At 67.3% G+C, this 55,823-nt stretch carries 54 protein-coding genes (1 of these 54 running past the window's edge); 36 read left to right on the top strand and 18 right to left on the bottom strand.

Annotated features, from left to right (window positions below):
• Positions 1–2,167: the end of a filamentous hemagglutinin family protein gene (locus AC5P5X_RS03885; RefSeq protein WP_111189709.1), read on the top strand. Its footprint begins 10,217 nt before the window's first position; 2,167 of the gene's 12,384 nt are visible here — the last part of the coding sequence; its start codon lies off the left edge, out of view; it ends in the stop codon at positions 2,165–2,167.
• A 445-nt stretch (positions 2,168–2,612) separates the two neighbouring features.
• On the opposite strand, the gene AC5P5X_RS03880 is transcribed toward AC5P5X_RS03885, so the two are convergent.
• The 3 genes from AC5P5X_RS03880 to gspH are packed head-to-tail and all read right to left on the bottom strand — an operon-like array spanning position 2,613 to position 4,029.
• Entirely contained in the window at positions 2,613–3,227 is a 615-nt protein-coding gene (locus AC5P5X_RS03880) for a prepilin-type N-terminal cleavage/methylation domain-containing protein (protein WP_111189805.1), read from the bottom strand.
• Positions 3,224–3,586: a type II secretion system minor pseudopilin GspI gene (gene gspI, locus AC5P5X_RS03875; protein ID WP_005409880.1), complete on the bottom strand. Its 363-nt coding sequence runs from the start codon at positions 3,584–3,586 to the stop codon at positions 3,224–3,226. The genes AC5P5X_RS03880 and gspI overlap by 4 nt, the downstream gene beginning before the upstream one ends.
• Entirely contained in the window at positions 3,583–4,029 is a 447-nt protein-coding gene (gene gspH / locus AC5P5X_RS03870) for a type II secretion system minor pseudopilin GspH (protein WP_111189710.1), read from the bottom strand. Before gspH ends, gspI begins: the two co-directional genes overlap by 4 nt.
• Positions 4,030–4,144: 115 nt before the next feature.
• On the opposite strand from gspH, the gene AC5P5X_RS03865 reads away from it, so the two are divergent.
• On the top strand, positions 4,145–4,594 hold the full coding sequence (locus AC5P5X_RS03865) for a general secretion pathway protein (protein ID WP_043033593.1): 450 nt from the start codon (positions 4,145–4,147) through the stop codon (positions 4,592–4,594).
• Between the two features lie 130 nt (positions 4,595–4,724).
• Here AC5P5X_RS03865 and AC5P5X_RS03860 read toward each other — a convergent pair whose 3' ends face one another.
• The gene (locus AC5P5X_RS03860) at positions 4,725–5,060 is read right to left on the bottom strand and encodes a hypothetical protein (RefSeq protein WP_024956499.1); all 336 of its coding nucleotides are present in this window, start codon (positions 5,058–5,060) and stop codon (positions 4,725–4,727) included.
• Positions 5,061–5,261: 201 nt separating this feature from the next.
• Here AC5P5X_RS03860 and AC5P5X_RS03855 point away from each other — a divergent pair, with 201 nt between their 5' ends.
• From AC5P5X_RS03855 to AC5P5X_RS03830, 6 genes are all read left to right on the top strand, one after another.
• Positions 5,262–6,878, top strand: coding sequence for a ShlB/FhaC/HecB family hemolysin secretion/activation protein (locus AC5P5X_RS03855; protein ID WP_111189711.1), 1,617 nt, complete (start codon positions 5,262–5,264; stop codon positions 6,876–6,878).
• Between the two features lie 38 nt (positions 6,879–6,916).
• Positions 6,917–8,701 carry a DUF2341 domain-containing protein gene (locus AC5P5X_RS03850; RefSeq protein ID WP_043033319.1) on the top strand — a complete coding sequence of 595 codons (1,785 nt, stop codon included), beginning with the start codon at positions 6,917–6,919 and terminating at the stop codon, positions 8,699–8,701.
• Positions 8,702–8,711: 10 nt separating this feature from the next.
• Complete coding sequence (locus tag AC5P5X_RS03845; RefSeq protein WP_005409874.1) at positions 8,712–9,125, top strand: ExbD/TolR family protein; 414 nt, start codon at positions 8,712–8,714, stop codon at positions 9,123–9,125.
• Positions 9,126–9,164: 39 nt separating this feature from the next.
• Positions 9,165–9,830 (top strand): cell envelope integrity protein TolA, encoded by a 666-nt coding sequence (gene tolA / locus AC5P5X_RS03840; protein WP_005409873.1) that lies wholly within the window; start codon positions 9,165–9,167, stop codon positions 9,828–9,830.
• Between the two features lie 42 nt (positions 9,831–9,872).
• Complete coding sequence (locus AC5P5X_RS03835) at positions 9,873–11,618, top strand: putative porin (RefSeq protein WP_111189712.1); 1,746 nt, start codon at positions 9,873–9,875, stop codon at positions 11,616–11,618.
• A 97-nt stretch (positions 11,619–11,715) separates the two neighbouring features.
• Positions 11,716–12,045 (top strand): hypothetical protein, encoded by a 330-nt coding sequence (locus AC5P5X_RS03830; RefSeq protein WP_005409871.1) that lies wholly within the window; start codon positions 11,716–11,718, stop codon positions 12,043–12,045.
• Between the two features lie 42 nt (positions 12,046–12,087).
• Here AC5P5X_RS03830 and AC5P5X_RS03825 read toward each other — a convergent pair whose 3' ends face one another.
• From AC5P5X_RS03825 to AC5P5X_RS03810, 4 genes are all read right to left on the bottom strand, one after another.
• Positions 12,088–12,486 carry an OsmC family protein gene (locus tag AC5P5X_RS03825; protein ID WP_005413631.1) on the bottom strand — a complete coding sequence of 133 codons (399 nt, stop codon included), beginning with the start codon at positions 12,484–12,486 and terminating at the stop codon, positions 12,088–12,090.
• A gap of 84 nt (positions 12,487–12,570) precedes the next feature.
• Positions 12,571–13,212, bottom strand: a complete 642-nt coding sequence (locus tag AC5P5X_RS03820; RefSeq protein ID WP_065183962.1) for a hydrolase — start codon at positions 13,210–13,212, stop codon at positions 12,571–12,573.
• A gap of 53 nt (positions 13,213–13,265) precedes the next feature.
• Complete coding sequence (locus AC5P5X_RS03815) at positions 13,266–13,946, bottom strand: hydrolase (RefSeq protein ID WP_005409868.1); 681 nt, start codon at positions 13,944–13,946, stop codon at positions 13,266–13,268.
• Positions 13,947–14,018: 72 nt separating this feature from the next.
• Positions 14,019–14,885, bottom strand: a complete 867-nt coding sequence (locus AC5P5X_RS03810) for a pirin family protein (protein WP_005409867.1) — start codon at positions 14,883–14,885, stop codon at positions 14,019–14,021.
• A gap of 151 nt (positions 14,886–15,036) precedes the next feature.
• On the opposite strand from AC5P5X_RS03810, the gene AC5P5X_RS03805 reads away from it, so the two are divergent.
• The 11 genes from AC5P5X_RS03805 (at position 15,037) to AC5P5X_RS03755 (ending at position 27,266) form a co-directional block, all read left to right on the top strand.
• Positions 15,037–15,963, top strand: a complete 927-nt coding sequence (locus AC5P5X_RS03805) for a LysR family transcriptional regulator (protein ID WP_044570309.1) — start codon at positions 15,037–15,039, stop codon at positions 15,961–15,963.
• A 185-nt stretch (positions 15,964–16,148) separates the two neighbouring features.
• Positions 16,149–16,652 carry an RNA polymerase sigma factor gene (locus AC5P5X_RS03800; RefSeq protein ID WP_044570308.1) on the top strand — a complete coding sequence of 168 codons (504 nt, stop codon included), beginning with the start codon at positions 16,149–16,151 and terminating at the stop codon, positions 16,650–16,652.
• Positions 16,653–16,734: 82 nt separating this feature from the next.
• On the top strand, positions 16,735–17,691 hold the full coding sequence (locus AC5P5X_RS03795) for a FecR family protein (protein ID WP_111189713.1): 957 nt from the start codon (positions 16,735–16,737) through the stop codon (positions 17,689–17,691).
• A gap of 182 nt (positions 17,692–17,873) precedes the next feature.
• Positions 17,874–20,996 carry a TonB-dependent receptor gene (locus tag AC5P5X_RS03790; RefSeq protein WP_111189714.1) on the top strand — a complete coding sequence of 1,041 codons (3,123 nt, stop codon included), beginning with the start codon at positions 17,874–17,876 and terminating at the stop codon, positions 20,994–20,996.
• 53 nt (positions 20,997–21,049) lie between these two features.
• On the top strand, positions 21,050–21,814 hold the full coding sequence (locus AC5P5X_RS03785; RefSeq protein ID WP_024956511.1) for a Slam-dependent surface lipoprotein: 765 nt from the start codon (positions 21,050–21,052) through the stop codon (positions 21,812–21,814).
• 90 nt (positions 21,815–21,904) lie between these two features.
• Positions 21,905–23,359: a surface lipoprotein assembly modifier gene (locus AC5P5X_RS03780; RefSeq protein WP_495215903.1), complete on the top strand. Its 1,455-nt coding sequence runs from the start codon at positions 21,905–21,907 to the stop codon at positions 23,357–23,359.
• Between the two features lie 135 nt (positions 23,360–23,494).
• Positions 23,495–23,899, top strand: coding sequence for a response regulator (locus AC5P5X_RS03775; protein WP_024956513.1), 405 nt, complete (start codon positions 23,495–23,497; stop codon positions 23,897–23,899).
• Positions 23,900–23,908: 9 nt separating this feature from the next.
• Positions 23,909–25,504 (top strand): sensor histidine kinase, encoded by a 1,596-nt coding sequence (locus AC5P5X_RS03770; RefSeq protein ID WP_005409859.1) that lies wholly within the window; start codon positions 23,909–23,911, stop codon positions 25,502–25,504.
• A 70-nt stretch (positions 25,505–25,574) separates the two neighbouring features.
• Positions 25,575–25,916, top strand: a complete 342-nt coding sequence (locus AC5P5X_RS03765; RefSeq protein WP_005413623.1) for a type II toxin-antitoxin system prevent-host-death family antitoxin — start codon at positions 25,575–25,577, stop codon at positions 25,914–25,916.
• Positions 25,917–25,919: 3 nt separating this feature from the next.
• Positions 25,920–26,546, top strand: a complete 627-nt coding sequence (locus AC5P5X_RS03760) for an ATPase (protein ID WP_065183960.1) — start codon at positions 25,920–25,922, stop codon at positions 26,544–26,546.
• Positions 26,547–26,651: 105 nt separating this feature from the next.
• On the top strand, positions 26,652–27,266 hold the full coding sequence (locus AC5P5X_RS03755) for a hypothetical protein (RefSeq protein ID WP_111189716.1): 615 nt from the start codon (positions 26,652–26,654) through the stop codon (positions 27,264–27,266).
• 84 nt (positions 27,267–27,350) lie between these two features.
• Here the strand turns inward: AC5P5X_RS03755 and proP are convergent, their stop codons facing one another.
• Positions 27,351–28,838 carry a glycine betaine/L-proline transporter ProP gene (proP, locus tag AC5P5X_RS03750; RefSeq protein ID WP_111189717.1) on the bottom strand — a complete coding sequence of 496 codons (1,488 nt, stop codon included), beginning with the start codon at positions 28,836–28,838 and terminating at the stop codon, positions 27,351–27,353.
• Between the two features lie 480 nt (positions 28,839–29,318).
• On the opposite strand from proP, the gene AC5P5X_RS03745 reads away from it, so the two are divergent.
• The 3 genes from AC5P5X_RS03745 to AC5P5X_RS03735 all read left to right on the top strand — a co-directional run bounded on the left by AC5P5X_RS03745 (position 29,319) and on the right by AC5P5X_RS03735 (position 32,512).
• A complete protein-coding gene (locus AC5P5X_RS03745) occupies positions 29,319–29,735 on the top strand; it encodes a host attachment family protein (protein ID WP_111189718.1) in 417 nt (138 codons plus the stop codon).
• Between the two features lie 5 nt (positions 29,736–29,740).
• Positions 29,741–30,064 (top strand): thioredoxin family protein, encoded by a 324-nt coding sequence (locus tag AC5P5X_RS03740; RefSeq protein WP_012480421.1) that lies wholly within the window; start codon positions 29,741–29,743, stop codon positions 30,062–30,064.
• Between the two features lie 96 nt (positions 30,065–30,160).
• Positions 30,161–32,512 (top strand): GH92 family glycosyl hydrolase, encoded by a 2,352-nt coding sequence (locus AC5P5X_RS03735; protein ID WP_012480420.1) that lies wholly within the window; start codon positions 30,161–30,163, stop codon positions 32,510–32,512.
• A 75-nt stretch (positions 32,513–32,587) separates the two neighbouring features.
• Here the strand turns inward: AC5P5X_RS03735 and AC5P5X_RS03730 are convergent, their stop codons facing one another.
• The gene (locus AC5P5X_RS03730; RefSeq protein ID WP_099561434.1) at positions 32,588–33,970 is read right to left on the bottom strand and encodes a sensor histidine kinase; all 1,383 of its coding nucleotides are present in this window, start codon (positions 33,968–33,970) and stop codon (positions 32,588–32,590) included.
• Positions 33,963–34,637 carry a response regulator gene (locus tag AC5P5X_RS03725; protein WP_005413615.1) on the bottom strand — a complete coding sequence of 225 codons (675 nt, stop codon included), beginning with the start codon at positions 34,635–34,637 and terminating at the stop codon, positions 33,963–33,965. The genes AC5P5X_RS03730 and AC5P5X_RS03725 overlap by 8 nt, the downstream gene beginning before the upstream one ends.
• Positions 34,638–34,699: 62 nt before the next feature.
• Between AC5P5X_RS03725 and AC5P5X_RS03720 the strand changes: the two genes are divergently transcribed.
• From AC5P5X_RS03720 to AC5P5X_RS03710, 3 genes are read left to right on the top strand one after another with little or no spacing between them, the layout of a single operon-like run.
• Positions 34,700–35,947 (top strand): TolC family protein, encoded by a 1,248-nt coding sequence (locus AC5P5X_RS03720; protein WP_111189719.1) that lies wholly within the window; start codon positions 34,700–34,702, stop codon positions 35,945–35,947.
• Positions 35,944–37,116 carry an efflux RND transporter periplasmic adaptor subunit gene (locus AC5P5X_RS03715; protein ID WP_005413613.1) on the top strand — a complete coding sequence of 391 codons (1,173 nt, stop codon included), beginning with the start codon at positions 35,944–35,946 and terminating at the stop codon, positions 37,114–37,116. Before AC5P5X_RS03720 ends, AC5P5X_RS03715 begins: the two co-directional genes overlap by 4 nt.
• Positions 37,113–40,190 carry an efflux RND transporter permease subunit gene (locus tag AC5P5X_RS03710; protein ID WP_111189720.1) on the top strand — a complete coding sequence of 1,026 codons (3,078 nt, stop codon included), beginning with the start codon at positions 37,113–37,115 and terminating at the stop codon, positions 40,188–40,190. Before AC5P5X_RS03715 ends, AC5P5X_RS03710 begins: the two co-directional genes overlap by 4 nt.
• A gap of 100 nt (positions 40,191–40,290) precedes the next feature.
• On the opposite strand, the gene AC5P5X_RS03705 is transcribed toward AC5P5X_RS03710, so the two are convergent.
• On the bottom strand, positions 40,291–41,034 hold the full coding sequence (locus AC5P5X_RS03705) for an SDR family oxidoreductase (RefSeq protein WP_062607191.1): 744 nt from the start codon (positions 41,032–41,034) through the stop codon (positions 40,291–40,293).
• 106 nt (positions 41,035–41,140) lie between these two features.
• Here AC5P5X_RS03705 and AC5P5X_RS03700 point away from each other — a divergent pair, with 106 nt between their 5' ends.
• The gene (locus tag AC5P5X_RS03700) at positions 41,141–42,094 is read left to right on the top strand and encodes a LysR family transcriptional regulator (protein WP_111189721.1); all 954 of its coding nucleotides are present in this window, start codon (positions 41,141–41,143) and stop codon (positions 42,092–42,094) included.
• A 19-nt stretch (positions 42,095–42,113) separates the two neighbouring features.
• On the opposite strand, the gene AC5P5X_RS03695 is transcribed toward AC5P5X_RS03700, so the two are convergent.
• From AC5P5X_RS03695 to dkgB, 4 genes are read right to left on the bottom strand one after another with little or no spacing between them, the layout of a single operon-like run.
• A complete protein-coding gene (locus AC5P5X_RS03695) occupies positions 42,114–42,437 on the bottom strand; it encodes a MoaF-related domain-containing protein (RefSeq protein ID WP_049471694.1) in 324 nt (107 codons plus the stop codon).
• Complete coding sequence (locus AC5P5X_RS03690) at positions 42,434–43,372, bottom strand: cyclase family protein (protein ID WP_495215902.1); 939 nt, start codon at positions 43,370–43,372, stop codon at positions 42,434–42,436. The genes AC5P5X_RS03695 and AC5P5X_RS03690 overlap by 4 nt, the downstream gene beginning before the upstream one ends.
• Before the next feature lie 19 nt (positions 43,373–43,391).
• Positions 43,392–44,339 carry a TIGR03571 family LLM class oxidoreductase gene (locus AC5P5X_RS03685; protein ID WP_111189722.1) on the bottom strand — a complete coding sequence of 316 codons (948 nt, stop codon included), beginning with the start codon at positions 44,337–44,339 and terminating at the stop codon, positions 43,392–43,394.
• A gap of 11 nt (positions 44,340–44,350) precedes the next feature.
• Complete coding sequence (gene dkgB, locus AC5P5X_RS03680) at positions 44,351–45,154, bottom strand: 2,5-didehydrogluconate reductase DkgB (RefSeq protein WP_012480407.1); 804 nt, start codon at positions 45,152–45,154, stop codon at positions 44,351–44,353.
• A 118-nt stretch (positions 45,155–45,272) separates the two neighbouring features.
• On the opposite strand from dkgB, the gene AC5P5X_RS03675 reads away from it, so the two are divergent.
• Entirely contained in the window at positions 45,273–46,175 is a 903-nt protein-coding gene (locus AC5P5X_RS03675; protein WP_005413602.1) for a LysR family transcriptional regulator, read from the top strand.
• Positions 46,176–46,341: 166 nt separating this feature from the next.
• Here AC5P5X_RS03675 and AC5P5X_RS03670 read toward each other — a convergent pair whose 3' ends face one another.
• Positions 46,342–46,815: a MerC domain-containing protein gene (locus tag AC5P5X_RS03670; RefSeq protein WP_044570295.1), complete on the bottom strand. Its 474-nt coding sequence runs from the start codon at positions 46,813–46,815 to the stop codon at positions 46,342–46,344.
• Between the two features lie 32 nt (positions 46,816–46,847).
• On the opposite strand from AC5P5X_RS03670, the gene AC5P5X_RS03665 reads away from it, so the two are divergent.
• The 8 genes from AC5P5X_RS03665 to AC5P5X_RS03630 all read left to right on the top strand — a co-directional run bounded on the left by AC5P5X_RS03665 (position 46,848) and on the right by AC5P5X_RS03630 (position 53,505).
• Complete coding sequence (locus AC5P5X_RS03665) at positions 46,848–47,381, top strand: ZrgA family zinc uptake protein (RefSeq protein WP_111118292.1); 534 nt, start codon at positions 46,848–46,850, stop codon at positions 47,379–47,381.
• Complete coding sequence (locus AC5P5X_RS03660) at positions 47,378–48,073, top strand: ATP-binding cassette domain-containing protein (protein ID WP_111118291.1); 696 nt, start codon at positions 47,378–47,380, stop codon at positions 48,071–48,073. The genes AC5P5X_RS03665 and AC5P5X_RS03660 overlap by 4 nt, the downstream gene beginning before the upstream one ends.
• A complete protein-coding gene (locus AC5P5X_RS03655) occupies positions 48,066–49,319 on the top strand; it encodes an ABC transporter permease (RefSeq protein WP_111189723.1) in 1,254 nt (417 codons plus the stop codon). Before AC5P5X_RS03660 ends, AC5P5X_RS03655 begins: the two co-directional genes overlap by 8 nt.
• Positions 49,320–49,321: 2 nt before the next feature.
• Complete coding sequence (locus tag AC5P5X_RS03650; RefSeq protein WP_111189724.1) at positions 49,322–49,873, top strand: DUF3299 domain-containing protein; 552 nt, start codon at positions 49,322–49,324, stop codon at positions 49,871–49,873.
• Positions 49,863–50,483, top strand: a complete 621-nt coding sequence (locus AC5P5X_RS03645) for a DUF3299 domain-containing protein (RefSeq protein WP_106548594.1) — start codon at positions 49,863–49,865, stop codon at positions 50,481–50,483. The genes AC5P5X_RS03650 and AC5P5X_RS03645 overlap by 11 nt, the downstream gene beginning before the upstream one ends.
• Entirely contained in the window at positions 50,483–51,229 is a 747-nt protein-coding gene (locus tag AC5P5X_RS03640) for a hypothetical protein (protein WP_111189725.1), read from the top strand. The genes AC5P5X_RS03645 and AC5P5X_RS03640 overlap by 1 nt, the downstream gene beginning before the upstream one ends.
• A 181-nt stretch (positions 51,230–51,410) precedes the next feature.
• Entirely contained in the window at positions 51,411–52,943 is a 1,533-nt protein-coding gene (locus AC5P5X_RS03635) for an MFS transporter (RefSeq protein ID WP_111189726.1), read from the top strand.
• 4 nt (positions 52,944–52,947) lie between these two features.
• On the top strand, positions 52,948–53,505 hold the full coding sequence (locus tag AC5P5X_RS03630) for a TetR/AcrR family transcriptional regulator (protein WP_111189727.1): 558 nt from the start codon (positions 52,948–52,950) through the stop codon (positions 53,503–53,505).
• Positions 53,506–54,196: 691 nt separating this feature from the next.
• On the opposite strand, the gene AC5P5X_RS03625 is transcribed toward AC5P5X_RS03630, so the two are convergent.
• On the bottom strand, positions 54,197–55,078 hold the full coding sequence (locus tag AC5P5X_RS03625) for an AraC family transcriptional regulator (protein WP_099474072.1): 882 nt from the start codon (positions 55,076–55,078) through the stop codon (positions 54,197–54,199).
• A gap of 106 nt (positions 55,079–55,184) precedes the next feature.
• Between AC5P5X_RS03625 and AC5P5X_RS03620 the strand changes: the two genes are divergently transcribed.
• Positions 55,185–55,721: a carboxymuconolactone decarboxylase family protein gene (locus AC5P5X_RS03620; RefSeq protein WP_043033357.1), complete on the top strand. Its 537-nt coding sequence runs from the start codon at positions 55,185–55,187 to the stop codon at positions 55,719–55,721.
• Positions 55,722–55,823 lie beyond the last annotated feature (102 nt).

Raw genomic sequence — 55,823 nt, 5'->3', positions numbered from 1 at the left:
CGATGCCGGCCGGGTTCCGCTGGCCAACTACAGCGCGGTGCTGCTGGATGATGGCGCGCGCGCTGCAGGCAGCACGTGGTTCTCGCTGTGGACCGCCAACACGGCCGTGGATCTGTTCAGTGCCGGTGGTGACCTCGCGCCAGGCCTCGCCGGGCCGGAAAACGTGACGGGCAGCAATCTGTGGCGCGAGCAGGTCCAGCTTGTTGTGCGTGGCGGTGATGATCTGCTGAATTACTGGCTCTATCCTTCGCGCTTCAGCGCGATTGCTGCGCAGGGTGACATCAAGCTGGACCGGATCAGCACCACGCCGGGGACGCAGGATGTGATCCTGCTGGCACCCTCGGCGACAGGACGGTTGGACGTCCTGGCCGGTGGCGGCATCTTCGCCCAGCCTGGCGCGACCCAGATCGCGCGCTCGGCCAGTGACGCGCGCCTGCCGGGACCCTTCGACCCGGCATTCATGGCCGAGCAGGGGGATTCCGCAGGCAATGTGACCCGCACGCGGCACAACCTGTCGGTCGACGGCAACATTGCATCGCCGGACGCGTCGCTTCCGCTGTTTGCGTTCGGTCCGAATACTCCGCTGTCCTCCGTGTCTGCGGCCCTGGCGCCGAGCCGTTTCTACGCGGTGCAGGGCGACATTATCGGCCTGGCCACCGGCGCCCGGCGCACGCTGAATCCCAACGCGGGGCAGCGCACGCAGTTGAACTGGTTCGAGGCCGCCGGCGCCGTGCAACTGCGGGCAGGCCGGGACATCCTCGGGGTGTCGATGACCGCGTTGAACACCGCGCCCACCGACATCACGGTGGCGGCGGCAGGCCGCGACATCGTGCATCTGAACGCGACCATCGCTGGCCCCGGCAACACCGAGATCAGTGCCGGCCGCCAGCTGCGCCAGGAGGATGCGGGCAGCATCGTCAGCCTCGGTGGCATCGTGCAGGGCGACACCCGTCCCGGCAACAGCATCGCGCTGACGGCCGGCAACCAGCAGATCGACTTCGCGGCCCTGCGTGCCCGTTATCTGGACCCAGTCAACCTTGCCGATCCCGCGCAATCGCTTGCATCGCAGCCGGGCAAGGCAGTCAAGGTCTACAACCAGGAGCTGAAGCAGTGGCTGCAGCAGCGCTTCGGCGTGGCTGCCGACGGCGACGGGGCGCTGGCCGCGTTCGATGCGCTGCCGCAGGAACAGCAGCGCATCTTCCTGCGCCAGGTCTATTACGCCGAGCTGCGCGAAGGTGGACGGGAATATACCGATGCAGAAGGGCCCCGCTTCGGCTCCTACCTGCGCGGGCGCGAAGCCATCGCCACGCTGATGCCAGACAGGAATGCGGCCGGTGCGACGATCGACCGTACCGGCGACATCGTGATGTACGGTGGCTCCGGCGTGCGTACCGAGGCGGGCGGCAACATCGAGCTGATGGCACCGGGTGGGCAGATCGTGATCGGTGTGCAGGGCGTGGTGCCACCTGCCAGCGCCGGCCTTGTCACCCAGGGGCAGGGCGATATCCGCCTGTTCAGCCAGGAAAGCGTGCTGCTGGGCCTGTCGCGGGTGATGACCACGTTCGGCGGCGACATCCTGGCGTGGTCGGAGCAGGGTGACATCAATGCCGGTCGCGGTTCGCAGACGACGCTGCTGTACACGCCACCGCGTCGCGTCTATGACGGCTGGGGCAATGTGATCCTGTCGCCGCAGGCTCCCGCCAGTGGCGCCGGCATCGCGACCTTGAACCCCATCGCCGAAGTACGACCGGGCGACGTCGACCTGATCGCACCGCTTGGCACCATCGACGCGGGCGAGGCCGGTATCCGCGTCTCGGGCAACATCAACCTGGCGGCGCTGCAGGTGCTCAATGCCGCCAACATCCAGGTACAGGGCGAGAGCAAGGGCCTGCCGGTGCTGGCATCGGTGAACGTCAATGCGCTGGCCTCGGCCAGTGCGGCAGCCAACAGCGCCAGCCAGGCGGCACAGGATGTGATGCGCAAGAGCCAGGACGAGGCACGGCGCAACCAGCCGTCGGTGATCAGCGTGCAGATCCTCGGCTTCGGCAGTGGCACCAGCGCCATCAATCCGCCGGCGCGTGGCAACACTGCCAACAGCGGCTATGACGCCAACAGTGCCTTCCAGTTCCCGCAGGCAAGTCGCGACGAGGGCACGCAGCGCCGGTAGGTGCCGTCCTTGGTCGGCACACGTTGCTGCCCACCAAGGTCGGCAGTAGATCCACGCCATGCGTGGATGCGACCGGGCCGAAAGAACGAACAGCATCGGGCCAGCCGCCACGGAACGGCAGCGGCCCCAGCCAGGACGGCACCGAAGGCAGGGAGCGGCCATCAGCGGTGAGGACCACCGACACGGCGCCGCCGGGTGCAGGAGAGCACCCGGCGGCAGGCTCGGCAGTAGATCCACGCAATGCGTGGATGGCTGGGCCAGCCTCAGTGCCGACCAACGGTCGGCACCCACAAGGGCAGGCCGGGCAGTAGAAGCCGCTCGGCAGTAGATCCACGCAATGCGTGGATGGCTGGGCCAGCTTCAGTGCCGACCAAGGTCGGCACCCACCAGAGCGGGCTTGGCAGTAGATCCACGCCATGCGTGGATGCTTTGCCTGGAAGAAATCCTAAAGCTCCAGCACGCGCCGGTAACTCAACGGCCCACGCCCATCGCGCAGGCCCAACCGCAGTTCCAGCCCGGTGGCCGGCAGCACCTCGCCTTTGCTCGGTAGCAGCGCCCACCCGGCGCCCGGCTGCCAGGCGCGTACCTCGAATCGCTGCACATCCTGCGCCACCGCGATCCCCTTTGACGGATCCGGTGCGGGCAAGGGGTAGCGATCCGTCGCAGCGCCACTGGCCCGCCACAGCGTGCTTCCCTGTCGCCACCAGCGAACACGTTGCCAACGCAACCCGTCGCTGCCCAAGCTGCGGGTGATCTCCAGCGCGAAGCTTCCATCCGGATGCCGTTCGCTCACCAGTGAAGGGGGTAGCAGGCGCTGAGGCTGATCCGCCGGGCGCACTGCGCCGTTCATCAGCGCGTCGTCGGCACGCATCTCGATGTCGCGCTGGAACTGCTGCAGCACGCGCAGCGCCGTCGTGGTCTCGGCATCGGCCCGGTGCAGGCGTTGGTCGCTGCTGGCCACGCTGTCGAGCGCCCGCCAGCAGATCAGCGCCAGTACGCCCATGATGGTGATCGCAATCATCACCTCGATGAGGGTGAAACCCCGCGCAGCGCGCGTCACGGCGCCGCCGTCCATGGCAACTGCATCCGCGCCAGCGATTGCCGCGGTGCATCTTCGGCCACCACGCTGAGTTCCAGTTGCGGCTGTCCGTCACTCCCTGTGCCGATATGCTGCAGCACCAGGAAACTGCTGCGCCCCTGCACGCAGCGCTGCCGTGCATCCTGCGGCGGCTGCCCGGCCAGGCGCAGCTCCTGCCAGCGGTCCTGTGCGCACATCAGTGCCAGACGACGATCCCGCAGGCGCGACTGATCGTCGGTCGCCACTGCCACCGAGCGCATCACCGCCGCCAGTGCAATCGATACGATCGCCAGCGCGATCAGCACTTCGATCAGGGTGAATCCGTGTGCCTTCTGCTTCACTGCACGACCTGCAACTGTCCGCTGCCATCATCACGAAGACGCAGCTGGCGGCCCTGCAACGACAGCCTCAGCTCCCACGCCACGCCGATCCACTCCGGGCTCAGTTCAATCGGCGTGGTCGGTTGCACCGCGATGCCCGCCGGTTGCCATTGCTGCGGACGCAGAAGGTCATCGCGCTGCACGTCAATCCAGCGGTTGCCCTCGCGGCGGCTGAAGCGGTAGCCGGCGGCGTCGGCCTGCCAGCGCAGGGGGCGGCCATCGATGCGCGCCTCGTCGCGCGCCACCTGCAGGCGCTGCGCCAGCCGTTCAGCTTCCTGCCGCAGCTGGCGCGCGGGGTCGAGCAGGCTGCCCAGGCCAAGGCCGATGCCCGCCGTGCAGATGCCGATGATCACCAGCACCACCATCAGTTCCAGCAGGGTGAAACCACGCGGCACGTGCTGCACCGACGTTGCCTCCTGTCCAGGTCGATGCCTGCCAGCGTAGGCCGGCATGATGAAACAAAAGCGTCAGCCACAGCTGCTAGCGTAGGCGGACACGAACGTGGCGATGGTGCGGAACATGGATGGCAGGCGCTGGGATCGCAATCGCATACTGACCCTGCTGGCGGCGACGCTGCTGCTGGCGGTGGTGGCCTATTGGGGCGTGACACTGTCTGCGGTGGCGCCGACGGCGGCGGCCAGCGAAACGCACGCAGAGGCCCCTGCACGCCCCCTGTTCGATGCAGTGGCCAGCCTGCCGCTGGTGCGGTTGCTGTCCCCCGGTGCGGTGCAGACCGAGGTGGTCGTGCTGGGCGTGATGGCCGGCGACCACGCGCCACTGGCGCTGCTTTCGGTGGATGGACGCCCAGCGGAAGCGTATGCGCCCGGCCAACGACTCGGACCCTGCACGGTGCTGGCCAGCATCAGTGCCAGCGCGGTCGAATTGAACCAGGCCGGGCAATCGCGCAGCCTGCCGGTGCCTGAGCTGCCGCCGGTGCCGAGCGATGGCATCGTGCTCGCGGCACCGTAGTGCCGAGCCTACGCTCGGCTGCGTCTGGAAGAACAGTCGAGCCTGGCTCGACTCTACAGAATCCTGCCGAGCGATAGCTCGACCCTTCAAATCCTGCCAAGCGTGGGCTCGGCCCTACGGCCGCGCAGGCTCATCGCGCCGGACGCTGCGGTACCACCGAACGACCAAAGGCATCGCCCATGCGCTGTCGCGTGCCTTCCAGGTTGTACTGCATCAGCTGGTTGCCCGGCTGCCGCATCAGCCGTTCGGCCTCCGGCAGTGCCGGTGACTTCGCCGCTTTCGATGCCGGCGCCAACTTGCGTTGCAGGCAGTCCCAGGCCGGAATGCGCTCGCCATTGACCTGTACTTCGATGCAGGGCGCGGCGTCTTCCTGCTTCTTCGCCTCGTCGGCGCGCACCGGGGCCAGCACCAGCAGCAACGCAAGGATGAGGGCAGCGCGCAGTTCCACCATCAGTGATTCACGCATCTCGAATCTTCCGCAGCAATCGACGTTCTGCAATGAAGACGTGTGGAGATGGCAGGGTCCGCCTGCGTGCGTTGCGGTGCCGTCAAAAGATGACAGTGCTGTCACAAAACTGTTGGCGGTTTTGACGCGACGTACACGTCCTGTTGGTAGACCCACGCGCCGCTCCATGGCCCTTTCCTTCGATACGACGCGATGCCTTCGATGACTCCTGTTCCGTGCCGAGCCGTCCGCCTCCCGCTGCGCCTGCATCCGCTGGTGCTGGCCCTGGCGGCGCTGCCGCTGCCGCTGTTCGCGCAGGAGGCGGCGCCCGCGCCCAGCGTGAACATCAATGAGTACATCGTGCGCGGCAACACCGTGCTCGATCCGCGCCAGATCGAACGCGCGGTCGAGCCCTTCCTCGGACCGGGAAAGACCCTGGCCGATGTCGAGAAGGCACGCGATGCGGTCAATGCGCTGTACCAGCAGGCGGGCTACCAGTCGGTCTACGTGGAGCTGCCCGAGCAGCAGGTCAGCGGCGGCGTGGTGCTGCTGAAGGTACAGCAGACACCGATTGGCCAGCTGCGGGTCGTGGGAACGAAGCACGAATCGCCCGAGCGCATCCGCGAACGCGTGCCGGCACTGGCGGAAGGCAAGGTGCCGGACTTCGACCAGGCGCAGAAGGAACTGACCGCACTGAATGAGGGCGGGCGTCGCCAGGTGATGCCGCTGGTGCGCGAAGGCCAGGTGCCGGGCACGATGGATGTGGACCTGCAGGTCGAAGAGAAGTCGCCGTGGCGTGCCAGCGCGTCACTCAACAACGACCACAGCGCCGACACCGAGAAGCTGCGCCTGAGTGCGTCGCTGGCCTACGACAACCTGTGGAAGCGGGGGCACAGCGCCAACATCGGCGTGTACCTGGCGCCGGAAGATACAAAGCAGGCCAAGGTGTTCTCGGCCTCGTACACGATGCCGTTCGAAGGCACGCCGTGGAGCCTGGAAGGTTCCGGCTACAAGTCCGACAGCCGCGTGCTGAACGCGGGCGGACAGGTCGGTACCGGCACCGGAACCAATGTGATCGGCAACGGCCATTCGATCGGTCTCAAACTCAACTATCGACTGGCCGGCAGCAGCCAGTGGTGGCGCCAGCTCAGCCTCGGCGTGGACTTCAAGGACACCGAGGAAGACACGCAGATGGGCAAGGAGAGCCTGAAGACGCCGCTGAAGTACGCGCCGATCACCCTGGGGTTTGTCGGTGTGCGCCAGGGCGAGCAGGATCAGTTGAGTATCAATACGCAGCTGGTGGCCGGTACCCGTCGGCTGTTCGGCTATGGCAGTGATGCCATCGGGTTCGGGCAGAAGCGCTACTGGGCAGACCCCAGTTTTGTCGCGTTCAAGGCGGAAGTCGCCAACACGCACACGTTCAGCAGCGACTGGCAGTGGTGTGCACGCGGCTCGTTGCAGGTGACCGATGCGCCGCTGGTGTCGGCAGAGCAGTTCGCCGCTGGTGGCATGTACACCGTGCGCGGCTATCTGTCGGCCGAGGCGATCGGCGATTACGGCGGCCTGGCCAGCCTGGAATGGCGCACGCCTGCGTGGTCGCTGTGGAGCGGCACCGACCTGCGTGTCTACAGCTTTGCCGACGCGGCCTACCTGCGCCTGCGCCAGCCGCTGCCCGAACAGCGCGACAAGTACAACCTGGCCTCGGTCGGTCTGGGCGCGCAGCTGCGCCTGGGTGAACACCTCCAACTGCGCCTGGACTACGCCTGGCCGTATGCCGATGGCCCGGTCTCGCGCAAGGACGACCCACGCCTGCATTTCAACATCAGCACCAGTTACTGACCCTTCCCTTGAACATGCGTTCTCCGGAGACCCTTCGCATGGACCGTTTGCTTTCCCGAGTGTTGTTGCTGCTGGCCGCGCTGGTTGCGCTGCCGGTCGCTGCGGCCGATGCCAATTGGTGGCAGGCCGAATGGAAGTACCGCAAGCCGATCACTGTCGACGCCGGCCCGCAGGGCGCGGGCCTGGCCGGTGATCCGGGTCGCACGCCGCTGCTGCTGCGCCTGCACACCGGCAACTTCGGCTTCGACGGCACCCAGGATGCGGGCAACGACCTGCGCTTTGTCTCGGGTGATGGCCGCACCGTGCTGGCCCACCAGATCGAACAGTTCGATCCCAAGCTGGGCCTGGCCCTGGTCTGGGTGGACGTGCCGGCGGTCAGCGCTGCGGCACCGCAGACGATCTGGATGTACTACGGCAATGAAAAGGCCCCCGCCAGCGGCAACGGCCAGCAGGTGTTCGATCCGGACTATACGCTGGTCTACCACTTCGCCGAGGCCAATGCGCCGGCACGCGACACCACCGCTTATGGCAACAATGCCGGTGCCGTGGTGCCGCCATCGGAAGGCTCGGTGATCGGCCGCGGCGTTCAGTTGGGTGCAGCCCCGCTGCCGCTGCCGGCCAGCGCATCGCTTGCGCAGGAGGCGGGCGCGCCGCTCACTGTTTCGGCCTGGATCAAGCCAGGCAGCAACAACGCTGCACAGGCGATCTACGCGCGTCGCGACGGTGCGTCCGAACTGGTGCTGGGTATCGAAAACCGGGTGCCGTTCGTGCAGCTCAATGGCCAGCGCAGCACGCTGGCGCAGCCGATTCCGGAAGGGCAGTGGGCGCATGTCGCGCTGACCGCAGAGAAGGGTGCACTGCAGTTGTACCTCAATGGCCGCGTGGTCGCCCAGCTGAGCGGCGAGCTGCCGGCGCTGACCACCGCGCCGGTGGTGGGCGCCGATGCGCCGGGCGCGGTGCAGCCGCTGGCCAGCTTCGAAGGCGCGCTGGATGAGCTGCGTATTTCGCGCGTGGCACGACCGGCCGCGCTGCTGCTGGCCGATGCCACTGCGCAGGGCGCCGACTCGCGCCTGATCAGCTACGGCGCCGACGAACAGTCCGCCGGGCAGAGCCACTTCGCCTTCATCCTCAAGGCGATGCCGTTCGACGCCTGGGTGGTGGTCGCCATCCTCGGCCTGATGATGCTGCTGTCGTGGGCGATCATGATCGCCAAGGGGCGGCACTTCGGCCGTACCAGCAAGGCCAATGCAGTGTTCACCGAGAGCTTCGGCAAGCTGTCGGGTGTGCCGCTGCGCACCCTGTCCGACATGGACCGCCAGGGCAAGGCACCCACCGCGATGCACGACGGTTCGCTGTGGCGCATCTACCAGGTGGCCATCGATGAAATGCAGCAGCGCCACCAGCGGGACGGCAATAGTGGCTATCTCAGTGGCGCCACCATCGCCGCGATCCGCGCCTCGATGGATGCGGTGATGGTGCGCGAGCAGGAAGCGATGGCACGGCGCATGAACTGGCTGTCGACCACCATCGAAGGCGCGCCGTACGTGGGCCTGTTCGGTACCGTGATCGGCATCATGCTGGTGTTCGTGGTGGCGGCAATGGCTGGCGCGGTGGACATCAATTCGGTGGCGCCCGGCATGGCGGCGGCGCTGCTGTGTACCGCTGCCGGCCTCGGCGTCGCGATCCCGGCGCTGTTCGGCTACAACTACCTGGGCGCGCGTGCCGAAGCGATCGGTGCGGACATGGCAGTGTTCATCGACGAGTTCGCCGCGCGCCTGGCCGAAGAGCAGGACGGGCGCGGCCCGGCCGCGGTCCAGGGCTGAGGGGCGCACCATGGGCCAGAAGGCGAAGTTCGGCATCAAGAAGCGCGAGAAGGGTATCAACGTGACGCCCTTCGTCGACGTGCTGCTGGTGGTGCTGGTGATCTTCATCCTGACCAGCAACGCCTCCATCCCCGGCATCGAGGTCAACCTGCCGAAGGCCAGCAACAGCGTCGCGCTGGAGAAGCCGAAGACCAAGGCGATCACCATCGACCCCAGTGGACAGGTGTTCCTGGATGCCTACCCGGTGACGATGGCCGAACTGGAAGACCGGCTGCGCACCGAGCGCGCGACCACGCCGGATTTCCCGGTGATCGTGCGCGGTGATGCGCAGGTGCAGTACGCCCGCGTGGTCGAGGTGCTGGACCTGCTGCGGCGGCTGGAGCTGGCCCAGGTCGGCCTGGTCACCGGCAAGGCGCAGGGCTGAGGCATGACGGCCCATCAACCCCCTCGGCCGGAGCCCGGCATGCGCGGCCGCCAGTTGCTGGTGACCGTCGCGCTGGTGCTGGCCGCGTTGCTGGTGCTCGGCATCGCCGTGTGGTGGATGCTGTTCAGGGACACTGCCAGTACCCGTCGGCCGGTGGTGCAGCCGCCGATGCTGGCGCTGCCGCCGCCCCCTCCGCCGCCGCCGCCACCACCGGAAAAGCCGCCGGAACCCGAAACGCCGCCGGAAGAGACCATTCCCGAGCCGGAGCCGCTGGATCAGCCGACGCCGGCCGAAGAGCCGACCCCGACTCCGGACAATGCCGACCCGGTAACGATGAATGCCGATGCGCAGGCCGGTGGTGACAACTTCGGTATCCAGTCCGGCAGTGGCGGCGGTTCGTCCGGCGTTGGCCGTGGTGGCGCCGGCAACGCTACCTACGGCCGCTACCTGGGCTACCTGATGCAGCAGGCGATCTCGCGCGATGACAAGGTCAAGCGCCTGGCGTTCCAGCTGCAGGTGAATGTGTGGCTGGCCAACGATGGCCGCCTGGAAAAGGTCGAGCTGGTGCGCGGCAGTGGCAACGAGGAGGCCGACGCGGCCGTGCTCGATGCGCTGCGACGCATCGGCAAGGTCGACCAGGCACCGCCGCCGTCGCTCGATTTCCCCGCCCGCGTGCTGATCCAGGGCCGCCGGCCCGGGGCCTGATTCCCGACCTCCGTGATTTCCCTTCTTTCGATGAGAACCATGATGAACGACCACGTCCGCGCACGAACCGACTCCCGCCGCCCGCGGCCGGCCCGACGGGCGCTGCTGTGCTGCGCCGTGCTGCTCAGCCTGGCCGCCCCGGCCGGTGCGATGGCCGCCGAAACCACCATGGTCAAGCTGATCAAGGGCCTGATCGCCAGCGGTGCGCTGAAGCCCGAAGACGGCCAGGCATTGCTGGTGCAGGCGGAGGCTGAAGCAGCGGCCGCACAGCGCACTGCAGCCACGGGCAGCACCGCGGCGAGCGGTGGCGTGGCCCTGGAGGCTGGCGACGTGCGCGTGCCCTACGTCCCGCAGAGCGTGCGCGACGGCATTCGTGACGAAGTGCGCCAGGATGTGATGGCGCAGGCCAGGTCGGAAGGCTGGGCGGCACCGAACGAAGTGGCCGAATGGACCAAGCGCATCAAGGTCACTGGTGACATGCGCGTGCGCAGCGAGTCGCGCTTCTTCTCCGAACGCAACAGCGACATCGTGAGCAACTGGTCGTCGATCAATTCCGGCAACGGCTTCGACACCAATACCAACACCAACCTGCAGCTGCCGCCGCTGCTGAACACCCGCCAGGACCGCCGTAACCTGTGGCGCATCCGTGCCCGCCTGGGCATCGAGGCAACCATTGGCCAGCACACCACGGCCGGCGTGCGCCTGGCCAGCGGGAGCAGCAATGGCCCGGTGTCGACCACCGAGCAGCTGGGTGGCGGCCTGAGCAAGAAGGACGTGTGGCTGGACCAGGCCTGGCTGGCCTACAGCCCGGCGGACTGGGTGACGGTGCGCGGTGGCCGCTTCGGCAATCCGTTCTGGACCAGCGACACGCTGTTCTCCAACGACCTCAACTTCGATGGACTGGCCGCCAACCTGAAGTACGACTTCAACGGCGGGGATCTCGATCTGTTCGGCAACCTCGCGGTGGTGCCGCTGGAGTACACCTCCGACAGCTCGCCCAGCCAGAGCCGGGTCAAGACCCCGAATGAGAACAAGTGGCTGTCCGGTGCGCAGGTAGGTGTGAACTGGCGCTTCAATGACGAGAATACGTTGCGCGCTGCATTGGGCTACTACGACTTCAAGAACATCAGCGGCCGCCTGTCCTCACCGTGCGCCCTGTACGCGGGTGCGGTGGGCTGTGACACCGACTGGTCGCGCCCGGCGTTCATGCAGAAGGGCAACACCCTGATGCTGATCCGCGACATCGCGCGCAATCCGCTGGACCCGGCCAACACGCCGACCCCGCAGTATGTCGGCCTGGCCTCGGCCTTCCGCCTGGCTACCTTGAACCTGCGTTGGGACACGCAGCTGGCACAGGGCGTCGGTCTGCGCCTGGACGGCGATTACATCCGCAACCTGGCCTACGACAAGCAGGCCATGTTCAGCCGCGCCCAGAACGGCATCGTCAACAACTACGGCGCCGGCGGTACCGCCAGCATCGACACCTTCCGCAGCGGCGACACCGCCTGGATGGTGCAGGCCACCTTCGGAGCCGCCGAGCTGAAGGAGAAGGGTCAGTGGCAGGCGCTGCTGGGCTACAAGCACATCGAGGCCGATGCGCTGCCGGACGCCTACAACGATCCGAACTTCCACCTGGGCGGTACCAACGCCCGCGGCTACTACGTGGGCGGTGCCTACGCGCTGGACGCGCGCAGCTGGATCAGCGGCAAGTGGATGGCGGCCAAGGAAGTGTCCGGTGCGCCGCTGTCGATCGACGTGTTCCAGCTGGAGTTCAACACCGGCTTCTGAGTGGCGGCGTGATGCGGATCACGTAGTGCGTGGCGGGGGCGCAGCGATGCGCCCGTCTAAGGAAAGGAGACCACGCGTTGTTCAAAAGGAGGAGTGGATGAGCCGTCGCAAGCTGTTCGAGAGTCCCGAACCGTCCAGCCAGATGCTGGGTGTTGGGCCGGCCTATGTTTCCGTCGAGGGCCTGCGCCAGCACCTGGCCGAGTTCCTGCTGTATGCAGGCCGGCCGGTGGTGATCATGCGCGGGCGCAGCGAGGTGGGCTATTTCCTGCCGGCGCGCTGCTGGCGCCAGCGTGACGATGATCCGCTGGCCGCCGCTGCCGCCGACCAGCTGCTGGATGCGGCCGGTTTCCAGGCCGAAGACATCCAGCAGGTGGAGCAGGAATTCAACGCGATGCGCCAGCGCACCGTGCTGCATTCACGGCGCTGAGCTTTCGCCTCTACAGTAGATCCACGCCATGCGTGGATGGGGTTACGCTGCAGCCCCACGCTCACTGGTGATGCGCGCACCCTCGCGCATCACCAGGGTCACCGGGGTCTTTTCCACCACCTCCAGCAACCGCTGCCACTGCGCATCGCTCAGCTCGGCGCTGGCATGCAGCACGCGGTGCACATGGAAGCGACCATCCGCGTCACGTTCCGAACGCAGCTCGGCATGGAACTCGCCCAGTTCCCAGCCCTTGCGCTGCGCGTACATGCGCAGGGTGATGGCGGTGCACGCCGCCAGCGAGGCCAGGTACAGGTCGAACGGTGCGAAGCCCTTGCCCTGGCCGCCCAGTGAGGCGGGCTCGTCCGCATCCACAGCGAATGTGCCATTGCTGATGTGGTGCAGGTAGTTGTCGGCGGTTGAAACAATGCGTGCGTAGGCCATCACGTTCTCCATCTGTCTGTGGCGTCGAGCCATGCTCGACTGCTCCAAAAGGCGGCGCTAGCCGGGACCGGCGCCGCCACCCAATCACTCGGTACGATCGTACGAGAACTGGATGCCTGCCGTACCACCGGTTTCAATGAAGAGGTTCATGAAGGCCGGCACCGTTTCCGAACGGGCCCAGTCGCGCTGCAGCTCGCAGAACAGCTGCGGCACGCTGATCAGCTGGCCACCACCCTGTTCGATGCGGCGCAGCGCCGCATCGTGCGCGACCAGCGAGGTGCCGCCGACGGCGTCGACCACCACATACACCTCATAGCCTTCCTTCAACGCATCCAGGGCCGGGAAAGTCAGGCACGCCTCGGTCCACAGCGCGGTCATGATCAGCTTGCGGCGGCCGGTGGCTTCCACCGCCTTGCGGAACTCGACGTCCTCCCAGGAGTTGATGGTGGTGCGGTCGTAGGTGGGGTAGTCACCCAGTACCTTGCGCAGCTGCGGAATCGGCGGCTTGTTCAGGCCGGTCTTGACGTTCACCGTCGAATGCACGATCGGCAAACCATAGGCGACGGCGGCTTTCGCGGTGCCGACGATGTTGTTGACCAGCAGCTGGCGGTCCATCGAGGCGATGGAGTTCACCTGCACCGGCTGGTAGTCGATGATGATGAAGGCGGAATTCTGCGGGGTCAGCAGATGATCGCTGACCGGGTCGCGGATCGGTTCACTGGACATGGTGGGTCTCCTGTTCAGGGGGGGAGCCGGCGACTGGCCGGCACGAAGGCCACTCAGCTGCGCTGCGAATCCAGCTGTTCGTGGTTCTTCTGCACGTCCTGCGCCTTCAGGTAGCTTTCGATCAGCAGCTGGTAGTTCGGGAAGATCTTCGTGTAGACCTCGGCCCACTGCTGGGCATCGTCGCGGTTCCAGGTGCGCTGGATCTCCGAGGCCACCGCGGCGGTGTCCATCGGCACCACGCCTGCCTGCACCACGCGGGCCAGGGTGATCTCCTCGGCCATCTTCGAGTAGGTGCCGGACGCGTCGATGACTGCGAACACCTGGTAGCCATCGGCAACGGCGGCGATCGACGGGAAGGCCATGCACACGCTGGTGATGGTGCCGGCAATGATCAGCTGCTTGCGGCCGGTGGCCTTCACCGCGGCAACGAATTCCGGGTTGTCCCAGGCGTTGATCTCACCCTTGCGTGCCACGTACTGGGCATGCGGGGCCGCGTCGTGGATCTCCGGGATCAGCGGGCCGTTCGGGCCCTGCGGAACAGAGGCGGTGGTGATCACTGGCATCTTTGCCAGCGTGGCCATCTTCGCCAGCGCGGTGGCGTGGGCGCGCACGCTGGTGAACGGCATGTCACCGATGGTCTGGAACAGGCCGCTCTGATGGTCGATCAGCAGCATCGCGGCGTTGTCCGGATCGATCACCGGGCGGGCACCGTTGAAGTTGGCGGGGGTACTCATGGTCAGTCTCCTGGAGAAGGTGGGCGATGGCCCGGAAGGTGCGGCGGGCCAATGCCCGCCGCATTGAAACGATCAGTGCGCGATCTGGCCGAAGCGGCCGCTGTTGAAGTCGTTGACCGCCTGCGCGATCTCGGCTTGGCTGTTCATCACGAACGGGCCATAGCCCACCACCGGCTCGTCGATCGGTTCACCGCTGAGCAGCAGCACGGTGGCGTCGCTGTCGGCGTCGACGAACACGTCCTCGCCGCTGCGGTCGAAGGTGACCAGCTGTGCCTCGCCGACCGGCTGGCCGCCGTTGATCCGCACCGTGCCCTTCAGCACCACCAGCGCCAGCGTGCGGCCATCGGCCACCGGCAGTTCGGCGTGGTGGCCCTGCCGCAGGCGGATGTCCCAGACATCCATCGGCGTGTGGGTGCGGGCCGGGCCGGCATGACCGTCGAAGCGACCGGCGATGACACGCACCCGGCCGGCGCCTTCAGGCAGTTCAACCGAGGGGATCTGTGCGTCGAGCAGGGTCTGGTAGCCCGGTGCACCCATCTTGTCCTGCGCCGGCAGGTTCACCCACAGCTGGACCATGTCCAGCGTGCCGCCGCGCTTGCTGAACTCCGGTGTGTGGAACTCCTCGTGGAGGATGCCGGAGGCCGCGGTCATCCACTGCACGTCACCCGGGCCGATGGTGCCGCCGGCGCCGGTTGAATCGCGGTGGGCGACCTCGCCCTCATAGACGATGGTGACGGTCTCGAAACCGCGATGCGGATGCTGGCCGACCCCGCGCGGGGTATCGCTGGGGGCGAAGGTATAAGGGCCGGCGTAGTCCAGCAGCAGGAACGGGCTCAGGTGCTGGCCGTGGGTGTTGTAGGAAAACATCGAGCGGGCGGGGAATCCGTCGCCCACCCAGTGCGGGCGCGGGGCGCTGTAGGTACCGGTGACACGCTTCATGGCGATCTCCTGGCCGGGGCTGCCGGCCGCTGTTCTTCGTTGCAGGAGACGATATCGCCGCGACAATTGGGCCGGTAGACGCTAATATTTGCCGTCATAGTCCTATCTGGTGAACAATGGGTGCGCGCCTTGCGCCACAGGAGATCGCCCCGTGTTCATCGCTGATATCCGCCGTTGCGACCTCAACGACCTGTTCTACTTCGCCATGGTGGTCGAGCACGGCGGCTTCTCGCAGGCCGGCCGGGCGCTGGCCATGCCGAAGTCGAAACTGAGCCGGCGCATCGCGCTGCTGGAGGAACGGTTGGGCGTGCGCCTGATCCAGCGCTCGACCCGGCGTTTCTCGGTCACCGAGGTTGGCCAGGACTACTACCGCCACTGCAAGGCGATGCTGGTCGAAGCCGAAGCGGCCGAAGAAGCGATTGCGATGTCGCGCGCCGAGCCGCGCGGCACGATCCGTCTGGCGTGCCCGATCGCGATCCTGCATGCGCGCATCGGCACGATGCTGGCCGACTTCCTGGCCCAGCACCCGCAGGTGACGGTGCAGCTGGACGCCACCAACCGGCGCGTCGACGTGGTGGGCGAGGGTGTGGACGTGGCGATCCGCGTGCGGCCGCCGCCACTGGAGGACAGCGACCTGGTGGTACGCGTGCTGGCGCGTCGGGTCTGGTGTACCAGTGCCAGTCCGGCGCTGCTGCAGCGGCTGGGCACGCCGCAGGTGCCGGCCGACCTGGCGATGATGCCGACCGTCGATCTGGCATCGCCCAGCCAGCAGCATGTATGGGAATACACCGGGCCGGGCGACGTGCTGGCCAGCGTGCATCATCGCCCGCGGCTGGTCAGCGATGACATGATCGCGTTGCGCACCGCTGCGGTGGCCGGGGTGGGGTTGCTGATGCTGCCGCGGATGATGATCAGTGACGAACTGGCCAGTGGCGCGCTGGTGCCGGTGCTGCCGGAGTGGGTGCCCAAGCACGGCATCGTGCACGCGGTGTTCCCGTCGCGACGCGGCCTGTTGCCGGCGGTGCGTGCACTGATCGATTACCTCGCCGAACGCTTCGAGGCGCTGGAGGAACCCTAGCTCTTCCATCCACGCATGGCGTGGATCTACTGGATCCGCCACCGCCTGGTAGATCCACGCCATGCGTGGATGATCCTGGTGCCGCGCGACGGGCCTTCGCTTGCCGCCTGCGGCCGTGCAGCCCACAATCCACGTCCGGACCGTCGCCATCACGCCCATCATTCCCCGGTCCGGCCTTGGCACCTATGTCTCCCAATGCCCTGGCGCTGGTCGAGCTGCTGATCCGCGAGCGCCGTGCGTTGTCTCGCTTCATCGCGCGCTATCTCGACCCGGCCAGTACCGAGGACACCCTGCAGAACCTGTACCTGAAGGCCAGCAGCGTGCCCGGCGATCCGCCCATCCTGGAGCCGCGCGGCTATCTGTACCGGATGGCCTACCATCACGCGCTCAACCGCAGCCAGTCCGACGCCCGCGAGCGGCGTGCCATGGCCGAGTACGCCCTCGACATGGCCGAGGCGGGCCACGACGGCGAGGCGCAGGCGCTGGACCAGGCACAACTGCGCGAGATCACCCGGACCATCCTCGCGCTGCCGGCGCAGGTGCGTGAGTGCTTCGTGCTCAACCGCTACCTGGGCCTGAGCGAGCGCGAAATCGCCGCCCGGCTGGGTATCTCCAAGAGCCTGGTCGGCAAGCACGTGCTGCGCGCGGCGCTGTTGATCCAGCAGCACCAGCAGGGACTGCATCGATGAGCGGCGATTGCCGTGGGCAGATCGCGCCCGCCGTTGTCACAACAGGAAGGCGCACCCGTTCGTGGTGCGGCAGGCCACAACCATGACCACGTCCGAACCCTCGCCGCGTCAGGCCAGGCAGGCGTTGCGCTGGGTGATCCAGTGCAGTGCAGGCCCGCTGCCGGAACGCCAGCAACGAGCCCTGCAGCGCTGGCTGCAGGCCGATCCGCGCCATGCGCTGGCCTGGCGCCAGCAGCAGGCCTTCTGGCAAGGGTTGGATGCCGCCGGGCCCGACGTGCTGGCCGCGCTGCCCGGGCTGACCGCAGATCGGCAGGGGTTGCGCCCGATCGCACCGCGCCGCCGCCTGCCCTGGCTGCTGGCCAGTGCCGCGGGGGTGGTGCTGATGGTTGCCGCTGCGCCACACGCGCTGCTGCTGGCACGCAGTGACCTGCGCAGCAGCGATGCACCGCGCGTGGTGCAATTGGAGGACGGCAGCACCGCCGTGCTCGATGCGGGCACCGCACTGGCGGTTGCGTTCGATGGCCAGCAGCGGCACCTGCGCCTGCTGCGCGGCCAAGCCTGGTTCCAGGTGGCCCATGAGGCGCGACCGTTCCAGGTCGAGGCGGCGGGCGGCCTGGTCCGTGACATCGGTACCGCCTTCAGTGTGTCGATGCTGGATACCACGGTCACCACCGAGGTCAGCGAGGGTGTGATCGACGTGCGTCCGGGCGATGGCAGCGTACAGCGCCTGCATGCGGGGCAGTCACGCGTGTTCCGTGACGGTCGCTGGCTGCAGCCAATGCAGCTGGAAGATGCCGAGACCATGGCGCCGTGGCGGCGTGGCGAGGTAGTGATCGACGATCAGCCCGCCGCGCAGGCCATCGCCGATCTGGCGCGCTACCGCCGTGCTCCGGTCTGGGTACTGGGCGGGCAGAGCGCAAGCGTACGGGTCAGTGGCCTGTTCCACCTGCAGCAACCGGAGACGGCCATCGATGCGGTGGCCGCGCAGGCAGGACTGCGCGTGCAGCGCTTGCCCGGCGGCGCGCTGGTGCTGTGGTGAGGTGCCTGCGGCGCAGCGCACGGCCCGCTAGATGAAAAAAACATGAAAGAACCGTGGGCAACTGCAGTGCCCCGCTGTCTATAGAGGTATAGCCAGAGCGAAACACCGTTTCTCCTCAAGCCAGACATGCCGCCGGCACCGGATGTGCCCGTGGTTCCGCCACGCTTGAGGAGTTCCCGTCCATGCCGTCCACGGCATCCGCCTGTCATCGTCGCGCCACCGCTCTGGCCCTGGCTGTTTCCACCGCATTGCTGCCGCTGGCCTGGGTGCCGGCCGTGCAGGCGCAGCCGGCGATCGTCGCGCCGGTGCGGCAGTACACCATTCCGGAGCAGCCGCTGGCTGATGCCGTACGCGCCTTTGGCCGCCAGGCCGATGTGCAGGTGGTGTTCCGCAGCGACCTGGTGGAAGGCCGCCGCTCCAGCGCAGTGAAGGGTGAGTACAGCCAGATGCAGGCGCTGCGGCAGCTGTTGCGCGGCAGCGGCGTGCGTGCACAGCGCGGCATGGACGGTACCTGGAGCCTGCGGGCCGCAGCGGAGGCGGATGAGGGCGAAGGGGTGCGGGTGACCGAAACACTGGACGTGGCCGGTCGCCTTCAGTCGGAAGGGGGGGAGGCCCGCGATCGGCGTGGCTACGACGATGTGTTCGCGCTGGACCTGACCACGGCGTATTCGGGGCGCGACCGGGTGGAGCGTTACCGAGGCTCCAATCCGGCCGACGTGGTCAAGGATCTGGTCGGCGTGTTCAGTGGCGATGCGCGCAACAGCGGCGCGCTGGACGTCAACATCCGTGGCATCCAGGGGCCCGGGCGGGTGCCGGTCAGCATCGACGGCGGCGAACAGGCGCTCACGGTCTGGCGTGGCTACAACGGCGTCAGCAATCGCAACTACATCGATCCCAACCTGATTGGTGGCATCCAGGTCATCAAGGGGCCAGGGCTGGTGCGCGATGTGCACAGCGGGATCGGTGGCGCGCTGGTGATCAAGACCATCGACGTCGATGACATCGTCGCTGCCGGCGAGCGCTTCGGCGGGGAGCTGAAGATCGAAGGCAGCAGCAATGCGGTGGCACCGCGCCTGCCGCGGCTGCACACCGGCGAGGATTACCGCACCGTGCCGGGTTTCCCGCAGGGCTCGCCGAACTCACCCTACGACGACCGCACCCTGGTGGTGCCGGTGAAGTCGCGCAGTGGCAACAATCCCTTCGATGGCGAGGACCAGGCCTGGCGCCTGGCGCTGGGCGTGCGTGGCGACAACGTCGACCTGATGGCCGCCTACGCCTGGCGCAAGCGCGGCAACTACTTCTCCGGGACCCAGGGCAGCGCCTACTACGAACAGGACCAGCGGGAGCAGTTCGAGTACCAGGGCATCGACTACATCACCACGCTGGCGCGCTACTTCAAGCCCGGCGATGAAGTGCCCAATACCTCCAGCGAACAGGAGTCCTGGCTGGTCAAAGGCAGCTGGCAGATCAACGATGACCAGCAGTTGAAGGCGACCTGGCGGCGCACGCTGTCGCACTACGGCGAGATCATGCCGTCTCGCATCCTGTCGGCCCCCGACTACGGCCGCATCCAGTGGCCGCTCAGCCGGGTCGATTCGGATGCGTGGAACCTGGAATACCGTTTCCAGCCCGCCGGCAGTCGTTGGCTGGACCTGTACGCCAACCTGTGGCGCACGGAAACGGAAAGCGATACCTACAGCGCTGGCGGCTTCCCGAACTTCGCAGTGGGTAATCCGGCATGGAATCCGGACGCCAGCCCGATCCTGCGCAATACCGCGCTGGCCAACGCGCGCAATGACCGCACCGGCCTGATCCTGAGCAACCGCTTCGCCCTGCATTCGACCCTGGACCTGACCGTGGGCGGCAACTGGCAGTACGAGAAGCTGGGGTCCCGCGATCCGTACTTCGGCACCACCGATGGCTGGCGCATGTTCCCGCGCGCCGGGCGCCGCCAAGAGGGTGAAGGCTACCTGACCCTGGAGTGGCGGCCGGTCGACTTCCTCACCCTCAATGCAGGCGTGCGCTACAGCCGCTACTGGGCCTTCGACGATTTCCTCGAGGCGCACCCCGAGCTGCTCACCAAGGGCGTAGGTGGCAAGGAAGCGCAGTACACCGTGAACGAATTGCCGCCCCGTCCCGCCAATCTGCAGGCCCGCATCGACGCGTTGGAAGCACGCCGCGCCGTATGGGAAAAGCGCGGCATGGGCTGGTTCATCGATGACAGCATCCGTGCGTTGCTGGCACCGTACGAAACGCCGCGTCCGGTCAGGTACACGCGGCCCTGGCTGCCCGATGCCGATGGCAACTACACCCGCGCCGGCAATCCCTGCCTCAATGGCGAAGTGGCGGCCATTCCCGGCGTGCATCCGGTGTTCGCCGGCAGCGACCAGGTCTGCAACATCGGCAACAGCGTACAGTCGCAGCCGGTCGATGGACGCAACAGCCGCCGCCGCGACCATGCCTGGCTGCCGACCTTCTCGGCCACTGCACACCTGTCCCCGGCCGCCCGTGCCTACGTGCGTTACAGCGAAGCGGTGCGCTTCCCGAGCATGTTCGAAAGCACCATCGCCTTCTCCGGCAGCCTCAATCCGCTGCATGCGCTCAAGCCCGAGCACGCCTACAACTACGAGGTGGGCTACGTGCACAACCTGTCGGCCCTGTTCGGCAACACCGCCGATGCCGACGTCAAGCTGGCGTACTACGTGCACAAGACCCGTGACGTGATCGAACGCGATGGCAACTTCCTGTTCGACAACATCGACAAGCAGACCATCCGTGGTATCGAACTGCAGGCCCGCTTCGACAACCGGCGCTTCTTCACCGATCTGGGCATCACCCGCACGCTGGAAAACGAGGTGTGTGACGAGAGCACGGCGGTGCTCCTGGACGCGAACCGCGGCCTGGTTCCGAACTGCGTGCAGGATGGTTTCGTCGGTGGCTACCTGCTGACCCAGGCCATTCCCAGGCTGTCGATCAACGGGTCGCTGGGCACGCGCCTGTTCGATGAGCGCCTGGAGCTGGGCAGCCGCATCGTGCACTACCAGCGGCACGAGAACCCTGACCTGCAGGCCTACCGTGACCGCCTGCTGAGCGGCGGCAGCGGCCTGCTCTGGCAGAACGTGCCGTTCACCTGGGGAAACATCACCACCGTCGATGCCTATGCGCGCTGGCGCTTCAACGAGCATGCCAGCGTCGAACTGGTCGGCAGCAACCTCGGCAACCGCTACTACGTCGATCCAGCCACGCGGTCCACGCTGCCAGCCCCGGGTCGCACCCTGAAGCTCGGCGTCACCGCGCGCTTCTGATCTCCCATCTTCAAGCGTTGTACCCGTAGTTCCCTCAACCAAGGAGCAATACCATGAAAATGATCTCCCGTTCGGTGCTCGCCGTTGCCGCCTCGCTGGCTCTGGTCGGTGCCGCGCATGCTGCCGATATCGTCGGTGCCGCCAGTGCCAGGACCGATGCCGAGCTGTACGTGGCGGTTGGCGAATCGCAGGTCAATGGCGGCCCGCACCGCGCTGGCAAGGCCGGCATCGGTGTCGGTACCGTGTCCCAGGCCAAGCCGGTGGACTTCCAGGGCCTGAGCGCCTACTCGGCACCCACCACCGTCAATGGCGTGACGGTACGTACCCTGGCCATGCCGATCACCGGCGCACCGGGCAGCCACGCCGGCATGGGCCACTTCAACTTCGTCAAGGTCGGCAGTGGTGATGTCTGGTTTGGCGAATGGTCCAAGGATGGCGCCGCCGGTGGCTTCAACAACCGCCAGGTCTACTTCGTTGGCGACCGCGCCGGCACCACGCTGCCCGCCGGCGTGGCGTCCTACACCGTGGCCGGCCTGAACAAGTTCAACGGCAGCAACCTGCTGAGCGGCACCTTCGACGCCGACTTCGGCGCCGGCACCCTGGATGGTGCGCTGTCCGGCAATGGCCTGACCCTGGCCATCGTTGCCAACATCAACAGTGCCGATGCATCGTTCGCCGGTTCGGCCAACGTCAATGGCAGCGTCAACGGCACCACCCAGGGCCAGTTCTTCGGCGCCAACGCCGCCACCCTGGCCGGCATCGCCACCTTCGCCGGCAACAGCCAGTACGACACCGCCTTCGGCGGCAGCAAGAACTGATTGCCACGCCCCTGACGGGGCAGGGCAGGGACAAGCCGCGATCCGCCAGTCCCTGCTTCGGCCCGCTGCATGCACCGCCACGGATCGACCATGCGCCATCCCATCTTCCTTGTGATCCTGTTGCTGGCGGCTGCCGATGTGCGCGCCCAGCAGGATGATCTTCGTCGTGTGCTGGAGCAGGGCAGCGAGCTGCGCCACCAGCAGCAGGACCAGCAGCGCCTGCAGCAGGCCGAGTCGGCGCGACCGACCATCACCATCGACGGCCAGACCCTGCGCGTGGAGCGCACGGTCGACGATCTGGGCCAGGCGCTGTACCTGTCGCTGCAGCATCAGCAATGGGGCGCAGCGCAGCGCTTCCTGGACGAATACATCGAACTGCCCGGCCACGACCCGTTGCTGCGCCACTACGCGCAGGGCGGCCTGGCGCGGGTGGCCGGCAATCACCACCGCGCGGCCAACGAGTACGAAGCACTGCTGGCGGCGCAGCCGGATTTCCTGCCGGCCCGCCTTGAGCTTGCACGTGTCCATGCCGAGGACCAGCGCGACCGCGATGCGGAGGCGTTGTTCACGGCCATCGCCGGTGGCATCAATGCCGACGACCCCACTACCGCAGGTGTACGCGGTCGGGTGGACGCCTACCTGGCCGCACTGCAGGCGCGCAGGCGTTGGAAAGGAGCGCTGGCAGCCGGCCCGGCATGGAGCGACAACATCAACCGCAGCTCGGCCAGCCGCACCTGCCTGTTCGGAGTGGGCGACACCTGCATCATCCAGCGCAATCTTCCCGATGCCCAGCGCGCCATGGGCCTGGACTACGACGGCAACCTGGAGCGTCGCTGGGCACTGGCCGGTCATCACGGCGTCTATGTGCGCGGGCTTGCGTTCGGCCAGGCATGGCGCGGGCACAGCGCCTACAACGAGCTCAATGCGAGCGTGCAGGCGGGCTATAGCTGGCGCAGCGCTCGGCATACCCTGCAGATCGCGCCGAGCTATGACTACCAGGGCCTGGGCAACCGGGCCCTGCAGGGCGGCAGCGGGCTGCATGGCGAATGGCAATATGCATTGGACGCGCGCAGCCTGCTCAGGCTGGAGGCCGACTGGAAGCGCCAGCGCTATCGCCAGCGCGGCCTGGCCAGCAATTACGACGGTGAGCTGGCCGCGGTGTATGCCACCTGGTTCCGTGCGCTCAACCCGCGCTGGACCCTCTTTGCCGGGCTGGACCTGAGTGACAGCCGCGCCGCCAATCCGGCCAACGGTTACCGCCAGCGTGGACTGCGCCTGGGGGCGGCGCGCCAGTGGACGGGCACCACCGCCACCGTGTTCGTGTCGTTGCGCGAGCGCGACTACGAGGCGTGGAGCCCGCTGCTGGAGGCGCGGCGTGAGGACAGCGAACAGAACCTGATTGCTGTCGTGCGCAGCATGCACCTGGCGGTGGCCGGGCTGGTGCCCAGCCTGAGCCTGCGCTACGCGCGCATCGACAGCAACGTCGGCTGGCTGTACAGCCACGACCGCAGCCTGCTCAGCCTGAAATGGGAACGGGCCTTCTGAACGCGCCGCTGCGCTGCACGGTGAACGCGCCGTGGCCGCGATCTTCATTCATCATCACGCGCTCTTGTAGCCCGTTTCGCGCATCCTTGGGCTGTTGCGGCAGAGCTGGGCCGCGTGTATCGAGGAGCGCCGGTCGTGCTGGAAGCGGGCAACAAACCAGAGGGCCTGAAAGGGCTGCGTGTACTGGTGGCGGAGGATGAATTCGCCATCGCGATGTTTCTGGTCGACTATCTGGAGCTGAAAGGCGCACAGGTGGTGGGGCCTGCCGGTGACCTGCAGGCGCTGGGGCGGCTGGTCGATACCCATCCCATCGATGTGGCATTGCTGGACATCAACCTGGGCGGTGAGCAGGTCTATCCGCTGGCCGATCGGCTGGCCGAGACGGGTATCCCCTTCCTGCTGACCTCCGGTTACGACGACAACCTGCCCAGCCGCTTTGCCAGCGCGCCGCGCTGTACCAAGCCTTATCACATCGAAGCGCTGGTGCAGCAGCTGGCCGCGCTGGTGGCGGCGCCGCAGGTCTCTGCGGGCATTGCCTGATTGCGCGGCATGTCGCGCCGTCCTGAAGACATCCACGCCGCCAAGCTGCGTGGCCAGATGCCACCTGCACCGCAGCTGCATGTGCGCCACGATGGCATGGCCGCGCGCATCGCCCGCCACGACTGGTCATCCACGCCGTTGGGTGCCTGCGAACAGTGGCCGCCCCACCTGCGCGCCACCGTCGACCTGATGCTGGCCCATGGTTTCCCGATGATCGTGCTGTGGGGTGAGCAGCTGGTGCAGCTCTACAACGATGGCTATGCCGAGATTCTGGCCGACAAGCATCCCGGCGGGCTCGGCCAGCCGACCCGCGAGTGCTGGCCCGAGGTCTGGCATATCAATGGGCCCATCTACCAGCGCGTCTGGCAGGGCGAAACCATCACCTACGAGGACAAACTCTATCCCCTGGCGCGCCGCGGGCGGTTGGAGGATGTCTGGTTCACCATTACCTACAGCCCGATCCGTGGCGAGGAAGGGCGCATCAACGGCGTGCTCGTGACCATGTTCGAGACCACAGCGGCGCATGTGGCCCAATCGGCACGCGAGCGCGAAGAGCAGAAGCGGCGGGAGGCGGACCGGCGCCTGGCATTGGCCTTCAAGGTGCTGCCGGTGGGCGTCTGCATTGTCGACACCGAGGGGCGCCTGCAGCTGTCCAACGACCAGATGCGTGCCTACCTGCCCAGCGGCAAGGTGCCCTCCACGGATGAGGTGAACCTGCATCGCTGGCGTGGCTGGCATGCGGACGGCAGCGCCATCGGGCCGGAGGATTTCGCCATCGCCCGTGCGATGCGCGGCGAGACCGTGGTGCCGGGGCTGGAGTTCCAGTATCTGCATGACGATGGGCGCGCGCGCTGGACCCGGGTCGCGGCCGCGCCCCTGCGCGATGGCGACGGTGAGGTCAGCGGCGTATTTGCCATCGCCGTGGACATCGACGATCTCAAGCGTGCCACCGAGCGCCAGTCTGTATTGCTGGCCGAACTGCAGCACCGGGTGCGCAACATCATGTCCACCATCCATGCCATTGCCTGGCGGACCCGCGAGTCGGTCAGCAGCGTGGATGAATACGCTGAAAGGTTGTGCGGGCGACTGATGTCGCTGGCGCGCACGCAGAGCCTGCTGACCCGCGGCGCCAATGCCGGGGTCTGCCTGCGTGGCATGCTCGATGAGGAGATCGCGGCGCAGACGCCGGCAGCGGCGGCCTACCGCCTGCAGGGCGAGGATGTGCTGCTGCCGCCGAAGGCGGCCGAAGTACTGTCCCTGGCGATCCACGAGCTGGCGAGCAATGCCCTGCGGCATGGCGCACTGACCCATGAGGATGGCCGGATCGAGGTGACCTGGGATCTGCAGGTTCAGGCCGGCCAGCCATGGCTGGGCCTGCACTGGTGCGAGCGCCATGCCGAAGTGGAGGACTGGGAGCAGCCCCGGCAGCGTGGCCTTGGCCGGGCGCTGATCGAGCAGCGCGTGCCCTACGAACTCGCCGGCAGCGGCGAGCTGCGCTTTGGCCCGCAGGGCCTGGACGCCTGGATCCGCTTTCCGCTGCGCGAGCGAGACAGCCTGCTGCAGACTGATGCTCCCGGCGCGGCGGCGGGCGGTTCCGGCAGGTAAAAGTCCATTTATTCCCAATTGGGCCAAATTGGGCATAATGGCCTCAACTGTCCCCGTCTGGAGCCGTGCCATGACCCTGCCGCTGGATCTGCCTGGCCTCGAAAAGGCCCCCGCGTCGTCGGTGAAGACCCGTGGCTGGCCGAGCCTGATGCGCACCGTGCGCGAGAAGCAGGCGCTGGTCATCACCAACCACAACCACCCCGAAGCGGTGATCGTGGACATCCGCACCTACCAGGAACTGCTGGCCAAGGCCGCTGGCGGCGATGCCGGTGAGCGCAGCGAAGAACTGCTGCGCCTGCGCGGTGAGTTTGACCAGACCCTGGCCAGCCTGCAGCGCGGGGAGGGGCTGGGCAAGGTGCTGGGCCAGCCGATCCGCCGCGGTCGCAAGGTCACCCTCGGCCGTCCGCTCTGACCGATGGGGCGGATCCTGGTGCTTGCCGGCGTCAATGGCGCCGGCAAGAGTTCGCTGCTGGGTACCTGGCTGGAAGCCGAAGGGCTGGGCTGGTTCAACCCAGATTCGTTCACCCGGCGCCTGGTGGAGGCCGGCTGGCCGCTGCCCGATGCCAATGCGGAGGCCTGGCAGGAAGGCACCCGCCGCCTGCGCCAGGCCATGGCTGATGGCACGGACTTCGCCTTCGAGACCACGCTGGGCGGCAACACCATTCCAAGCCTGCTGCGCGAGGCCTGTGAGCAGCATCATGTGGCGGTATGGTTCTGCGGCCTGTCCAGCGTCGAGCTGCACATCGCCCGCGTCGCTGCGCGGGTAGCGGCCGGTGGCCACGATATTCCGGTGGAGAAGATCCACGCCCGCTTCGATTCGGCGCGCGAGAACCTGCTGGACCTGCTGCCACACCTGGCCGAGCTGCATGTCTACGACAACAGCGCTCCCGCCGACGCCGACGGCTGCGTCGAGCCGCTGCCGGTGCTGGCAATGGCGCATGGCCAGCTGCAGTACCCGGTCTCGGTGGCCGAGCTGCTGCATACGCCGGATTGGGCCAAGCCCATCGTGATGCGTGCGATGGAATTGAACACCTCGGATTAGAGCCACGCCATATGTGGATACCTTTCACACATCGCGCGAAACCGCGCCGTGTACGACTGCCACCGGAGCTGCGGTTAGACTGACCGCACACTCAAGGAGGATGACATGCACGGACCTGCGACGTTCCGCTTCAGTTCTATCTGCCTGGTGCTTGCCGCGCTCGCGCTGTCCTGCATGCCGACGATGGCCGCGTCGCCTGCAGCCAAGCGACCATCGCCGCCCAGCCTGGTGCAGGCCTTCCACGCCGCCGAAGCCAACCTGCGGCTGATTCCCGGCGGCGACATTGAATCCGGCTTCCGCCCGGTTTGGACCGCTGTTGCCGATCTCGATGGTGATGGCCGTGCCGAGGTCGTGTATTTCTACACGTCCGACTATTCCGGCGGCAGCTTCGCCCAAAGCAACGTTGTTGCGGTGATGACGGCGCTGACGGCAAACGATCCGCGCGGCCGGGAGAACCCGGACAGCCTGTCGCCGGTGGAAGCAGAGGACTATGCCGCCATCCGCAGGTATGGCTATGCTGACGACGCGGCTGAACAGATTCCAGGCGCCATCCGTGCCATCCGCATCCAGGGTGATCGCATCGTTGTCGATTTCACTGTCAGTGCCGGCGCGACGGTCTGCGAATGGAAGAGCCCGAACCGCCACGTCTGTCCGCCGGACGGAAACTACACATGGACGCTGCGTTGGACGCCGGGGAAGCTGACTCACATCAGGAAATAGCGCCAGGGAGTGCCGGGCGTATTCGCCCGGCGCCACTGGCCCCGTAGGTCCACGCCAAGCGGGGACCGCGTTCTGCGGCCAGCCTCAGGCCGGCTTCACCTGCTCAGGCTCCGCAGCCTCCGGCAGTGGTGGCAGACTCGGGTCCACCGTTACCGGCACATCGCTCTTCAACAACGCAGCGGCTTCCCTGTCGCTGCCCACTGCCGGCGGTGAGCCACGCAGCGGCAGGCCGGCGGTCTCCTTCACGAACAGCATGGTCACCAGCCCGATCACCGCCGCGCCCATCAGGTAATAGGCCGGCACCAGCGGGTCGCCGGTACGTTCCACCAGCCACGCGCTCACCAGTGGCGTGGTGCCACCGAACAGCGACACCGACACGTTGAATGCGATCGACAGCGCGCTGTAGCGCACCGGCGTATAGAACAGCGCCGGCAGCGTGGACGGCATCGAACTGGTGAAGCACACCAGTGCCAGGCCCAGCAGCATCAGGCCAAGGAAGATCAGCCCGTCGTTGCCGCTGCCGACCAGCAGCAGGCACGGAATCGCCAGCACCAGCAGCGCGATGCAGGCACCAATGATCATCGGTCGGCGGCCCAGCCTGTCACTGAACAACCCACCGACGATGTTCAACGGCATCATCACCAGCATCACGATGATGATCAGCAGCAGGCCCTTGCTCTCGGCATAGCCCATGGTGACGCTGAGGTAGCTGGGCATGTAGGTCAGCAGCATGTAGTCGGTGACGTTGAACACCAGCACCAGGCCCATGCACACCAGCAGTTGGCGACCATGCACCTGGAACAGTGCGCCCAGCCCCGGCCGGTCGTGCTCGCGCTTCTCGGCTTCTTCGGCGAACGCGCGGAACGCCGGGGTTTCCTCCAGCTTCATGCGCATGTACAGGCCGAGCAGGCCCAACGGGCCGGCCACCAGGAATGGAATGCGCCAGCCCCAGTCCAGCATCTGCTCGCTGCTCAGCAGCATGTGCAGCGCAGTGACGGTACCGGCGCCTGCGATGTAGCCGCCCAGCGTGCCGAACTCCAGCCAGCTGCCCATCAACCCACGGTTGCGGTCGGTGGAATACTCGGCGATGAAGGTGGCCGCACCGCCGTACTCGCCACCGGTGGAGAAGCCCTGCACCACGCGCGCCAGCAGCAACAGCACCGGCGCCCAGATGCCGATGCGCTCGTAGGAAGGAATCAGGCCGATCGCAAACGTGCCCAGCGCCATCAGGATCATGGTGAACGCCAGCACTTTCTGGCGCCCATAACGGTCGCCGAGCGGGCCGAACACAAGGCCGCCGAGCGGACGCACCAGGAACGCCACGGTAAAGGTGGCGAAGGCAGCGATCACCTGCGCGGTGGGGTTGCTGGACGGGAAGAACACCTGGCCGATGGTGACGGCCAGGTAGCCGTAGACACCGAAGTCGAACCACTCCATGGCATTGCCCAGTGCGGCGGCACCGACGGCGCGCTTGAGCATGGGCGTGTCGACGACGGTGATCTCATCGACCTTCAGGTGGCGGCGGCGCTTGAACCAGCCGAAATGGGCATGTGCCTCGGGTGTGTCCTGCATGGGGGCTCCCTGGGAGGTTTGAAATGGAGAAAACGGCCGCATGCGTGGATGCACGCGCACGGCGTGGCACCGCCGTTTCGGCGGAAGCACGGCAACGGGATCACGACGGCCGCGCGGTCAGCGGCCGGGAGTCACAGCGATGCGGGGGATGCAGGCGAAGTGCCTGCGGGCGTCATCCGCCAGGATCCAGCGCGAGGCGATGGATGGGCGGAGCAGGAACATGCGTGGCAAGCGGAGCGCCGGTCGGCAGTGCTTTCCACGTAACAGGTGCGCCCGTCACGTAGTGGGTCGTGTCGATCATCCGTTCATCATAACGGCACGCGCGTGAGCGTGCAGCGAAGCGCAGGTGTCTGCACGCTGTGTTCCATGATGCCTGTTCATCTGCAAAGCAATGATGACGTGCGTTGAACGGAATCTGGTCGTGCTGCTCACATGCCGCCCTCTACGTTGTGGGCGAACGCAACAGAGAAGGAGCATCGCATGACCCGTCGCATTCCCGAAGGTACGCTTGTGGTTGTCGCCGATGGCGGTTCGGCCCGTGTATTCACCAATGTCGGCAGCGAGCACCAGCTGGCCTTGAAGCAGGAAGGCGAACTGCGCCTGCAGGACATCAGCGAGCAGGGTGTATCCGGGCAGGGGCCTGCGGGTGCAGTGCCGAAGGACATGTCGGTATCCCAGCTCAACGAGGCGACGTTCGCCAAGCAGGTGGCGGAACAGCTCAATGAGGATGCGTTGAAGAACCGCTATGCACACCTGGTGTTGATCGCTGATCCGACCACGCTGGGACGCATCCGTCCGCTGCTGCACAAAGAAACCCAGGCCCGCCTGCTGGGCGACATCGCCAAGGACCTGACCAACGCGCCGTTGGCGGATATCCAGAAGGCGCTGGCGGCGTAGCGCGGATGCCATTCATGCGCGATCACCTGTCGGCGGAGCCCGACCGCTTGGATGTGGAGGCGCAGGTCGGCTGGCTGCTTCTCGAGTTTGGCGCGCCCTGGTGTGGCCACTGCCAGGCCGCGCAGCCCGCGTTGCAGGCCTTTGTCGAAGCGAACGATCTGCCGCACTGGAAGATCGAGGATGGCAAGGGCAGGCCCCTGGGCCGAGCGTTCAAAGTGAAGCTGTGGCCGACGGTGGTGCTGCTGCACGATGGAGACGAGGTCGCGCGGGTAGTGAGGCCGCTGGACAGCGCGGACCTCATGTCATTGCAGGGCGCGCTTCCCGATTGAGGAGTGAACCGGGCGCAGCACGCGGGGCAGTCGCACTGCAGCATGCGGCGTGACAGGCCCGGTGCTAGCATCCGGCTATCACCTGAATCGATCCAAATGCCGATGCCCACGCTGGACCGTCGTCTCCTGATCGCTGTCGCCGCCACGGCGATGCTCGCTTCCGGCCTGGCTTCGGCCGCGCCTGCCAGAACCGCCGCCGACAAGGCCTATGCATCGGTGGACCCGTTCATCGGCACCGGTGGGGAAGGTCACACCTATCCGGGTGCGACGGTACCGTTCGGCATGGTCCAGCTCAGCCCGGATACGCGTATCCAGCCGCGCGAGAAGGCCTACGGTTGGGCGGCCGGCTACCGCTACGACGACAGCAGCATCGTCGGCTTCTCGCACACCCATTTTTCCGGCACTGGCCATTCCGATCTGGGCGACATCCTGCTGATGCCGTTCACCGGCAGTCCCGGCCTGGAGCGTGGCGATCCCGAGAAGCCGCGCAGCGGCTATGCCTCCCGCTTCCGCCATGATGACGAGAAAGCGGAGCCGGGCTACTACGCGGTCACGTTGGACGATTACAAGGTGCGTGCCGAGCTGACCACCAGTACCCGCGTGGGCGTGCATCGCTATGCGTTCCCCAAGGGCACCGACGCCAAGGTGCTGCTGGACATGCGCACCAGCATGTACGACTACCCGGGCAAGGTGTTGTGGTCGCGGGTGCGGGTGCGTGCCGACGGCACGGTGACCGGCTTCCGCGAGACGCGCGGCTGGGCGCCGGGCCGCCAGCTGTATTTCGCGATGCGCTTCTCGCGCCCGCTGGCCGGGCATGAGCTGCACAACACCGAGCAGGACATCGTCTACAAGGGCTTCCCGCCGCCGGGCGAGAAGGATCCGTCCCAGCGCGCACAGATCGAGGGCCGTCAGCTGGTCGGTACCTTCGCATTCGGCAAGCTGGACGCACCGCTGGTGGTCAAGGTTGCCATCTCGCCGGTCAGCGAGGCCGGCGCCATTGCCAACCTCGACGCGGAAGTGGCCGACTTCGATTTCGACCGCGTGCGTGCGCAGGCGAAACAGGAATGGACGCAGGCGCTGTCGGTGCTCGACATCGATGCACCCGAGCACGCTCGCCGCAGCGCCTATACCGCGCTGTACCACACACTGTTGGGGCCGACGCTGTTCATGGATGCCGATGGCCAGTATCGCGGTTCGGACAATGCCGTGCACAAGGCCGATGGTTTCACGAATTATTCGACTTTCTCGCTGTGGGATACCTACCGTGCGTTGCACCCGTTGCTGACCCTGGTGCAGCCGGAGAAGCGCAACAGCGACTTCGTCAATTCGATGCTGGCCCACCATGAGCACAGCCCCTACGGCATGCTGCCGGTGTGGTCGTTCCATGGCCTGGAAGACTGGTGCATGATCGGCTACCACGCCGTGCCGGTGATCGCCGACGCCTACGTGAAGGGCATTCGTGGCTTCGACGCCGACAAGGCGCTGAAGGCGATGGTCGAGACCGCCAATTACGGCCCCTATGACGGTATCGCACAGTACCGCGAGCTGGGCTACGTACCGATCGACGAGGAAGGTGAAGCGGCCAGCAAGACGCTGGAATACGCCTTCGATGACTGGACCATCGCACGCATGGCGCAGGCGATGGGCAAGGGCGATATCGCGGCGACCTTCGACAAGCGCGCGGCCAACTGGCGCAATGCGTTCGACAAGGACACCGGCTTCATGCGCGCACGCAAGCGCGACGGCAGTTTCCGCACCCCGTTCGACCCCAGCGCCAGCGGCTACGGAACCGACTACACCGAGGGCAACGCTTGGCAGTATTCCTGGTATGTGCCGCAGGACGTGGCCGGGCTGGCGGCAGCGCACGGTGGCAGCGACAAGCTGCTCGCGCGCTTGGACGAGGTGTTCAACGCCAAGGTGGATCCGTCCATCTTCGAGCACATGGAAGACATCACCGGGCTGATCGGCTGGTACGCACATGGCAACGAACCCAGCCACCATGTGGCCTACCTGTACTCGTACGCTGGCCAGCCGTGGCGCACCCAGGCGCGCCTGAAGCAGATCATGGACACCCAGTACGCCGACCGTCCGGATGGCTTGGCCGGCAACGATGACGTCGGCCAGATGTCGGCGTGGTATGTGTTCACCGCGCTGGGCTTCTACCCGGTGGCACCGGGCTCGGGCGAGTACATCCTGGGTCGCCCGTTCCTGCCGAAGACCGCGATGCGCCTGCCCAACGGCAAGACGTTCACCATCGTGGCCGATGGCCTGGATGACAGGCACACCTATGTGGGCAGCGTGAGCCTCAACGGCAAGCCGCTGCAGCGCACCTTCCTGCGCCACGACGAGATCCTGGCCGGTGGCGAGCTGCGCTTCAGCATGCAGGCCGAGCCGAACAAGGACTGGCCGGGGCAGGGCGCGCAGGCGCCGTACTCGATGAGCCGGTGATGCGGGGCGGCGCCGTCCTGCCGCCGCCATTGCCCCGCACCTGGTAGGTGCCAACCTTGGTTGGCACGCGGGAGGTCAGCGGAAACGGAACCGCAACCCCACCCGCGCGCCACCGATCGGGGCGGTATCAATCATCAGGATCGCGCCATGTCGCTGCGCGATCTCGGCCACAATCGCCAACCCCAGCCCGCAGCCATCGCCTTCGCTGCTGGCCCGGTAGAAGCGTTCCGTGACGCGCGTGCGTTCGGCTTCGGCAATGCCGGCGCCGTCATCGTCAACCCATGCCTGCACGCCTTCGGCCTCCTGCCGAACGCCGAGGGTGATTACGCCGGGCACGGCACCGTAGCGCAGCGCGTTGTCCAGCAGGTTGCCCAACGCTTCGCGCAGCAGCTGCGGATCGCCCTGCACCTGCACGCCGTCGTCTGGCCCCTCGTAGCCCAGGTCAACGCCCGCCGCCAACGCACGGTCGGCGTAGCGCTCCACCACCCCGCGTGCCAACGCAGCCAGGTCCATCGGTTGCAGTGGCAGTGCGCTGCCATGCGGATCTTCCGAGCGGCTGAGCATCAGCAGCTGGTTGACCAGATGCTGCAAGCGGGCCAGCCCGGCCAGCGTGCCGGACAGCGCCAGCTGCTGGGCCTGCGGGTCGTGCTGGCGCAATGAACTCTCCAGCTCCACCTGCATCGCTGCCAGCGGTGTGCGCAGCTGGTGCGCGGCATTGCTGACAAAGCGCCGCTGCGCATCCTGCATCGCATCCAGACGCTGCAGCAGCGCGTTGTAGGCCTCTACCGCCGGCCAAAGTTCGCGCGGCGCCTCCTGCGCGGGGTCCAACGGTGCCAACGGATCCGGCCGCGGGCTGGCCAGCTTCCGCGCAACCAGGTTGGCATGGCGAGCGGCAGCGCCTGTACCGGACCAGGCCAGCCACGCCGCCAGTGCCAGGATCGCGGCCTGGAAGGGAACGCTGGTCAGCAGCAGCTTGCGCTCCAGCCGGTGGCGTTTGCGAAGCGTCTCAGCCACGCGCAGCCGGATGTCATGGCCCGGTCCGGCGCTGACCACCACCTCGACCATGCGCACGGCCTGACCACGCACACGTGCATCGTAGTAGATGGCGTCGTCATCATTTCCCGCTGCGATTGCGGGGCGGGGCAGGGCTTCGGGCAGGTCGCCATACAGACGCCCACCCTCGGCATCGACCACCTCGCCATGCACTTCGTCGGCGGTGTCCCAGCTGAACATGCGCGAGACGGCTGGGGTGATCTCGATCGAAGCGCGACCATCCTGCACCGTCACCAGTTCGGACAACGACATCGCTGAATCCAGCAGCCAGCGGTCGTAGACCTGGCCGGCATAGAACCGGGCCAGCGCAAATGAACCCACTGCGCTGCACAGCAGCAGCACCAGCAGCGGCAGCCACAGGCGCCTGAGCAGCAGGCCACGCAGGCTGTGCACGCGCTCAGTCACCCACGGCCTCCAGCCGGTATCCAAGCCCACGCAGCATGCGGATGCCGACGCCGGCGCGCGCCTGTTCCAGTTTGCGGCGCAGGCGGCTGACATGCACCTCGATCACCGACAGGTTGGCCTCGTGGTCCCAGCTGTACAGCGCATCGAACAAGCGCTGCTTGGTAACCGTGCGGCCGGGATGCTGCATCAGTGCCTCGACCAGCGACAGCTCGCGCGCGGTCAACTCGATGCGCTGGCCTTCAACCTGCACTTCATTGCGGATGCTGTCGAAGCACAACCGGCCCAATCGCTTCTGCGCCGGTGCATCGCTGCGGCGGCGCGACAGTGCACGCAGGCGGGCTTCCAGCTCACCGAGTGCGAACGGCTTGGCCAGGTAATCGTCGCCACCGCGGTCGAGGCCGAGGATGCGGTCCTCCACACCATCGCGTGCGGTCAGGATCAGCACCGGCAGGGTGGCGCCGTCGTTGCGCAGGCGCGAGAGCAGGTCCAGGCCATCGACGTCGGGCAATGAAAGGTCCAGCACCATCACGTCATACGGTGCGCTGGCCAATGCCGCCGGCGCGTGCAGTCCACGCGAGAGGTGGTCGCACAGATGACCGGCACCCTGCAGGGCGCGGATCAGTCCATCGGCCAGAGCGGCGTCGTCTTCGATCAGCAGGATTCGCATTGCAAGCTTCGTGCAAGGTTGGGGCAAGTTTGGCGCAAGTGCATCACCTTACCGTGACGTGCATGAATTTCTCCTCTCGTCTTGCGGCCGTGCTGGCCACGCTTCTGTGCGCGCCTGCGGCTTCGGCGCTGTCCCTGCAGGAAGCGCAGCGCGCAATGGAAGCACACAACCCGGACCTGCGCGCGGCGGCACTGGAGCTGCGCGGTGTGCAGGGCGATGCGCAGACGGCGGCATTGCGCCCGGCCACCGAGCTGTCGATCGGCACCAGCAAGATCAGCCCCAAGCATGGTATCGGCCCTGGGCGCTGGCAGGACAAGCGGGTGGACAGCACCGTGGGCCTGGGCTGGACCTGGGAACGTGGTGGCAAGCGCGCACTGCGCATCCGCCAGGCCGACGCGCTGCTGGAAGTGGCCGGGCTGGAGATGCTCGATGCGCGGCGTCGCCAGCAGGTGGCGCTGCATGAAACCTATTTCGGCCTGAAGGGCGCCCAGGAGCGGGCGCGGATTGCTGATGCCAACCGGCAGAGTTCGGCCGAGCAGATGGCGGCGGCGGACAAGCAGGTCGCGACAGGGGCGATGGCACCGGTGGATCGCGCGCGGCTGGCGGTGGACGATCTCGCCGTAGCCGACGCGGCGCGCGAGGCGGCCCTGGATCTGCGCGATGCACGGCATGCGCTGGGGCTGCTGCTCGGCCGCGACGACAGCCATGACCTCAGCGCCGATGATCCGTGGCCAGACCCCGCGGGCAGGGTGGATACGCGTGCGTTCGACCCGCAGCAGCGTGCCGATCTGCGCGCGGCACGTTCGCGCCTGGCCGCGGCCGACGCCGGTGTGGCACTGGCGCGCAGTGAGCGCCATCGCGACATCCAGCTGGGTGTGGAGGCCGAGCGCGAGCCGACCGACATCAGCGGCGTCACCTGGGGTGTGTCATTGACCATTCCGCTCGGTGGCCCGTCACGTGCACGCGGCGCGATCCAGCGTGCCGAGGCCGACCGTGACAGCGCCGCGCTGGAGCTGCAGGTACTGCAGCGCGAAGCACGCGCCGAGCTGGACCACCTGCAGGCCAGCGCGCAGTCCGCCGCACGGCGCCGCAGCGACTATGAGGGACTGCAGTCCGACGCCGCACGCAAGGCGGTGCAGGGCATCGAACTGGCGTACCGGCGCGGCGCCGCCAGCCTGACCGATCTGCTGGATGCGCGCCGCAGCTGGCGCGACTTCGAGGCCGCGCTGATCGATGCGCGCGTCGACCATGCCATTGCCCTGGCGCGCTGGGAAGCGGCCACATCCGTTGCTGAAGGAGAGTCCCGATGAAGTCCCCCGTCGCCCATCGCCCGCGGGCGCGACACGGCGTGCTGCCGGCCTTGCTGGCGCTGGCCCTGCTGGTCGGCTGCGGCCGTGAGCCGGCGTCCTACACTGAGGATGCGCCGCAGATCAGTGCCGGCCAGATCCAGTTTCCTGCCGGCAGCCGCCAGCTGGACGTGCTGCGCAGCGAGGCGGTGACCGCCGGCGCCAGCGCCAGCCTGCAGCTGCCGGGCCGGGTGGTCTGGGACGAGACCCGTTCCAGTGCACTGCGCACGCCGTTGCCGGGGCAGGTGGCGCGCATCGAGGCGCAGCCGGGCCAGAAAGTGAAGGCCGGCCAATTGATTGCCTGGATCACCTCGCCCGAGTTCGGCCAGGCCCAGGCGGAGGGCGTGCGTGGCCGCGCCGAGCTGCAGCAGGCGCGCAAGGAGCTGGAGCGCACCCGCGAGCTGCATGCGGCGGGTGTGGCGTCGGGCCGCGAACTGGACGAGGCCGAGGCCAACTTCGCCGGCAGCCAGGCCGATCATGCGCGTGCAACCGCCTTCGCCAAGGCATATGGCAACGGCCAGCGCGTCGACCAGCGCCTGCCGCTGCGCGCGCCCATTGATGGCGTGCTGGTGGAGCGGCGGATGAGCCCGGGCATGGCGGTCAGCCCGGACAGCGAACAGCCATTGGCGGTGATTGGCGATCCGGACCGCCTGTGGTTGCTGCTGGATGTTCCCGAGAGCCTGGCCGGACGCATGAAGGCGGGCATGCAGGTGAGCGTACCTGGTGCCGATGGCCAACTGCTGCAGGCGACCCTGCAGCACGTGGATGACTTCGTCGACAGCGAACGGCGCGTGGTGCAGGCGCGCGCCGAGCTGGACAACCGCACACGCGGCTTCAAGGCGGGGCAGTACGTGCGCGCCCAGGTGGCGTTGCCGGCCGACGGCGGTGTCTCGCTGCCCGATGCGGCCGTGCTGCTGATCGAAGGCAAGCAGGTGGTGTTCGTGGAGGAGGACAAGGGACGCTACGTGCGCCATGCCGTGCATGCCGAGGAACTGGGCGATGGCCGGCTGTGGGTGCGTGACGGCCTGGCGGTTGGCAGCAGGGTGGTGGTCGAGGGCGGCCTGCTGTTGCAGCAGCTGGTCGACAGCGCGCCAGCCGCCGCCAGCGCCGGCACGGGGCACGCCGCGCCATGATCGATCGCCTGATTGCCTATTGCCTGCGCCAGCCCTTGATGGTGATGCTGGCGCTGCTGTTGTTCATCGGCGCTGGCATTGCCGCGTTCCGCGTGCTGCCAGTCGAGGCCTTTCCGGATGTGTCCGATACACAGGTGACAGTGGTATCGCTGCACCCCGGGCGCGCGGCCGAAGAGGTGGAACGCGAAGTGACGATGCCGCTGGAAGTGGCCTTGTCCGGCATTCCGCATTCGGTGCGGGTGTTCTCGCATACCCAGTTCGGCCTGTCGATGATCATCCTGACCTTCGACGACAAGGCCGACGACTATTTCGCGCGCCAGCAGGTGCTGGAGCGCCTGCAGGGCGTGGAGCTGCCGGAAGGGGTGACCCCGGAACTGGAGGCGATGAGCTCGGCGGTAGGCGAGATCTACCGCTATGTGCTGAAAGGCCCGCACATGACGCCAACCCAGCTGCGCACCGTGCAGGAATGGACGATGGAGCGCAGTCTGCGCACCGTACCCGGGGTGGCCGATGTGATCAGCTTCGGCGGCTTCGCGCGCACGTTCCAGGTCAAGCCGGACCTGGACAAGCTCCGCGACCGCGGCATCAGCCTGGGTGAATTCGCCGAGGCCCTGGAAAAGGGCAGCTCGAATGCGGGCGGCGGCTACGTCGAGCGTGGCCAGCAGCAGTTCCTGATCCGCGGTGTGGGCCTGATGCGTTCGCCGTCCGACATCGGCAACGTGGTGGTGGCGCAGCGCGGGGGCACGCCAATCCTGGTGCGTGACCTGGCCGGCATCGCCGACACCGGCCTGCCCCGGCAGGGCCTGGTCGGCCAGGACGGCAATGACGATGCGGTGTTCGGCATGGTGCTGATGCGCAAGGGCGAGAATCCGTCCGACGTGCTCGACGCCCTGCATGCGCGCATCGCCGAGATCGAGGCCAACCAGCTGCCGCACGGGGTCAGCATCGAGCCGTTCTACGACCGCTCGTGGCTGGTCTCGACCACGCTGAAAACCGTCTTCAGCAACCTGCTTGAAGGCGCGGTGCTGGTGTTCCTGGTGCTGTGGCTGTTCCTGTACAACGCCCGCGCCGCACTGATCGTGGCGGCGATGATGCCGCTTGCGCTGCTGTCGACCTTCCTTGGCCTGCACCTGTGGGGCGTGCCGGCCAACCTGCTGTCGTTGGGTGCGATGGACTTCGGCATCATCATCGACGGCGCGGTGATCGTGACCGAGCACATCGTCTCGCGATTGTCGAAGCTGCCCCCTGCGGCCGACCGGAAGACACGGTTCTCGACCATTCTTTCAGCCGCATCGGAAGTGGGGCGGCCGACGTTTTTTTCGATGTTGATCATCATCGCCGCACACATCCCGATCTTCACCCTGCAGCGCCAGGAAGGCCGCATGTTCGCGCCGATGGCGTACTCGGTGACCTCGGCCCTGATCGGTGCGTTGATCCTGGCGCTGACCGTGGTGCCGTTGTTCTGCTACTGGTGGCTGCGGCGCGACCGCATGCGCGACGGCAATCCGCTGATGGACCGCCTGACCGGCTGGTACCGGCCGATCCTGGAGCGCGCTCTGGCCCGCCCGCGTGCGGTGGTACTGACCGCGGTCGCGCTGCTGGCCGGCACGCTCGCGCTGGGCACCCGGCTGGGTTCGGAGTTCCTGCCGGAGCTGGACGAGGGCTCGATCTGGCTGACCGCCACGCTTGACCCCAGCACCAGCCTGGCCGAGGCGCAGCAGCAGTCGCGGCGCATCCGTGAGCTGGTCGGCACCTTCCCGCAGGTATCGACGGTGGTGGCCAAGCTGGGGCGCCCCGAAGACGGCTCCGATGCCAAGGGCGCCAACCAGATCGAGGCGCTGGTGGCGTTGAAGCCGGAGAAGGAATGGCCGAAGGGGGTGGACAAGCGGCAGCTGGTCAGCGACCTGCAGCGCACGCTGGAGCAGCGCATTCCAGGGCCGGAGTTCTCGATCTCGCAGCCGGTGCGCGACAACATCCTGGAGAGCATCTCGCAGATCAAGGGCCAGGTGGTGATCAAGGTCAGTGGCTCGGATCTGGACGTGTTGAACCAGCAGGCGCAGGCAATCCTCGGACAGGTACGTGGCGTAGAGGGCGTAGAGAGTGCCTTCATCGACCGTGACGGCTCACTGCCGCAGCTGCAGATCGAGATCGACCGCGACCGTGCTGCGCGCTATGGCTTGAACGTGCGCGACATCGACGAGGTGATCGAGACCGCACTGGGCGGGCGCCAGGTCGGCGAGTTGTGGGAGGGTGACCGCAGGTTCCCGATCACGCTGCGCCTGGACGATGCCGACCGTGACCTGCAACGGCTGCGCACGGTGCCGGTCGGCATCGGCGATGGCCACACGGTGACGTTGTCCGAGGTGGCCGACTTCCGCATGGCCAGCGGCGCGATCAACATCTCGCGCGAGAACGCACAGCGGGTCAAGGCGGTGAGCATCTTCATCGCCGGGCGTGACATGGGTAGCGTGGTGGCCGACATGCGCAAGCGCGTGGATGCCAGCGTGCAGTTGCCGGAAGGCTACCGGCTGGAATGGTCCGGGGAGTTCGAGAACCAGCAACGTGCGATGAAACGGCTGGGCTGGGTGATCCCGCTGTCGGTGCTGATCATCTTCGTGTTGCTGTTCGATGCCTTCAAGGACATCAGCAGCGCCGCGCTGATCCTGGCCAACGTGCCACTGGCGATGATCGGCGGCATTCTCGCCCTGTGGTTGACTGGGATTCCACTGTCGGTGTCGGCGGCGATCGGCTTCATCGCGTTGTTCGGGCAGGCGGTCTTGAACGGGGTGGTGATGCTCAGCCGCTTCGCCCAGCTGCGCGAGCAGGGCATGGACCTGCTGCAGTCGGTGGTGCAGGGCTCGCTGCAGCGCCTGCGCACGGTGCTGATGACCGCACTGCTGGCGATGTTCGGCCTGCTGCCGATGGCGACCTCGCATGCCATTGGCGCCGAGACCCAGAAGCCGCTGGCGGTGGTGGTGATCGGTGGCCTGCTGTCGGCGATGCTGCTGACCCTGCTGGTACTGCCCACGCTGTACTACTGGGTGCATCACCGCCGCGAGGCCCGCACGGGCTGACGGCGATATCCGGCTCTCCGCCCGGTAGAGGCCAACCTTGGTTGGCAGACGGCGAAGCGCCCACCAAGGTGGGCGACTACCGGTGTGCGATGGCCGCGAACTACACCATCCCGCCATTGGCGCGCAGCACCTGGCCGTTGATCCATCCGCCATCGGCACCGGCCAGGAAGGCAACCGCACCGGCGATGTCCTCCGGCGTACCCAGCCGCTCCAAGGGGTTCATCTTCGCCAGCCGCTCGATCAGTTCCGGCGACTTGCCGTCCAGGAACAGGTCGGTGGCGGTCGGGCCGGGCGCCACTGCATTCACGGTGATGTTGCGCCCGCGCAGCTCCTTGCTGAGGATCGCGCCCATCGTCTCCACCGCCGCCTTGCTGGCGGCATACACGCTGTAGTTCTCCAGCTTGATGCCAACCACGCTGGTGGACAGGGTGATCAGGCGGCCACCGTCGCGCACCCGTCGCGCGCTCTCGCGCAGCACGTTGAAGGCGCCTTTCAGGTTGATCCCGATCACCCTCTCGAACAGGGCGTCGTCGGTATCGGCCAATGGTGCCAGCTGCAACACGCCGGCACTGTTCACCACTACGTCTATACCGCCGAAGCGCGCCTCGATGGCATCGAACAGCTGCCGCACCGCCTGCGGATCGGCGACATCGGCCTGCAGCGCGATGGCCTGCGCGCCGGCCGCGCTGAGTTCGGCCGCCAATGCTTCGGCGTCGTCGCGGCGGCCCGCATAGTTGATCGCGACCGCGTGGCCTTCAGCGGCCAGGCGGCGGGAGATGGCGGCGCCGATGCCACGGGAGCCGCCGGTGACCAGGGCGACAGAGCGGGCGGGGGAGAGGGTCATGGTGGCTTCCACTGGGGCGCGCCGAAGTGGCACAGGGCCATCTTCGCGAGATTGTCCTTTCGAATAATCCTGCATAATCCGTCAACATCATCCGGACAGCCGAACAATGGATCGTTTCACGGCCATGCGCGCCTTCGTCCGTATCGTCGAGCGCCGCAGCTTCACCCGGGCTTCCGAGGACCTGGGCCTGCCGCGGGCCACGGTGACCGACGCGATCAAGGCGCTGGAACAGCGGCTGGGCGTGCGCCTGCTGCACCGGACCACCCGGCTGGTGGTGCCGACCCTGGAAGGCGAGGCCTTCTATGGCCGTTGCCTGCGCCTGATCGCCGACATGGACGATGCCGAGGCTGCGTTCCGTGATGCCCCGCCACGCGGGCCGCTGCGCATTGAAGTGCATGGCACGCTGGGCCGGCACCTGCTGTTTCCGCACCTGCCGGAATTCCTGCAGCGCTACCCGGAGATCGAGCTGGACGTCAGTGAAGGCGACCGCTATGTCGACCTGCTGCGCGAAGGCGTGGATGCGGCGCTGCGGGTGGGGACGCTGGCCGACAGCGATCTGGCGGCGCGCCGGTTGACGATGCTGCGCGAGGTCACGGTGGCCGCGCCGGGTTATGTGCAGGCGCACGGCCTGCCCGATACCATTGAATCGCTGGAGCAAGGCCATCAGATGATCGGCTACCGCTCCAGCGCCACCGGCCAGCTGATCCCCCTGGAGTTCCAGCAGGCGGGACAGGTGCGCTACGTGCCGCTGCAGGCGCGGGTGCGTGTTTCCGGCGCGGATGCATTCCTTGGGGCCGCGTTGGCGGGCCTGGGCATCATCCAGGCACCGCGCTACCGGATGGACCCGTATATCGCGCGCGGGCAGCTGGTCGAGCTGTTGCCTGAGACGCCGCCGACGGCAAGCCCGTTGAGCCTGGTCTACCCGCGCAACCGCACGCCGTCGCCACGCTTGCGGGTGTTCATCGACTGGGTGGCCGGGGTGTTCGAGCAGACCGGGGTTGCCGGCCAGCGGCCGGCACTACCGGAGCGGCACGCGAAGCTGTCCGGCCGCAGGGGGTAGCGCCGGCCGCTGGCCGGCATCACAGTGCTGCCAACGGCCCCTGCATGCGATGGAAACTGCCATCGGTGGCGGTGAACCAGGCCAGTGAACGCCCGCCGACGAAGTCATCGACATGCACGACCGTTGCGCCATCGGCTTCCTGCCACGAAATGGCATAGACCCCTTCGCTGATCTGCTGCCACTCGCAGGCGGCTTCGCCCTGCGCACCGGCATAGGCGCCGGAGACGATGGCGTACTGCACGTGGCGGCCATCGGCGCTGTAGACATTGTCGGCGGCCAGCCCGTCATAGCTGACGCGGAAGCGGCGGCCGGCGAACAACGGCAAGGCGGGGGCAGTGTTCATCGTATCGCCACCGGGTTGATGTTGACCTGGGTCGAGCCGACGTAGAGCGGCTGGCCGAGCACGAACAGGAATTCCCAGGCCTTGTCGCGCACCAGGGCACGGCTGTCGATCAGCTCCAGGTTGTAGATGCCGCGCTTGGCCAGCATGTACTGGTTGATCGGGAACTCCTCGGCACCGTTCGGGTTCGGGTAGACCTCCGAGGCCCAGGTGTCGCCACCGAAGGCGACGATGCCCTGGTCGGCCAGCCACTTCGCGGCCTCCATGCCGATACCCGGCTCCACTTCCAGGAACTGCGTGTTGTCCTTGCCGATCAGTTCCAGCCAACCGGTGTTGAACAGCACCACATCGCCCTTGCGCAGGCTCAGTCCCTGCTTCTTCAGCACGGCCTGGATGTCGGCCACGGTGAACTCGGTGCCGCCGGGCACGATCGCCTTGCCGTAGTACGCGGTCATGTCCAGCACGACGCCGCGGGTGACCATCGGCGGCACCTTCTCGACGCCGAGCTTGCGCACGCCGTCCACGGTGACGAAGTCAGCAGCCTTGTTGCCGTTGTAGTAGACGTTGTCGATGCCGATATGGCCGATGCCGTTGAGCTGGGTGCCAACGCCGGTCCAGGCGTTCACCAGTTCATCGTTGAAGGTCAACTTGTTGGGGCCCAGCGACTTGCCGGCCTGCTGGCCGACCTGCACGTTGTACAGGCGGAAGCTGCGGTGGCGGAACGCGGGCAGGTTCTTGTCCACCGGCACCGCCAGCGGATAGGTCTTGCCGGTCCTGACCAGCGAGACCGCGTGCTTGACCACGTCAGCGGTGAGCAGGTTGGCCGCGCCGATCTCGTCATTGGCGCCGTAGGCAGAGGGATACCACTCCTCGGCGGTGGCCTGGAAGGAAAGCGGCAGGGTGGCCAGCGCAAGCGCGGCCAGGGTCTTCATCTTCATGGCAAAGCTCCGGTAACTGTCAGGCCGTCGCGGTGGCGCCGGCATGGGCCGGGAAGTGCGGCAGCACGTACTCGGCGATTTCGTGGAAGGTCTCGGCCAACGGCCGTTCGTTGCGGCGGAACTGCAGGCCGATGTGGTCGACACCGGCCGCCTGCATGGCGTGCAGCTCGGCCAGCAGGGCGTTGCGGCCGCCACGCAGGCCGAAGCGCCAGCGCTGCAGGGGGGCATCGGCATCGGCCACCAGGTCCAGGTGGATGAAGCTGGCATAGGGCTTGTTGCCGGCCACGGCGCGCCAGGCCGCCACGCGTTGTACATGGTCCTGCGGCGTGCCCGGGTAGGCCAGGCAGCCATCCATGTGCTGGCCGATCCACGCTGGTTGCTGCTGGGCCAGGCCGGCCACGAACAACGGCAGGGCCGGGCCATCGGCGGGCAGTACGTCCAGGCCCTGCGGCAGGTGCGCGGCGGCGCCTTCGCGCAGCAATGCGATCTGCTCGCGGAAACGGCTGCCACGGCTGTCGAAGTCGCGGCCGAACAGCGGGTACTCCACCGGGCGGTCGCCACTGGCCACGCCCAGCAACAGGCGGTCGCCGCTGAGCCGCTGCACGCTGCGCGCCGACTTCAGCGTCAGCAACGGCTCACGGATCGGCAGCACCACCGCACCGGTGCCCAGCAGGATGTCATTGGTGATGCCGGCCAGGTAGCCGAGGTAACTGAATACCTCGAACACCTGCGCCGCATCGCCGAAGGCCGGGTCGTACACCGGCACGTCGCGTACCCACAGCGCACGGAAGCCGAGGCGGTCGGCCAACCGTGCCAGTTCCGCATGGCGCTGCAGGTCCGGTTCACCGGGCAGGCGTCGTGCGGCGCGTCGTGCCTGTTCGCCCAGCGGCGTCCAGTCATTGTCCAGCGGTGCTTCGATGCCGATGCTGAAACCACCGGCCTGCAGCCGCGCCAACGCACTGCCCATGGCCAGGCTCCTCAGTCCCAGGCCGGGGCCAGGCCCGGCGGATCGACTTCGCGGCCGTTGCGGTCAAGTGCAGCGATCGCGGCCATGTCATCGGCATCCAGGTGCAGGTCCTGGGCGAGCAGGTTGCTGGCCAGATTCTCGCGCTTGGTCGAGGACGGAATGACCGAGTAACCCCGCTGCAGCGCCCACGCCAGCGCGACCTGGGCCACGGTGGCCTGGTGCTTGTCGGCGATGGCGGCCAGCACCGGATCCTTCAGTACCTTGCCGTAGGCCAGGGTCATGTAGGAGGTCACGGTGATGCCCTGGTCCTGCAGGAAGGCGGTCAGTGCCGGGTTCTGCAGGTAGGGGCTCAGTTCGATCTGGTTGGTGGCGATCTCGCCGGCACCGACCACCTCGATGGCCTGCCGGGTCAGCTCGATGTTGAAGTTGGACACACCGATCTGGCGGGTCAGGCCCAGCGTCTTGGCTTCGGCCAGCGCGGTCATGTACTCGCGCAGTTCAACGCCATTGCCCGGCGCCGGCCAGTGGATCAGCAGCAGGTCGACGTAGTCGGTGCGCAGCTTCGCCAGGCTGTCGCGCAGGCTCGGGATCAGCTTGTCGGCAGCGTAGTTGTCCACCCAGATCTTGGTGGTCAGGAACAGCTGGTCGCGCGGAACGCCGGATTCGGCGATGGCCTGGCCGACTTCGGCTTCGTTGCCATAGATCTGCGCGGTATCGACCGCACGGTAGCCAACCTCGAGGGCGTTGCGCACCGAGTCGATGACGGTCTGGCCGGTCAGGCGGAAGGTGCCGACGCCAAAGGAAGGAACGCTCATGATGGACTCCAGGGACTTCGTTGAGAGCCGGTGGGCTCGGGGCAGGGCGAAGTGTGGGCGCTTTACATTTGTTGATTAAGCCGTGTATACGGGAAACGCTTTTGCGTCGAGGTAAAAAATGAAAACCACCCTGGATGAGCTGAAGGCCTTCGTGGCCGTGGTCGACAGTGGTTCGATCACGGCGGCGGCCGAGGCGCTGGAACTGACCATCTCCGCCACCAGCCGCACACTGGCGCGGCTGGAGGACAAGCTGCAGACCACGCTGCTGCGACGGACCACGCGACGGCTCGAACTGACCGAGGAAGGCGCGGCGTTCCTGGAGTACGCGCGCACGATCCTGGCCACGGTGGACGAGGCCGAGGAACAGATGGCCGCGCGGCGGCTGCAGCCGGTCGGGCGCCTGCGCGTGGACGCCGCCACGCCGTTCATGCTGCACGTGATCGTGCCGCTGCTTGAGGGGTTCCGTGAGCGCTACCCGCAGGTGGAGCTGGAGCTGAATTCCAATGAAGGCATCACCGACCTGATCGAGAAGCGCACCGACGTAGCATTCCGCATTGGCGTGCTGCGCGATTCGACCCTGCATGCGCGGCCGATCGGCCACAGCCGCATCCGGGTGGTGGCCAGCCCCGAATACCTGCGCCGCCAGGGAACGCCCACGCGCGTGGAGCAGCTGCGTGAGCACGACCTGCTGGGCTTCACGCAGCCCAGTTCGTTGAACGAATGGCCGCTGCAGGATGCCGATGGCGGGCCTTTCGTGATCGAGCCCGCGATCGCTTCATCCAGTGGCGAGACACTGCGGCAGATGGCGGTGGCCGGACTGGGCATCGCCTGCCTGTCTGATTTCCTGACCCGCCAGGACCGGCGTGATGGCCGCCTGGTGCAGCTGTTCGCCAGGCAGACGCAGGAAGTGCGGCAGCCGATCAACGCGGTGTACTACCGCAACACCGCGCTGGCCGCCCGCATCACCTGTTTCGTCGACCACGTGACGCAGACGCTCGGCCAGCGTCCGTTCGACGAATAGAGATCGGTAGAGCCGGCCGCTGGCCGGCTGCCGGGTCCTTGGGGCTGCCGGCCAGCGGCCGGCACTACCAAATGCGTATCACCTGATGCGTGGCCCATGTACGGATGGGTAGAGCCGGCCGCTGGCCGGCTGCCGGGTCCCCGGGGCTGCCGACCCGCGGCCGGTGTCAGCGGGTGCGCAGCGCGCGCCGGTTGCCGATGTGCGCGCATGCCAGCAGCACGCCACCGCTGGCTGTCGCCACGCCATGCCAGAGCAGCGATTCCTTCAGCGGCAGATACAGCGAGGCCGACAGCAGCAGGATGGCGCCGGCGCAGGCCAGCCGCACCGGCCGCCAGCGCCCGTGCCGGTGCACCCCGGCCGAGGTACTCGCCAAGGCCAGCGACGAGGCCAGCAGCGCGAACAGCCATTCCCAGCGCGACATCATCAACAGCAATGTCATCGCGCCATGGCCGGGATGCTGGAACGAGCGCAGCGCCATCATCGCGGCCGGCACGAAGGCCAGCAGCAGGGGCAGGGCGATGCAATGGGCGGCGCAGGCCATGGACAGCCAAGCACCGGCAAGATCGAAGCGGGGGTGCCAGCGTGCCGAAGTTGGCGGCTGGGCCAGGGCCCTTGCGGGCGTCGTGGGGATGTGGTCCATAATGTTACATAGTAACAATTGGAGCCTCCCCCATGAAGCGTTCTGCTGCTCTTTTCCTGCTGCTGGCTGCCAGTGCCGCGCAGGCCCATGACATCCGCCAGCACGCACCGCACGTGCACGGCCAGGCGACCGTCGATGTTGCGCTTGACCAGCAGACGCTGGAATTCGCCCTGCAGGCCCCCGGTATCGGCATCCTCGATTACGAGCGACCGCCGGCCAATGCAGCCGAGCAGGCCGCGCTGGCACGGGCTACGACAGTGCTGAAGGGCGGCAGCTGGGTCACCTTGCCCACCGCTGCGGGCTGCCGTCTGGCCACCGGTAAAGCCGATGCAGAGGGCTTCGACGCGACGGCCACCGCGCCGCCGCCGGGACAGCACCGGCACGCAGGGTTCAGCGCAACGCTGCAGTACCACTGTGCCAAACCTGCCGCGCTGCGCGCCATCGTCGTGCGCCTGCCCGTACTATTCCCCGGCCTGCACGAAGTCATCGTCAACAGCGCAACCGCCAATGGCCAGAACCGCAGCGTGCTGACGCCCGACAACCTGCGCGTGGTGCTGGCACCGTGAGCGCGGCACCGGTGATCTCGCTGGAAGACGTGCAGTTCGGCTACGGCATGCAGCGGGTGCTGGACATCCCGCGGTTATGGATCGAGCAGGGCAGCAGCGTGCTGCTGCGCGGGTTCAGTGGCGGTGGCAAGAGCACGTTGCTGGGCCTGCTGGCGGGCGTGCTGCTGCCCGGCAAGGGCCGTGTCGAGGTGGCCGGCCACGCGCTGCAGGCGATGCGCGGTGCCGCGCGGGACCGCTTCCGCGCCGACCACCTGGGCGTGATCTTCCAGCAGTTCAACCTGCTGCCGTTCCTCAGCGTGCGCGACAACATCGCGCTGGGCCTGCGCTTTTCGCGCCTGCGCAGCGCGCGCATCAGTGGGCCGCTGGATGCCGAGATCGCCCGCCTGCTGCAGGCCCTGCAGCTGGATCCGGCGCTGATGCAGCGGCGCGCAGGCACGCTCAGTGTTGGCCAGCAGCAACGCGTGGCGGCGGCACGCGCCCTGATCGGCCGCCCGGCGTTGCTGCTGGCCGATGAGCCGACCTCGGCGCTCGACCGCGACGCGGCGACCGCGTTCCTGAAGCTGATGTCGGCGCAGTGCGAGGCGGCCGGCACCACGGTGCTGGTGGTCAGCCATGACGACAGCCTGCAGCCGTTGTTCGACCGCACGATTGCCCTGTCTCAGATCAACCAGGCAGGTGCCGGCCATGCTTGAGCTTGCCTGGGCCAGCCTGCGCAGCCGTGCGTTGAGCGTGGGCCTGACCGTGCTGGTCATCACCCTCAGCGTGGTGCTGTTGCTGGGCGTCGAGCGCGTGCGCACGCAGGCACACGAAGGCTTCGCCAGCACGGTGTCGGGCACCGACCTGATCGTCGGTGCGCGTTCGGGGCCGGTGAACCTGCTGCTGTACTCGGTGTTCCATATCGGTGACCCGACCAACAACGTGTCCTGGCAGTCCTACCAGGAGCTGTCCGCGTTGCCGCAGGTGAAGTGGGCGGTGCCACTTTCGCTGGGCGATTCCTGGCGCGGCTACCGCGTGGTCGGTACCAGCGATGGCTATTTCGAGCACTACCGCTACGGCGCCGGGCACGCGCTTGCGTTCGCGGACGGACGGCCGTTCGATGATCTGTATGACGTGGTGATCGGTGCCGAGGTGGCGCGCGCGCAGAAGGTCGGCCTCGGTGACCAGATCGTGCTGGCACACGGCACCGGCGCGGTCACGCTGGCCACGCATGCCGACAAGCCATTCCGTGTTGCCGGCATCCTGCAGCGCACCGGCACGCCGGTGGATTCGTCGCTGCTGGTTTCGCTGCCGGCGATCGAAGCGATCCATGTCGACTGGCGATCGGGCGTGCAGCTGCGCAGCCAGCGCGTCAGCGCCGAGCAGGCGCGCCACCTGGACCTGACTCCGACCAGCATCACCGCCTTCATGCTCGGCCTGAATTCGCGCATCGCCACGTTCTCGGTACAGCGCAGGATCAACGAGTATCCGGACGAGGCGATGCTGGCGATCCTGCCCGGCGTGACCCTGCAGCAGCTGTGGCAGTCGCTGGGCACCGCCGAGCGGGCGTTGCAGCTGATCAGTGCGATGGTGGTACTGCTGGGCATGGTCTCCCTGGTGGCGCTGCTGGTCTCGACCCTGCAGGAGCGGCGGCGTGAGATGGCCATCCTGCGTGCCACCGGTGCGCGGCCGGGTTACATCGCCGGCCTGCTGGTGGTCGAGGCGGTGGCGACCAGTGCCGTGGCCGGCCTGCTGGCCCTGTCACTGCTGGTGGCCGCCAGCAGTGCCGGTCGCGGCTGGGTGCTGGCCACCTTCGGCCTGTCGATCACCCATGTCTGGCCGGATGGCCGCGAACTGGCATGGGTTGCGGGCGTGCTGCTGATCAGCGCCGTGGCCGGGCTCGTGCCGGCATGGCTGGCCTACCGGCGCACCGTGGCCGATGGCCTTTCACCGGGAGGCTGAGCATGCGTTGGATGCTGTGGTTGCCGATGGTGCTGGCACTGACCGCCTGTGAGCAGCCGGTGGATACCGGCGTGCAGGCCTTGCCGCCCTCGCCGGTGGTCGATCGCGGTGATCCTGCAGACGCTGCAGAGCAGGAGCTGGATTGGCTACAGATGATGCCGAGGGACGAGCTGGCCGCGCTGGAGCGGGGCGAGGGCCCGGAAGTGGAGCACAACGGCAACCGGCGCATGCCGCAGTTCGGCACCTTCCGCACGGTGGATTCGGTACTGCAGCGTCCGGTGCGCCTGCCAGGCTACGTGGTACCCCTGGCGAACGCGCAGGACGGACGACTGACTGAATTCCTGTTCGTGCCGTACTACGGCGCCTGCATCCACGTGCCACCACCGCCACCGAACCAGATCGTGCACGTGGTGCTGCCACGCCCGATCGAGATGCCGGACATGTACTCGCCGTTCTTCCTGGCCGGCACCCTGCACGCCGAACGGCTGGAAGACGATCTGGCCGGTTCGGCCTACACCATGCGTGACGCACAGCTGAGGCCCTATGAACCGTAGCCACCTGCTGCTCATGCTGGGATGCCTGTGGTTGGCGGGCTGCACGTCGCCGGGCAGCGACACCGTTGCGGTCGCGCCGCAGGACACACCGGCATCCTCGGCCATGGCCGAAGCGCCCGTCGACCGCTGGGATGCACTGCGGCCCGACGAAATCACCTACCAGCGCCCGCCGCCGCAGATCGGCCTGTCACGCAATGGCATGGACGGCGTGGGCGGCCTGATCGACGACACTGGCTCCGGCACGCCACCGGGGCAGGAGATCGACCATTCCAGCCCTGATCGCGCCAAGCAGTTCGGCTCCTCGCGTGTGGTCGATGCCGTAGACGGCCGCGCCGTGGACCTGGACGGCTACGTGGTACCGCTCGGCACCAACGATGCAGGCCTGGTCGATGAACTGCTGTTCGTACCGTTCTATGGGGCGTGCATCCACGTGCCGCCACCACCACCGAACCAGATCATCCACGTGACCCTGGCCACGCCGATCGCGCTGGGCGACCTCTGGGATCCATACCGGCTTGCCGGGCGTCTGCAGGTGAAGCGTTTCGATGCGGATATCGCCAGCGCGTCCTACGATGCGGCAGCGGCCACGCTCACGGCGATCCACAACTGATGCGCAGGCGCTGGATCATTGCTGCCGGGGGGCTGCTGGCGGCGGTCGCGCTGCTGGTGTGGTGGCAACGGCAGTCTGCACCCACCGCGCCGCCGGCGGTGGCGTTTCCGGCACCAGCGCCGGATGCCAGCCAGCGCATCGAACAGTACCTGGGCGACGACCATGCGTTCCGCAACGACGTGCTGTTCCTGCTCGCGGCAACTCTGCGTGATCGCTGCCAGCCGGCGCAGGCGGGATTGCTGGCGCGCATGGCCAATCGTGCCTCACTGCCGGTGCTGGCGGCGGTCAGCGCGGTGACCCAGCAGGATCCATCGCTGAACCGGCCGATCTACCAGTACATCCAGCATCGCGCCGATGCCACGCAGTGCGGCCAGCCGCTGCAGATGCCGTTGGGCGGTGGACGCAGCATGGCGGTGGACATCGAGCAGTACGCGCGTACCTTCCCCGACAGCTATTTCGACCCGCAGCGCAGCAGCGAGCCACGCGATTTCGGTGGGCTGTCGTTGCAGCAGCGCGCCGGCAACGCCTGCAACAGCGTGGTGTACTCGGTGCTGCCGCTGGGTGGTTCCGACTGGCGTTGCAGCAGCCTGCGGGCAAATGCACGTTCGCGGGTGCGCGGGGTATGCGAAGACGAACTGCGGCGCCAGCATGGGGGGACTGGTGGGGAGCTGGACATGGCCGTGGGGCAGGGCATGCAGGGGGCCGTGGTATCGGCGATCGCCGCGTTGCCGGAAGACTGCCGGTAGACGTTCACCAGTAGAGCCCGGCCACCGCAGGCCCGTTTCAGTAGAGCCAGGCCATGCCTGGCTGGAGGTTCAACCGAGCAAGCCAGCCTCTACAAAAGCTGAATCGGTTGGCTCCCAAGGCCATAACTATACAGGACATCCTGTATAGTTATGGCCTTACTTCACCCCATCAGGTTGTCCCATGGCTCTGTCCCAGCCCTTGGCCGGTGCTCCGGCCCTGTCGCGTGCCCGTCGCTGGGCACTGTTGTTCACCGTCGCTGCCGGCCTGTTGCTGGTCACGCTGGACAACTCCGTGCTCTACACCGCACTGCCCACGCTGACCGAGGAACTCTCGGCCAGTGCCGGGCAGGCGCTGTGGATCATCAATGCCTATCCGCTGGTGATGGCCGGTCTGCTGCTGGGCGCCGGCACGCTGGGCGACCGCATCGGCCACCGCCGCATGTTCCTGATCGGCCTTGTGGTGTTCGGCATTGCCTCGCTGGCGGCGGCCTTCGCTGGAACTGCAGCGCAGTTGATTGCCGCGCGCGCGTTCCTCGCGGTCGGTGCGGCAGCAATGATGCCGGCCACGCTGGCGCTGATCGGCCTGAGCTTCCATGAGGAGCGCGAGCGCAACATCGCCATTGCGATCTGGGGCTCGGTGGCCATCGTCGGTGCGGCGCTTGGCCCGATCATCGGCGGCTGGTTGCTGCAGCACTTCTGGTGGGGCTCGGTGTTCCTGATCAACGTGCCGGTGGTCGTGGTCGCATTCGTGGCCACGCTGCTGCTGGCGCCGGAAGGCCAGCGCGATACCTCGCGGCCCTGGGATCTTGTCTCTTCGCTGCTGGCATTGGCCGCACTTTCCGGCCTCGTGCTGGCGATCAAGTCGCTGATCGCCACGCCGCCGTCGTATGGACTGGGCGCTGCTGCGCTGCTGTTGGCCGTGGTGACCGGCGCGGCGTTCGCTCGCCGCCAGCAACAGCTGCCGTACCCGCTGCTGGACTTCGCGATCTTCCGCAACCCGGCGTTCCTGGCCGGCACGTTGTCGGCGGTGTTCACCCTGTTCGCGATGGCCGGCCTGCAGCTGGTCACCACCCAGCGCTTCCAGCTGGTGGCGGGCTTTACGCCGCTGCAGGCGGGGCTGCTGGTATCGGTGGCAGCGCTGGGCAGCCTGCCCAGTGCGCTGCTGGGCGGCAGCATCCTGCATCGGGTCGGACTGCGTCCGTTGATCTGCGGCGGCCTGGCTGCGGGCGCGCTGGGTGTCGGCGTGGTGGCGTTCGGCTTCCCGCACGGGCTCGGCTGGGTCGTGGCGGGCATGGCGATCACCGGTTTCGGCATGGGTTCGGCCATCTCGGTGGCGTCCACCGCCATCCTCAACAATGTGCCGGCACATCGGGCAGGCATGGCCTCGTCGGTGGAAGAAGTGTCCTACGAGTTCGGCGGCCTGCTGGCGGTGGCGATGCTGGGCAGCCTGAGCGCGGCGATGTACAGCGCATTCCTGCCGGTCTCGGCCGATATGCCCGCGCTGGCCCGCGAAGGCTTCACCCAGGCGCTGCATGCCGCGCGCGAGAGCGGGCAGGGCGAGTGGTTCGTGCTGGCTGCGGCCGCGTATGACCGCGGCTACCAGATCGTGCTGCTGGTGATCACTGCGATGCTGGCGCTGGGCGCGGCGATCATCGCGCGCCTGCTGCGCGGCCGCGTCGGCAGCCGCGAGGGCGCGGCCGATCGCGTAAAATGAAGCGATGAGAACCAGCAAGCGCGATCGCATCCTCGACGCCGCCGTCAACGTGATCAATCGTGACGGCGTGCGCGCGGTGACCTTCGAGTCGGTGGCGGCCGAGGCCCAGCTGACACGGGGTGGCCTGCTGTATCACTTCCCGTCGCGCGAGGCGCTGCTGCGGGGCATCGACGAACACCTGGTGCATGCCTGGGAGACGTCGATGGAAGCGTTGCTGGGCAAGACCGCCGAGCAGGCCACTGCGTTGGAGCGTTACCAGACCTTCGTGCGTGTCTCGGCGCAGAGTGCCACCCGTGCCGAGCTGATGTTCATGCTCGAGTCGGCCGACCCGGACGCCGATGAGCGTCCGTGGGGGCCGGCGGTACGTCGCTGGGCACCATCCGCACCGGAGGCCGGGAATGTCGATGCGACGACGCTCGACAATTTCGTGGCGCGGCTGGCCGCCGATGGCCTGTGGATCTACGAGGCAATGTACGAAGGCCAGCTGGACGAAGGCGTGCGCGCCCGTGTTGCCGAGCGCATCGCCGGGTTGTTGGCGAAGTCTGACGGAACCTCCAGTTGAGCGGCCAGCCGGCGCGCAGACATCGCCCGTGGTAGAGCCGACCGTTAGTCGGCTGCCCTTCGGTCAGGCCACGAAAATGCCGCTTCGGTAGAGTCGACTGTCAGTCGACTGCTCTTCGGTCAGACAACGAAAACCCCGCGCTTCGCGCGTTAGTCGACTGACAGTCGACTCTACCCCTCGCGCGTCTGCCCAGCCTGGCCCCCAACCGCTCGCGGAACGCCTTCGACAGCGAGAATGACGCAACGTCCAGTTGCGCGGCCCGCCGGCGCGCAGACATCGCCCGTGGTAGAGCCGACCGCTGGTCGGCTGCCCTTCGGTCAGGCCACGAAAATGCGCTTCGGTAGAGTCGACTGTTAGTCGACTGCTCTTCAATCAGACAACCAAAACCCCGCGCTTCGCGCGATAGTCGACTGACAGTCGACTCTACCCCTCGCGCGTCTGCCCAGCCTGGCCCCCAGCCGCTTGCGGAACGCCTTCGACAGCGAGAATGACGGAACGTCCAGTTGAGCGGCCAACCGGCGCGCAGACATCGCCCGTGGTAGAGCCGACCGCTGGTCGGCTGCCCTTCGGTCAGGCCACGAAAATGCGCTTCGGTAGAGTCGACTGTCAGTCGACTGCTCTTCGGTCAGACAACGAAAACCCCGCGCTTCGCGCGACAGTCGACTGACAGTCGACTCTACCCCTCGCGCGTCTACCCAGCCTGCGCGGCGCTCGCGACCAGCCACGCCCTCGGCGACGCTCCCAGCCGCTTGCGGAACGCCTTCGACAGGGAGGCGGTATCGGCAAACCCCAGCTCGATCGCCACTTGCTTGACCGCCACGCCTGCCCGCAGCTGCGCGCAGGCCAGGCTCAGCCGCCAGTCCAGCAGATAAGCGGCCGGCGTCGCCTGCATCACCTCCTTGAACACGGCCGCGAACGCGCTGCGCGACATTCCGGCAGTCGCAGCCATGCGCGGCAGCGTCCATTCGTCCTGCGGCGCCTGCTGCATCGCCACCAGCGTACGGGCCAGCCGCGCATCGGACAGCCCGCGCATCAGCCCATGGCTGACGCCCGCCGCATCCGGGTGGTCCACCACCCAGCGCAGGATCTGGATCAGCGCCACCTCGAACAGGCGGTTGGTCAGCAGCCGTGAACCGCAGCGCTGGCGATCGGCCTCGGCGAACAGCAGGTGCAGGGTGTCATCCAGTTCGCCGATCGCCGCCAGCGGCACCACCATCACCGGTGGCAGCGACTGCACGATCGGATTGCGCGCGCCGCCATCGAAGTCCAGCGTGGCGCAGGTGAAATCCGGGCCATCCAACGGTGCGTTGAAGAACACATGGTGCAGCGGCTGCGGATACAGCAGCAGGCTGGGTGTGTCGATCTTCAACCGGGGCAGCGCGATATCGCCCCCGGGATGACGGACCTCCATTTCACCCTGGCGCAGGATGTGCAGGAAGGCACGACCGGGCTGCGGCTCGAAGACGTGGCGCCCGCACAGCGGACCACTGTGGAACAGCGCGGCCTGCACCCGGAAGCGTTCCAGCAGGGAGGAGAGGCGGTCGGGTGCGGAAGCGTCGGCGGACAGGTTCATGGATGAATGGACAACATATGTGGTTTATTGAGCCTGATTCGTCCGGCGAGTCTACCTAGGATGAGCGGGTCGTCCAATTCCGGGCGCTTTCCCAAGGAGATCCACCATGTCCCGTGTCCCCCTGATCGATGCCGCCAATACCACCGCCGACCGTCAGGCCCTGCTGGGCCAGGTCCACGCCGCCTTCGGCGCCACCCCGGCCATGTTCCGTGCCGTAGCCAACTCGCCGGCCGCCCTGCAGAGCATGTGGGGTGCGTTCGGCGCGCTGGGCGACGGTCGACTGTCGCCGCTGCTGGGCGAGCAGATCGCCGTGGCCATCGCCAACCGCAACGCCTGCGAGTACTGCCTGGCCGCGCACACCGCGCTGGGCCGCAAGGCCGGTGCCAGCAGCGAGCAGATGGCCGCCGCGCAGATCGGCCAGTCCAGCGATCCGGCCACCTCGGCGGCATTGGACTTCGCGCTGAAGGTGGTCGAGCAGCGTGCGCAGATTGCCGATGGCGATGTGCAGGCGTTGCGTGCGGCTGGCTTCGATGATGAGCAGATCGTTGAGATCCTCGCCCACGTCGCGCTCAACCTGTTCACCAACTACGTCAACGTAGCGTTTGACGTGCCGGTGGACTTCCCGAAGGTCGCGCTGCGCTGAGATCTGGCCTGGCCCGGGTGGCAGTGGTCGCCCGGGCCGGTCTGAATGGAGCCGACCGGGTAGAGTCGACTGTCAGTCGACTATCGCGCGCAGCGCGGGGTT

Source organism: Stenotrophomonas sp. YJH_SMC_91 (assembly GCF_059368495.1).
The sequence above is the reverse complement of the archived record's forward strand: the minus strand, read 5'-3'. Positions and strand labels throughout refer to the sequence as shown.

Bases quoted from the DNA above. Each gene is read 5' to 3' on its own strand.
- AC5P5X_RS03865 (WP_043033593.1), top strand. From the start codon at position 4,145: ATGGATGGCAGGCGCTGGGATCGCAATCGCATACTGACCCTGCTGGCG.
- AC5P5X_RS03860 (WP_024956499.1), bottom strand. From the start codon at position 5,060: ATGCGTGAATCACTGATGGTGGAACTGCGCGCTGCCCTCATCCTTGCG.
- AC5P5X_RS03855 (WP_111189711.1), top strand. From the start codon at position 5,262: ATGACTCCTGTTCCGTGCCGAGCCGTCCGCCTCCCGCTGCGCCTGCAT.
- AC5P5X_RS03850 (WP_043033319.1), top strand. From the start codon at position 6,917: ATGGACCGTTTGCTTTCCCGAGTGTTGTTGCTGCTGGCCGCGCTGGTT.
- AC5P5X_RS03845 (WP_005409874.1), top strand. From the start codon at position 8,712: ATGGGCCAGAAGGCGAAGTTCGGCATCAAGAAGCGCGAGAAGGGTATC.
- tolA (WP_005409873.1), top strand. From the start codon at position 9,165: ATGCGCGGCCGCCAGTTGCTGGTGACCGTCGCGCTGGTGCTGGCCGCG.
- AC5P5X_RS03835 (WP_111189712.1), top strand. From the start codon at position 9,873: ATGAACGACCACGTCCGCGCACGAACCGACTCCCGCCGCCCGCGGCCG.
- AC5P5X_RS03830 (WP_005409871.1), top strand. From the start codon at position 11,716: ATGAGCCGTCGCAAGCTGTTCGAGAGTCCCGAACCGTCCAGCCAGATG.
- AC5P5X_RS03825 (WP_005413631.1), bottom strand. From the start codon at position 12,486: ATGGCCTACGCACGCATTGTTTCAACCGCCGACAACTACCTGCACCAC.
- AC5P5X_RS03820 (WP_065183962.1), bottom strand. From the start codon at position 13,212: ATGTCCAGTGAACCGATCCGCGACCCGGTCAGCGATCATCTGCTGACC.
- AC5P5X_RS03815 (WP_005409868.1), bottom strand. From the start codon at position 13,946: ATGAGTACCCCCGCCAACTTCAACGGTGCCCGCCCGGTGATCGATCCG.
- AC5P5X_RS03810 (WP_005409867.1), bottom strand. From the start codon at position 14,885: ATGAAGCGTGTCACCGGTACCTACAGCGCCCCGCGCCCGCACTGGGTG.
- AC5P5X_RS03800 (WP_044570308.1), top strand. From the start codon at position 16,149: ATGTCTCCCAATGCCCTGGCGCTGGTCGAGCTGCTGATCCGCGAGCGC.
- AC5P5X_RS03795 (WP_111189713.1), top strand. From the start codon at position 16,735: ATGACCACGTCCGAACCCTCGCCGCGTCAGGCCAGGCAGGCGTTGCGC.
- AC5P5X_RS03790 (WP_111189714.1), top strand. From the start codon at position 17,874: ATGCCGTCCACGGCATCCGCCTGTCATCGTCGCGCCACCGCTCTGGCC.
- AC5P5X_RS03785 (WP_024956511.1), top strand. From the start codon at position 21,050: ATGAAAATGATCTCCCGTTCGGTGCTCGCCGTTGCCGCCTCGCTGGCT.
- AC5P5X_RS03780 (WP_495215903.1), top strand. From the start codon at position 21,905: ATGCGCCATCCCATCTTCCTTGTGATCCTGTTGCTGGCGGCTGCCGAT.
- AC5P5X_RS03770 (WP_005409859.1), top strand. From the start codon at position 23,909: ATGTCGCGCCGTCCTGAAGACATCCACGCCGCCAAGCTGCGTGGCCAG.
- AC5P5X_RS03765 (WP_005413623.1), top strand. From the start codon at position 25,575: ATGACCCTGCCGCTGGATCTGCCTGGCCTCGAAAAGGCCCCCGCGTCG.
- AC5P5X_RS03760 (WP_065183960.1), top strand. From the start codon at position 25,920: ATGGGGCGGATCCTGGTGCTTGCCGGCGTCAATGGCGCCGGCAAGAGT.
- AC5P5X_RS03755 (WP_111189716.1), top strand. From the start codon at position 26,652: ATGCACGGACCTGCGACGTTCCGCTTCAGTTCTATCTGCCTGGTGCTT.
- proP (WP_111189717.1), bottom strand. From the start codon at position 28,838: ATGCAGGACACACCCGAGGCACATGCCCATTTCGGCTGGTTCAAGCGC.
- AC5P5X_RS03745 (WP_111189718.1), top strand. From the start codon at position 29,319: ATGACCCGTCGCATTCCCGAAGGTACGCTTGTGGTTGTCGCCGATGGC.
- AC5P5X_RS03740 (WP_012480421.1), top strand. From the start codon at position 29,741: ATGCCATTCATGCGCGATCACCTGTCGGCGGAGCCCGACCGCTTGGAT.
- AC5P5X_RS03735 (WP_012480420.1), top strand. From the start codon at position 30,161: ATGCCGATGCCCACGCTGGACCGTCGTCTCCTGATCGCTGTCGCCGCC.
- AC5P5X_RS03725 (WP_005413615.1), bottom strand. From the start codon at position 34,637: ATGCGAATCCTGCTGATCGAAGACGACGCCGCTCTGGCCGATGGACTG.
- AC5P5X_RS03720 (WP_111189719.1), top strand. From the start codon at position 34,700: ATGAATTTCTCCTCTCGTCTTGCGGCCGTGCTGGCCACGCTTCTGTGC.
- AC5P5X_RS03715 (WP_005413613.1), top strand. From the start codon at position 35,944: ATGAAGTCCCCCGTCGCCCATCGCCCGCGGGCGCGACACGGCGTGCTG.
- AC5P5X_RS03710 (WP_111189720.1), top strand. From the start codon at position 37,113: ATGATCGATCGCCTGATTGCCTATTGCCTGCGCCAGCCCTTGATGGTG.
- AC5P5X_RS03705 (WP_062607191.1), bottom strand. From the start codon at position 41,034: ATGACCCTCTCCCCCGCCCGCTCTGTCGCCCTGGTCACCGGCGGCTCC.
- AC5P5X_RS03700 (WP_111189721.1), top strand. From the start codon at position 41,141: ATGGATCGTTTCACGGCCATGCGCGCCTTCGTCCGTATCGTCGAGCGC.
- AC5P5X_RS03695 (WP_049471694.1), bottom strand. From the start codon at position 42,437: ATGAACACTGCCCCCGCCTTGCCGTTGTTCGCCGGCCGCCGCTTCCGC.
- AC5P5X_RS03690 (WP_495215902.1), bottom strand. From the start codon at position 43,372: ATGAAGATGAAGACCCTGGCCGCGCTTGCGCTGGCCACCCTGCCGCTT.
- AC5P5X_RS03685 (WP_111189722.1), bottom strand. From the start codon at position 44,339: ATGGGCAGTGCGTTGGCGCGGCTGCAGGCCGGTGGTTTCAGCATCGGC.
- dkgB (WP_012480407.1), bottom strand. From the start codon at position 45,154: ATGAGCGTTCCTTCCTTTGGCGTCGGCACCTTCCGCCTGACCGGCCAG.
- AC5P5X_RS03675 (WP_005413602.1), top strand. From the start codon at position 45,273: ATGAAAACCACCCTGGATGAGCTGAAGGCCTTCGTGGCCGTGGTCGAC.
- AC5P5X_RS03670 (WP_044570295.1), bottom strand. From the start codon at position 46,815: ATGGACCACATCCCCACGACGCCCGCAAGGGCCCTGGCCCAGCCGCCA.
- AC5P5X_RS03665 (WP_111118292.1), top strand. From the start codon at position 46,848: ATGAAGCGTTCTGCTGCTCTTTTCCTGCTGCTGGCTGCCAGTGCCGCG.
- AC5P5X_RS03655 (WP_111189723.1), top strand. From the start codon at position 48,066: ATGCTTGAGCTTGCCTGGGCCAGCCTGCGCAGCCGTGCGTTGAGCGTG.
- AC5P5X_RS03650 (WP_111189724.1), top strand. From the start codon at position 49,322: ATGCGTTGGATGCTGTGGTTGCCGATGGTGCTGGCACTGACCGCCTGT.
- AC5P5X_RS03645 (WP_106548594.1), top strand. From the start codon at position 49,863: ATGAACCGTAGCCACCTGCTGCTCATGCTGGGATGCCTGTGGTTGGCG.
- AC5P5X_RS03640 (WP_111189725.1), top strand. From the start codon at position 50,483: ATGCGCAGGCGCTGGATCATTGCTGCCGGGGGGCTGCTGGCGGCGGTC.
- AC5P5X_RS03635 (WP_111189726.1), top strand. From the start codon at position 51,411: ATGGCTCTGTCCCAGCCCTTGGCCGGTGCTCCGGCCCTGTCGCGTGCC.
- AC5P5X_RS03630 (WP_111189727.1), top strand. From the start codon at position 52,948: ATGAGAACCAGCAAGCGCGATCGCATCCTCGACGCCGCCGTCAACGTG.
- AC5P5X_RS03625 (WP_099474072.1), bottom strand. From the start codon at position 55,078: ATGAACCTGTCCGCCGACGCTTCCGCACCCGACCGCCTCTCCTCCCTG.
- AC5P5X_RS03620 (WP_043033357.1), top strand. From the start codon at position 55,185: ATGTCCCGTGTCCCCCTGATCGATGCCGCCAATACCACCGCCGACCGT.